Genomic DNA, 54,454 nt, shown 5'->3' on the forward strand with positions numbered 1-54,454 from the left:
GCGCCAGCATATGCCGGTCGTTGCCGAGCACCAGGAGATCGAGCGAACCGTCCTCGCGGTCGGCCTGGAACAGCCGGTCGAGGCCGAGCAGGCAGGCAAGCAGCGCGCCGATCCACAGGATCGCCGGACCGATGCGGGCCAACAGCTTGAGATCCGGCCCAACGCCGAAAGGGATGGTGGCGATGACGGCGAGGAAGAAGATGACGCCCGTCAGCGCGCCGCCGCCGGCGCGGATCGAGAGGCGGATGTCGCGCAGGAAGAGGGACCACATTACGATGTGGTCCCCTGTTGAAGAAGGGGAGCGCCGTAGGGTGCAGTCATCAAAAGGCCTCCCCCATCGCCAACTCTTTCGCCCCTTCCAATCCCAGCGGCAGATGCGTGGCCGCCACGATCATCCCGCCTTCCTCGCAATGCCTGCGCATCAGCCCTGCAAACCGCGCTTCCGAAGCCTTGTCCAGCCCTGCCGTCGGCTCATCGAGCAGCCACAGCGGCCGATGGCTGACCAAGAGTTTCGCGATCGCCGCGCGGCGTCTTTGCCCGGTCGAGAGATAGCCGAACGGCAAATGGCCGATGCCGCCGAGCCCGACCGTTTCCAGCGCCTCGTCCACATCGAGCCGGCCTTCGCCATGGAACTCCCGCCAGAAGCGCAAATTCTCGGTCACGCTCAGCGCCGTCTTCATCGCGTTCTGGTGGCCGAGATAGTGGCAGGCCGAGCCGATCGAAGGGAACTCGTCGCCGCCGCCTTCGAGCAGCAGCCGGCCCTCGGTTTTCGGCAGCAGGCCGGCGACCACCCTGAGCAAGGTCGATTTGCCCGAACCGTTCGGCCCGGTGACGACCAGGGCCCGGCCCTGATCGAGGACAAAGCCGATGCCGGAGAAAACCGGCTCGCCGCCGCGTTCGCCGCCCAGATTTTCGGCGATAAGCCGCATCCCTCGCCTGCCCTGAAATCAATGTTTCGCGAGCGCTGCCGCATCGCACAAATTTGCTCAGCAACTGTCTAGAACTATTCCAGAAAATTCTCTATATGCGGGGCATCCGTGCCAGCGGTCGGCGCGGGAACAGAATTAGCGCCGAACCAGCGCACGCGCCGCCTTGAACGGCTCGGGTTGCTTGGGAACGGACAGCGGAAATGGCCGTACCCGCACCTTTGCGCGTGATTGCATGCCATCGGCGTCCGTTCCCTTTCAGGCTGAACAGACAAGGACGGATCGCACGTGTCAAAATCCCTCGACAGTTTCAATTGCCGCCGCACGCTGAAAGCGGGCGACGCCGAGTATGTCTATTTCGACCTCGTCGAGGCTGAGAAGAACGGCCTCACCGGCATTGCCCAGCTGCCCTATTCGATGAAGGTGCTGCTGGAAAACCTGCTGCGCAACGAGGACGGCCGCTCCGTCACCAAGGAGAGCATCCAGGCGGTGGCAGGCTGGCTGACCGACAAGGGCACCGCCGGCGTCGAGATCGCCTATCGCCCGGCCCGCGTGCTGATGCAGGATTTCACCGGCGTCCCGGCCGTGGTCGACCTCGCCGCCATGCGCGACGCCATGGCCTCGCTTGGCGGCGATCCGCAGAAGATCAACCCGCTGGTGCCGGTCGACCTCGTCATCGACCATTCCGTCATCGTCGACGAGTTCGGCACGCCGATGGCCTTCGCCCGCAATGTCGAGCTCGAATATGAGCGCAACGAAGAGCGCTACAAGTTCCTGAAATGGGGCCAGCAGGCGTTCCGCAACTTCCGCGTCGTGCCGCCCGGCACCGGCATCTGCCACCAGGTCAATCTCGAATATCTCGGCCAGGTGGTGTGGACCAACACCGAGGACGGCGAAACCACCGCCTATCCCGACACCTGCGTCGGCACCGATTCGCACACCACCATGATCAACGGCCTTGGCGTGCTCGGCTGGGGCGTCGGCGGCATCGAGGCCGAGGCGGCCATGCTCGGCCAGCCGGTCTCCATGCTGCTGCCGGAAGTCATCGGCTTCCGCCTCACCGGCAAGCTCAAGGAGGGCGTCACCGCCACCGACCTCGTGCTGACCGTCACCCAGATGCTGCGCAAGAAGGGCGTGGTCGGCAAGTTCGTCGAGTTCTTCGGCCCCGGCCTGTCCAACATGACGCTGGCCGACCGCGCCACCATCGGCAACATGGCGCCCGAATACGGCGCCACCTGCGGTTTCTTCCCGGTCGATTCCGAAACCATCCGCTATCTCACAATGTCGGGCCGCAGCGAGGACCGCATCGCACTGGTCGAGGCCTATTCCAAGGCGCAAGGCATGTGGCGCGAGGCCGGCTCCGCCGACCCGGTCTTCACCGACCTGCTCGAACTGGAGCTGGACAGCGTCGTGCCGTCGATGGCCGGCCCCAAGCGCCCCGAGGGCCGTGTCGCGCTGGAAGGCATTCCCGCCGGCTTCGCCAAGGCGATGGACACCGAATACAAGAAGGCGGCGGAAATCTCCAAACGCTATGCCGTCGAAGGCACCGACCATGACCTTGGCCATGGCGACGTCGTCATCGCCGCCATCACCTCCTGCACCAACACCTCGAACCCATCAGTGCTGATCGGCGCGGGCTTGCTTGCCCGCAACGCCAACCGCCTTGGCCTGAAGCAGAAGCCGTGGGTAAAGACCTCGCTGGCCCCCGGCAGCCAGGTGGTGGCGGAATATCTGGAAAAGTCGGGCCTGCAGAAGGAGCTCGACCAGATCGGCTTCAACCTGGTCGGCTTCGGCTGCACCACCTGCATCGGCAATTCCGGCCCGCTGCCGGCGCCGATCTCAAAAACCATCAACGACAAGGGCCTGATTGCCGCCGCGGTGCTCTCCGGCAACCGCAACTTCGAAGGCCGCGTCTCGCCCGACGTGCAGGCGAACTACCTGGCGTCGCCGCCGCTGGTCGTGGCGCATGCGCTGGCCGGCACCGTGACCAAGGACCTGACCACGGAGCCGCTCGGCGACGACAGGAACGGCAATCCGGTCTATCTCAAGGATATCTGGCCGAGCTCGGCCGAGATCCAGGAGTTCATCGAGAAGAACGTCACCCGCGAGCTGTTCGCCCGCAAATATGCCGACGTCTTCAAGGGCGACGAGTACTGGCAGAACGTCAAGGCGCCGGAAGGCCAGACCTATGCCTGGGACAACAATTCGACCTATGTGCAGAACCCGCCCTACTTCGCCGGCATGACCACGGGTTTCGGCAAGATCGGCGACATCAAGGGCGCCCGGGTGCTCGGCCTGTTCGGCGACAAGATCACCACCGACCACATCTCGCCGGCGGGTTCGATCAAGGCCGCCTCGCCGGCCGGCAAATACCTCACCGACCATGGCGTCGGCGTCGCCGACTTCAACCAGTACGGCACGCGGCGCGGCAACCATGAGGTGATGATGCGCGGCACCTTCGCCAACATCCGCATCCGCAACCACATGCTGGGCGAGAACGGCCGCGAGGGCGGCTACACCATCCACTATCCCAGCAAGGAAGAGGAATCGATCTACGACGCGGCGATGCAGTACAAGAAGGAAGGCGTGCCGCTGGTCATTTTCGCCGGCGTCGAATACGGCAACGGCTCGTCGCGCGACTGGGCGGCAAAGGGGACCAACCTGCTCGGTGTCCGTGCCGTCATCGCCCAGTCCTTCGAGCGCATCCATCGTTCGAACCTGGTCGGCATGGGCGTCATCCCCTTCGTCTTCGAGGAAGGCACCTCATGGGCTTCCCTCAACCTCAAGGGCGACGAGCTGGTCGAGATCGACGGATTGAGCGCCATCAAGCCGCGCCAGACGATGACCGCCAAGATCACCTATGGCGACGGCACGGTGAAGAACGTGCCGATCATCTGCCGCATCGATACGCTGGATGAGCTCGACTACTTCAAGAACGGCGGCATCTTGCAGTACGTGCTGCGCGATCTGGCGGCCTAGAAAACAGTGAGTAGTGAGTGGGATGCAGGGGACGCCCCGACTCACTACTCCCCTGCCGCGGCACAGCAGACCAGCATACCGCACAGTCCTGCCGCGATGAAGGCAAGGTCGTCAAAGCATTGACCGGCCCAGACCAAAGTCCAGGGCCGGTGCGTTCGCAATAGAGATCGATGTCGGTGAGGAGAACCTGCCGCATGGCGATGATGCCGCCGCTCAATCGAACCACGCCTTGAAATGCAGCGGCTGCTCCTATTGCGGCCTTACCTCACGATTGCAGCGGTAAAATTTCACCGCAACGTGACTTCCCGTTGACTTCCCGTTCTGCCACATATTTCGGCAAAGCAGAACAAAGCCGGCATCACCGGCGGGAATTGGAATGGTCATGGCCTCGCGACGATCATTGTGGCTGGCAGCCTTCGCGCTGGCCTTCTCGGCTTTTGCCGGCGCTGGGCATGCCAGCGAGCCCGAAAGGGCCCAGGCCGAAAAATCCGACAGGCCGCTCGGCGTGGTCGAACTGTTCACCAGCCAGGGCTGCAGTTCCTGTCCGCCGGCGGACGCGTTCTTCGCCGAACTCGCCACAAGGCAAGATATTGTCGCGCTCGCCTATCACGTCGATTACTGGGACTATCTCGGCTGGAAGGACACGCTGAGCCACAAGGAAAACACCGAGCGGCAATATGACTATATGCGCTACTTCAGCAGCCGTTCCGTCTATACGCCGCAGGCCGTCCTGAACGGCCGCATGCATGTCAACGGCGCCAATCGCGGTGAGGTCGACGGCGCGCTTGCCCGCATGGCTCGTGCCGGCGAAGGCATGCGTGTGCCCATCAAGGTCAGCCGCACCGGCGACCGTGTGATCATCGACGCGGGTGACGCCGGCACCGGCCCGAACGACGCCCATGTCGTCATCGTCTATTTCGACGCGCCGCAGACGGTCAAGATCGGCCAGGGCGAGAACTCCGGCCGCAAGATGACCTATTGGAACGCGGTCACCGGGATCCAGACCGCCGGCATGTGGCATGGCAAGGCGCAGCGCTACGAATTTCCGCTGAGCGAGATCACCAAGAAAGGCGGCTGCGCCGTGCTTTTGCAGTCGGTCGGCAAGGATGGCCTGCCAGGCCCCATCCTGGGTGCGGCTTTCATCCACAGACCCGGATCCGAGACCTCCCTCGATCGTAAGCTGTAACAACGTCACGGGTTCGGCGCAATTCCAGACGGAAACCGCACATTTCCTGCTCGAATGCTTTCAGTGTCCGGTCAGGCGATCGGCGAAGGCCGCAAGGCGTGAGGTCCGGTCCAGGCCGTTTGCTTCACGCCGGTCGGCGATGCGATAGAGCTGGTACATTGTGTGCACGCCGAGCCAGCGCAGTGGTTCCGGTTCCCATTTCTTGACCGTACGGTTGACCCAGGGCAGCCGGGTCAACTCGGTGTCGTGGCCGAGCACGAGGTCGCGCAAGGTGCGGCCTGACAGGTTGGAACTGGAAACCCCGAGCCCGACATAGCCGCCGGCCCAGCCGATGCCGCTTTCCCGGTCGAAGCCTGAAGTGGTGCACCAGTCGCGCGGCACCCCAAGCGTCCCGCACCAGGCATGGTCGAGACGCACGCCCTTGGTCTGCGGCAACAGTCTGGTCAGCACCTCGTGCAACTGGTCGATGGTCGCCTGCTGGGTCCGGCCGCGCACATCGGTGCGCGAACCGAAGCGGTAGGGCACGCCACGGCCGCCCATGGCGATGCGGCCTTCGCGCGTGCGCTGCGCGTAGCAATAGGTGTGAGCGGCATCGCCCAACACCTCGTAACCGTTCCAGCCGATCTGGTCCCACAGTTCTTGCGGCAGCTTCTCGGTCACCACGATGGCGCTGTTCAGCGGCAGCCAGAGACGCTCGTAGCCGGGAATGCCAGCCGTGAAGCCTTCGGTGGCGCGGATGATCTTCCCTGCCCGCACGATGCCTCTGCTGGTGGTGACCTTGCCCTTCTCGATCGCCAGCACCTGCGTCTGCTCGTAGATCGGCACGCCAAGCCGCTCGACAGCCGCCGCCAGGCCTTGCACCAGCTTCGCCGGCTGGACACGCGCGACTTTGCGCACGACGAAGGCGCCCAGCACCTTGTCGATGGCGATGCGCTGGCGCGCCTCCCGCGCGTCGAGGAAGGCCAGCCGCTCCGGCGGCATCTCCCAGCGCAGCAGCTCCTCGTATTCGGCCTTGGCGCGCTGCAATTGTGCCGCGTTGGTGGCGACGGTGATGTTGTCGACGCGGCGGATATCGGCGTCGATGCCTTCGGCTTCCGTCACCGCGATCACCTCATCGACCGTGCCGAACATGGCGCGCTGCATGTCGATCACCGCGCCGCGCGAGGAGGTCTTTGCGTATTTCTCGCGCGACCAGCTGAAGCCGCCCGACAGCCAGCCGCCATTGCGGCCCGACGCGCCGAAGCCCGCGAACTCCTTCTCGACCATGGCGATGCGCAGCGCAGGTTGCGCCTTCTTCAAATAATAGGCGGTCCACAGGCCGGTGTAGCCGGCGCCGACGATGCACACATCTGCCTCGATGTCGCCGGGCAAGGACGGCCGATAGGCCGGCACGCCGCCGATATCGGCATACCAGAACGACACGTCGCCATTGTGCTTGGCTTGCATTTTTTGAAATCCGTTCCGAAATCAGGTGAGCGTCAGGTCAGCCTTGTCGTCGTCGGCGAGCAGCTTCACGTCGGCGCCGGCGAACAGCACCTCGACCTCGTCTCCGATGGCGAAACTGTCTGCTTCCAGCGTCGAGCGCACGATGGCTTTCGAGCCGTCGGCCAGGTCGACCTCGTATTTTGAGCCGGAGCCGAGATAGATGGCTTCGCCAATACGGCCCGTGAGCCGGTTGCGGCCGTCGCCGCCCACACCAGGGCGGGCGAGCGCCAGCTTTTCGGGGCGCAGCAGCATGACCGGCGTGCCGCCATTGGCGAGACGCTTGGCCGTCGTCACCATCTGGCCTGATATCTCGATCGCCGTCTCCTGGCCAGAGGTGGCGGCGGCCCCGCGCAGCACGGTGGAATCGCCGATGAACTTGCCGACGAACAGCGTCGCCGGCTCGTCATACAGCTCGCGCCCGGTACCGATCTGTTCGATCCGGCCCCGGTTGAACACGGCGATGCGATCCGACAGCACCAGCGCCTCTTCCTGGTCGTGCGTCACATAGACGAAGGTGGTGCCGAGTTCGCGGTGGATGCGCTTGATCTCGAGCTGCAGCCATTCGCGCAGTTTCTTGTCGAGCGCGCCGAGCGGCTCGTCCATCAACAGCAGCGGCGGATCGAAGACGATGGCGCGGGCCAGCGCCACGCGCTGCTGCTGGCCGCCCGAAAGCTCGCTGGGGAAGCGATGGCCGAAATCCGCCATCTTGACCATGTCGAGCGCCTGGCGCACCCGGCGTTCGCGCTCGGCTCCCGCCACGCCGCGCAAGGCGAGCGGATAGGCGACGTTGCGGCTCACCGTCATATGGGGAAACAGCGCGTAATGCTGGAAGACGACGCCGATGTTGCGCTTGTGCGCCGGCACGCCGACGACGCTCTTGCCGCCCACTTCCAGCGCGCCGGAACTGGCCTCGGTGAAGCCGGCGACGACGTTGAGCGTCGTCGTCTTGCCGGAGCCGCTTGGTCCGAGCAGCGTCATGAACTCGCCGGCCTCGATGTGCAGCGACACGCCGTCCAGCGCCTTGAAGCTGCCATAGGCCTTGCTGATCGACCTGAGATCGATCGCCGCGCCCCTGCTCTCTTGCCCCGAGGTCATTGGCGTCCTTTCCGCTCGCGGCCAAGAAGAAGCATGCCGCCGCCGATCAGGATCGTGGTGGCAAACAACAGGATCGTGCCGACGGCCGCGACCGTCGGGTCGGCATCGCGCGTGATGGAAGCGAAGATCTGCACCGGCAATGTCTTGAGGTAGGGATTGGTGATGAACAGGGACACGACGATCTCATCGAAGGAGGTGGCGAAGGCGAACAGCAGGCCCGACAGCACGCCGGGTGCGATCAGCGGCAGCGTCACCGTGCGGAAGGTGGTGAGCGCGCTGGCGCCGAGGCTCGCCGCGGCTGTCTCGAGCCGCCTGTCGAACACTTCGAGATTGGCCGAGACGGCAATCAGCACGAAAGGCAGCGCAAGGATGGTGTGGGCGAGCACGAAGCCGAGCAGCGTGCCGACAAGCCGCGTATCGAGATAGACCGCGTAGATGCCGATGGCCAGCACCACGCCCGGCACCACCATCGGCGTCAACATCAGCATGCGCAGCAGGTTTGCCGGCCGCGCCTTCATGCGGTCGAGGCCGAAGGCGGCAAGCGTGCCGAGCACGGTTGCCAGCACGGCAACGATCGAGGCGACCTTCAGCGAATTGAGGAAGCTGCTCGACCAGTCCGGGCTGGTGGCGAAATTCTGGTACCATTGCCAGGAAAAGCCCTGCGGCGGAAACGCCAGCGACTTGTTCTCGTTGAACGACATCGGCACCACGACCAGCGTCGGGGCCACCAGCCATATGGCCACCAGCAGGCAGACAAGGCCGAGGATGACGCGGGTGAGCGGCTTCATCTCCATCAGCGCCGCTCCGCTTCCCGGTACCGGGACCGCATGACGGGCGCGGCGAGCGCCAGCAGCACGAAGGTCGTGACCAGCAGCACCACGCCCATGGCGCCGCCACGGCCCCATTGCAGCAGGCTGAGCACCTGTGTCTGCACCAGGGTGGACAGCATGGTCGAACGCGGACCGCCGAGCAAAGCCGGCGTGATGTAGAAGCCGAGCGCCAGGATGAAGACGATGATCGCGCCGGCATAGACGCCCGGCAGCGACAGCGGCAGGTAGATGGTGAAGAAGGCGCGGGACGGCCGCGCGCCAAGGCTTTGCGCCGCGCGCATCAGCCTGAGATCGATGCCTTTCATGACCGAATAGAGCGGCAGGATCATGAACGGCAAAAGCACCTGCGCCATGCCGATGACCACGCCCGTCTGGGTGCGGATCAGCCTGACGCCGCCGAGCCCGAGCGACCGCAGGACCGAGTTGATGACGCCTGAATCCTGGAGCAGGATAACCCAGGACAAGGTGCGCACCACGCCGCTCACCCAAAACGGGATCAGCACACACAAGAGCAGCACCAGCCGAACGCGGGGCCCGACCGCGGTCATCAGATAGGCGTAGGGATAAGCGCAAACCACGCACACCAGCGTCACCCACGCCGAAATGACGAAGGTCCGCTGGAGCACAACAAGGTTGATCGGCGCACTGAAGAACCAGACATAGTTCTGCGCTCCCCACTCCGGTTCCGACAGGCTGCGCAGCACGATGGTCAGCAGCGGATAGCCGATCACCGCGAAAAGCAGGACCAGGGCCGGCAACGCGAGCGCGAACGGCCGCCATGCCCTGCGCCTTTCGGCGGCCGGAATGATTGGCTCGGACGCGCTCACGGCCCTTGCTTCCCGTCAGCCGGTCAGTTGCCGGCCATCAGCGCCGACCACTTCTCCTGCGCCACCGCAAAGTTCGGGACCCAGAACTTGAAGTTCTGCTTGTAGCCCTGCTTCTGGCGTTCAGGCGTATTGGTCAGGTAGGCGGCGACGGAAGCGTCGACCTTGGGCTGCGCGTCGTTGTTGATCGGCGTGTAGGAGGTCTTCTCCGCCAATATCTCCTGGGCATGCTTGCCGAGATAGGCATTGAGCAGCGCGTAGGACGCATCCGTATCCTTGACGCCGACCGGAATCGTCATCTGGTCCATCACCACCAGCCAATCCTGCCAGGCGGGCGCGTACTTGGCGCCGTTCTTGACCGCCGTCATGGCGCGGCCCGTCCACATCATCAGCATGTCGGCCTCGCCGGATTCGGCGAGCTGCTGCGATTCGGCACCCGTCTTCCAGAAGATCGTGTCGGGGCCGAGCTTGCGGACCACATCGATGGCCTTGTCGATATCGGCCACCGTCATCGCCTTCGGATCGCCGCCGGCAACCTTGAAAGCCTGTTCCAGCAGGCCGCCGGTCGGGCTGCCGGAGCCGTCGATGCCACGCACGCCGGGGAATTTTTGGGTATCGAAGAAGTCGGCCCAGCTCTTGGGCGGATTATCCCCGTACTTTTCCTTGTTGTACATCAGCACGACACCGTAGTTCATCGCCGGCACCGAGCATTCGCCGACCTGGCCTTCCGGGATTTTCGAGACGTCGAGCTTCGTCAGATCGAGCTTCTGGAACAGCTTGCCGCAATAGACATAGGGCGGCAGGTCGTCGGTATCGACGACGTCCCAGGTCACATTGCCGGACTCGACCTGCGCCTGCAGTTTGGCGATCTCCGTCGGGCCGTCGTTGAGCAGCTTGACGCCGGACTTGTCGACGAACTCCTTGAGTGCCGCCGCCTGGCCGTCCTGATAGATGCCGCCATAGGAAACGAGGGTCAGCGTCTTGCCCTTCAGCGAGCCTTCGGCGACCTCTCCCGCCACCGGCTTGGATTGCGCGAGCGCGGCGGTGGCCGCCATAAGCACGGCGACGGCCGCCGCATGTCCAAATTTCAGTTTCATGATCATCTCTCCCATTTGCAGAACTCGCATTGTTTTCATTCACCCGGATGCGAGCGGTTTCCGGGCCTGTATCGATCGAGTTCGAGCGCGCCGGCGGTCGGCGGCGCGATGATCCAGAGCACCTCGGCCGGCGTGTCGCCGACATTGACGGTCCGGTGCGGCACCGAGGTTGCGTATTCGACGCTGTCGCCCTCGCGCATCAGATGGCGCTCGTCGGCAAGCGTCAGTTCGACGGTGCCTTTGAGCACCATGAACATTTCGTGCTCGCCGCCATGCACATAGGTCTCGTCGCCGGTCGAGCCGCCAACCTCGAAATGGCCGGCATAGACTTCGAATTGATGGATCGGCCGCCGCGACAGGAGCATCTTGCGGCCTTGGAGGCCAACCGGAACGACCGGCCGCTCCTCGCGCCTCAGCACCTTGTGCAGGGGACGCGCATTGTCCTCGAACAGATCGTTGATGCCGAGGTCGAGAGCGGCGGCGATCTTGAGCAGCGTGCCGGTGTTGGCGCCGCACAGATTGCGCTCGAGCTGGCTGATGAAGCTCGCCGTGGTGCCCGTCATGTCGGCAAGCTGGCGCAGCGAGACGCGCCGCGCCATGCGCAATGCCTTGATACGAGGGCCGACGCCGCCGGCCTCCGGCACGGCCGCGCCGCCATTCAACTGTTTTACTGGGGAGCCCGATGCGTGTGGCATTGTCGTCTCCGTTCTCACTTAACACCCTATTAAGTGGAACGGAAAATGGCAAGCACGGTCGGCAGAATTGAATGGCCACGCGGGATTGGCCGCTTTCGGCCCTACGCCGATGCCGTCGGCGCGCAGTCCCGGGTGCAAGGCCCAAAAACGAAAAAACCGACGTCAGCTTGCTTCTGACGTCGGTCATTTAGGTTTTGGGATCGTCGCACCTGGCTTTTCCGAGGAAAAGGCCGAGGTTGGTTCGATCCGACGCAGACCCGTGGGCGGGGGGCTTGGGGTTTACGAGCCGGTGCCGGACCGAACCGTCTCAGGCAACGCCGGTAAATTCGTCGGACATTGGGGCAGGAGCGCGGATAAAAAAAGGCGGAAATGTGGCGAAGCATCACCAATTCCAACACGCGTTTCACAAACGTGACTGGACGCAACGGAAACGGCGCGCCGCTGCCTTCGCTTCTCCGGCTCTTGCAATTGCGATGCGAAGGGGCCAACTTTGGTTGGCAAAGATTCATTTTGAAGGATCGAGGCAGGTATGATCGATGACGGCGGCGGGATGGGGGATGGAGACGCATCCGCAATATTGATCCCGCTGCACGAGGCGCGCAGCGCACGCCTCGACCAGCCGGTCCGCTTCGACCGGCGCGAACTGGACCAGATCCTCAGGCTTTACGGACGCATGGTCGCGGCCAATGAATGGCGCGACTACGCCATCGATCACCTCACCGACCGGGCTGTCTTTTCCGTCTTCCGCCGTGCCAGCGAAGTGCCGCTGTTCCAGATCGTCAAGGATCCGAAACTGGCGCGCAAGCAAGGCGCCTTCGCCGTCATCGCGGCGGGCGGGCGCATCCTCAAACGCGGCCAGGAGCTTGGCCGCGTGCTCGGCGTCTTCGACAGCAAGCTGAAGCTGGTATAGGGGTAAATGCGAACTGAAGAATTGAGGAACGAAGGACAAGGGGCGCTTACGTCAGGCGCCGCGTGTCAAATTCCTCAATTCTTCAGTTCCCCCTGCCGGAACTTCCGCTCCGGCAGCGAATCCGGATCAGGTGGCAGCGATGCCCCGCCGTTGAGCGACAGCTGCATGAATACCGTGTCCAACCAGCGCCCGTGCTTGTAGCCGGAGCCTTCGAGGCGGCCGGAATGACGGAAGCCGAGCTTCTCGTGCAACCTGACCGAGGCGCTGTCGGCGCGGCCATCGCCGATCACCGCGACGATCTGGCGAAAGCCCGCCGCCTCGACCGCCGCGACCAGGCTTTGCATCAGCTTCAGGCCGACACCCTGGCCCTTGGCGTCAGGCGCGACATAGACCGAATCCTCGACGATGAAGCGATAGGCCGGGCGCGGCCGGAAGGCGCCGGCATAGGCATAGCCAAGCACGGCGCCTGCCTTTTCCGCCACCAGATAGGGAAAGCCGCCGGCCGCGAGTGCGGCGAATCGCGTCCCCATCTCGGTGCGACTGGGCGGCTCCAGTTCATAGCTCGCCGTGCCGTTGGCAACCGCGTCGGCGTAGATTTCGGTTATGGCGTCGAGGTCGGCCGGGGTCGCCGGCCTGATCGCGATGTTGCTCATTCTTTATGCAAGCCTCTTTTGTGCTTTCCATAACAGCAGAGGCCCGCTTAAAAGAAAAGGGCGGCCGTTGGGCCGCCCTTCCAGGAGTCGATGGTCCAATACCGCTTAGCGGCGGTCGCCCATGAACTGGAGCAGGAACATGAAGAGGTTGATGAAATCGAGGTAGAGCGACAGCGCGCCCATGATGGCCTTGCGGCCCGCGACATCGGAAGCGTCGCCCTCGAAATACATCTCCTTGATCTTCTGCGTGTCGTAGGCGGTGAGGCCGGCGAAGACCAGCACGCCGATCGCCGAGACGGCGAAGGTCAGTGCCGACGACTGCAGGAAGATGTTGATCACTGACGCGATGATGATGCCGAACACGCCCATGATCAGGAACGAGCCCATCGCCGACAGGTCGCGCTTGGTGGTGTAGCCGAACAGCGACAGCGCGCCGAAGGCCGCGGCGGTGGCGAAGAAGGTCTGCGAGATGCTTGCCGTGGTGTAGACCAGGAAGATCGACGACAGCGACAGGCCGACCAGACCGGCATAGACCCAGAAGGTGGTCTGCGCGGCGGCGACGCTCATCGACTGGATCCTGAACGACAGGAAGAACACGGCGGCCAGCGGCGCCAGCATGACAACCCAGCGCAGCGGCGAACCGAAGATCGCGTAGCCGAACGAGGTCAGCATCTCGCCGCTCGGCAGCGTCGCGACGGCCGAAGCCGGATCGGTGGTGGTGGCCAGCATGATCGTGCCGACGGCGGCAAGGCCGGTGATGAGCAGGCCAAGCCCCATCAGATTGTAGACCTTGATCATGTAGGCGCGCAGACCCTGGTCGATGTCGGCGCGGACGCCGGGCACCGCCGACGTCTGATAGTTGCGAATGGGATCAGCCATTGGAAATCCTCGTTGCTTCTGCCCCGTCCGGTGTCGGGCCTCTTGCGGACCCAGGCGCCGCTGGGGGGCTCCAGCATGCCTGCGCGGAATATGATGGTTATTCGCGTCAAGAACAAGACCGTAACCGGGTGTAACGGTTCGTGACAGGCCAAAATGCCGCTTCGCCGGCCGTTTCGGACGGCATTCTTACCAAGATTTAACCCGGGCAGGCGGCGCCCGCCGGCGAATCAGAGGTTTCGCAGCACGGGTGCCGCCTTGTGGCCGAGCACCCGCCAGGTGCCGGCAAGGCCGATGCCGACCGTGATCACCAGCGAAAAGGCAATCGTCGCCACCGCCACCTCGGGCATGAAATGCGATGGCAGCGTCATGATGCGTGCGACCACGAACCAGGCGGCGGCGCTGCCGGCGGCGAGCGCGAAGATGGCGGTGGCCAGTCCGATCAGCATGTATTCCAGAGAGAATGCCGTGATCAGCGTTCGCCGGGTGGCGCCCAACGTCTTCAGCACCACAGCGTCGTGGATGCGCGCCCGGTTGCCGGCGGCAAGCGCGCCGGCAAGCACCAGAACCGAGGCGATCAGCGCCACGCCGGCCGCCGCCCGGATCGCCGTGCCGAGCTGGCCGACCAGCCGGTTGACGATGTCGAGTGCGTCCTTGACCCGCACCGTCGTCACGGCGGGGAAGGCGCGGGTGACGGCGTTGAGGACGCGCGCGTCGTCGGCCGCCGAGGCGTTCTTTTCGGTGAGCGTGGCTATCCAGCCATGCGGGGCGCCGGCGAATGTGTTGGGCGAGAACACCATGACGAAATTGATGCCCATCGTCTCCCACTCGACCTGGCGGAAATTAGCGATGCGGGCGGTGACATTGCGGCCGAGCACATTGACGGTGATGGTGTCGCCGAGCTTCAGCCCGATTTCCTTGCCTTCCTTGTCGGAAAACGAAACCAGCGGCTCGCCGGCATAGTTGTCGGGCCACCATTTGCCCTCTGTCAGCATCGCGTTTTCCGGTTGCCTGGTGTCATAGGTCAGGCCGCGATCTCCCTTCAGCACCCAGGCGCCCTCGGCCGGCACCTTGACCTTGTCGACATCGACGCCGTTGAGAGCCATGACCCGGCCGCGCAGCATCGGCACCTTGGTCAGCGTTCCCCGCGGCACCTCCTTCGCCATCAGCGAGGAGAACGCATCGACTTCGCTGCCCTGGATGTCGACGAAGAAGAAGTTCGGCGCCCGCTCCGGCAGGCTGCCGGAGATCTGGCGCCTGAGATTCCCGTCAATCAGCGCCAGTGTCACCAAGAGCGTCAGCCCAAGCCCCAGCGACAGCACCACCGAGGGCGTCAGCGCCCCCGGCCGGTGGATGTTGCCGATGGCGAGCCTGAGCGCGACAAAGCGCACGCGCGGGCTTTTCCGGGCTGCCCATTGCACCAGTCCGCCGACGAGACGCAGCACCAGGAAAGCAAAAACGGTGGCGCCGACGAAGATCGAGGCGATGCGCTGGTCGCCCGAAAACAGGATCGCCAGCGCTGCCAGGAAAAGCGCGATGCCGAGCGCGCAAACGACATAGACGGGGCGCGGCAGGCCCCGGCCTTCCAGTCCCATCTCCCGGAACAGCGCGGTTGCCGGCACGTCACGGGCGCGACCGAGCGGCAACAGCGCGAAGGCCAGCGTCACCAGCAGGCCGAACAGGGCCGTCATGGCGAGCGCGCCGGGATAGAAGCCGCCCTGCGCCGGCACCGGAATGACCGACTGAAGCGCGGCACTCGCCGCGAACGGCATCAGCGCCCCGAGCACCAGGCCGAGCACGATGCCAAGTGCCGCGATGATCAGGATCTGCACGAGGTAGACGGCAAAGACGAAGCCGCCGGACGCCCCCAGGCTCTTGAAGGTGGCGATGACGCCGCGCTTGCCGTCGAGATAGGCGCGCACCGCATTGGCGACGCCGACGCCGCCGACCACCAGCGCGGTGAGCCCGACCAGCGTCAGGAACTGGGAGAAGCGTTCGATGTTGGAGGATAGCGCCGGTGCGGCGTTGCTGCGCGTGCGGATCGACCAGCCGGCCTGCGGAAAATCCTTGGCCGCCTGGTCCTGGATGGCCTTGAGCCGCGCCTCGTCGGCACCGGCGGGCAGCCGGACCTTGTAGGCGTTCTCGACCAGGCTGCCAGGCTGGATCAGCCCAGTGGCGGCCAGGCCCTCGGTCGAGATCATCAGCCTTGGCGCGAAGCCGAACCCATCGGAGACCGCGTCGGGCTCGGCCATCAGCCTGGCGCGCAGTTCGAACGTGGCGGTGCCGAGCTTCAGCCGGTCGCCGATCTTGAGATGCAGCCGTTCGAACAAGAGATCGGGTGCCGCGGCGCCGAAAACGCCGAACTGCCTGCCGAACAGTTCCTGCTTCGTCAGCACCGGTTCGGTTTCCAGCGCGCCATAGAGCGGATAGGCCTCGTCGACAGCCTTGGCCTCGACCAGCGCCTGGTCGGATCCGTCAGCCAGGCGCGCCATCGAGCGCATGCCGGCGGTATGCGAAACCACGCCCAGCCCGTCGAGAAAGCCAAGTTCTGCCTGGCTGGCGTCGCGCTGGTTGATCTGGAAGCGAAGATCGCCGCCGAGCAGCGTCTGGCCCTGATCGGCGACACCGGCGGTGATGGAGCGGGCCACCGAATTGACGCCGCCGATAGCCGCCACGCCGAGCGCGATGCAGGCGAGGAAGATGAGGAAGCCGGACAGGCCGCCGCGCATCTCGCGCAGCGAGAAGCGGATGGCAAGCTTCAAGGTCCGCGCCAGCGGCATCAGGCGGTGATCCTGACCGGCGGCGGCGCCTCGATCCGGCCGGAGCGCATCGAAACCTGGCGCGAGCAGCGCGCCGCGAGCGCCGGATCGTGGGTGACCAGCACCAGCGTCATGCCGCGTTCGGCGGCCTTGGCGAACAGCAGATCGGCGACCTGCCGCCCCGTCGCCTGATCGAGGTTGCCGGTCGGCTCGTCGGCGATCAGGATGCGCGGCGATGGTGCCAGCGCCCGGGCGATCGCCACGCGCTGCTGCTCGCCGCCGGAGAGTTCGCCAGGATAATGGGTGACGCGGTCGCTGAGGCCGACGGCCGCCAGTTCCCGCTCCGCCACCGAGAAGGGATCGGCGTGGCCGGCCAGTTCCAGCGGCACGGCGACATTTTCGAGCGCCGTCATATTGGGGATGAGGTGGAAGGACTGGAACACGATGCCAATGTTTCGGCCGCGAAACGAAGCGATCTGGTCCTCGCTTTTACCGTTGAGCAGTTCGCCGGCAATGCGCACCGTACCGGAATCGACCCGCTCCAGCCCGGCCAGCACCATCAGCAATGTCGACTTGCCGGACCCCGACGGGCCGACGATACCCGTCGCCTCGCCGCGCGCGACGTCGAGGCTGACGCCCTTCAATACATGAACCGACGAAGCGCCTTCGCCGAGTGTCAGGGATATGTCTTTCAGCGCGATGACGGCTTCTGTCAAAATGAAAGCGTCCTATATGGAAAGGGAGGCTCTGCCTGTCGGAAGCCATCGCCGGAAGAATTCTCTGTCATATGGGGCCTGCCGCATGTCTTTCAAACGCCGCTTTGCCGCAGGCCTGGTCGTTTTCCTCGCCATCTGCGGCGGCATCTCGTCGGCGCGCGCCGCGCCTTTCAAGATCGTCGGCTTCGGTGACAGCCTGATGGCGGGGTACGGCCTTGGCCCGGGCGAGGGCTTTACCGACAAATTGCAGGCAGCACTTCGCGCCAAGGGCCATGACGTCATCGTCGCCAATGCCGGCGTCTCCGGCGACACCTCCAGCGGCGGCCTGGCGCGGCTCGACTGGTCGGTGCCTGAGGGCACGCAGCTGGTGATCCTCGAACTCGGCGCCAACGACATGCTGCGCGGCGTCGCGCCCGACATTACGAAACGGAACCTGGACGAGATGCTAGGCAGGCTCAAAGAGCGCAAGATTGCCGTGCTGCTGGCCGGCATGCGGGCGGCGCCCAATCTCGGGGCCGACTACCAGAGCGCCTTCGACGCCATCTTTGCCGACCTGGCCGGCAAATACGATGTTCCGCTCTACCCGTTCTTCCTCGACGGCGTCGCCGGCCAGCCCGGCCTGCAGCTCGAGGACGGCCTGCATCCGAGTGCTCGCGGCGTCGACCTGATGGTCGAACGCATCCTGCCTACCGTCGAGAAGGCCATGGCGGCGGCGCCAGGCGGATCGTGACGTCGGATGGAACCGGTTCCGCCGCGGAAGCTTTAGATTGCATGTAGATTGCATCCGCGACCAACAAACCACTTGCTCCATTTGATTATCGATGATTCGCTAGGGATGACAGTTTCGATTCGAGGAAGGGAGGCTCTTCATGCCGCGTCTTTTCACCGCCCTCGAAATTCCGCGTGATGCCGCCCTTTCGCTGTCCCTGCTCCGGGGCGGCCTGCCCGGGGCCCGCTGGATCGACGTCGAAAACTACCATCTGACGTTACGCTTCATCGGCGACGTCCAGGGCCATGTCGCCGACGAGATCGCCAACGCTCTCGACCGGGTGCATCGCCCTTCCTTCTCGCTGACCTTGTCCGGTGTCGGGGCTTTCGGCCAGAAGAAGCCGCATGCGGTGTGGGCCGGCGCTTCGTCCTCGCCCGATCTGGCGGCTCTTCAGGCCGAAATCGAGCGCATCTGCCAGCGGCTCGGCATTCCCGCCGATCCGCGCAGGTTCATGCCGCATGTGACGCTGGCGCGGCTGCGCAATTCGAGCCCGCTCGACGTCGCCCAATATCTGTCGGCGCGCGGCAATTTCTCGACGCTGCCGTTCCGCATCGGCCGTTTCGTGCTGATGTCGTCGCGCGATTCGGTGGGTGGCGGCCCCTATATTGTCGAGGAGGCATGGCCGCTGTCCGGCGTCGATACGCGTGCCGCCAGCCGTGTCGCCAGCACCTCCGACGCCTCGCGGATCATGCGATAGACCTCGGCAAACGCTTGCTGGTCCTCATAGTAGGGGTCCGGTACATCGCGCGGCCTTCCCTCGGCGAATTCCAGGAACAGGTGGATACGGTCGCGCACCGCCGCCGGCGCCAGCGCCTTCAGGTCGGCGACGTTGGACCGGTCCATGCCGAAGATCAGGTCGAAGCGGTGAAAATCCTCCGGCATGATCTTGCGCGCCCGCTGCCGCGAGATGTCGATGCCGTGGTGAGACGCGATGGCGATCGAGCGCGGGTCGGGAGCGGAGCCGACCTCCCAGCCGCTGGTCGCGGCCGAATCGAGCACGATATCGCCGCCATATCCGCGCTCCGCCAGCACGGCGCCAAGAATGCCTTCGGCCAGCGGCGACCGACAGATGTTGCCGAGGCAGACGAAAAGAATGGAATTTATGGGCTTCGCGATCATGGATCCGGCGCTATGGTGACGACTTCAGCCCAATAGCACGGGAAGCGGACATGACGAGAGAGAAACTGGGCAGGGAGGCCGCCGAAGCAGCGCTCACAGGGCTTGATGGCTGGGCACTGGCGGACGACGGAGCCTCGATCGGCCGCACCTTCACCTTCGCCAATTTCTCCGAAGCCTTCGCCTTCATGACCAGGGTGGCGCTGACCGCCGAGAAGATGGACCACCATCCCGATTGGTCGAATGTCTACAAGACCGTCAGCGTTACCCTGAACACGCATGACGCCGGCGGCGTGACGGCGCTCGACATCGAATTGGCGAAGAAGATGAACCGCTATTTCGGCGGCTGAACACGGGCTGTCCAACGTCCAGGCCCGGCGCGGACCCGGCAAATCGGCGCCCGCATCTTGCAGCCGGGTTAAGCTTTCACCACATTTTGATCGGCGGACGTGCGCTGAGACGCGCATGAGGCCCGCAAGGAGAGATTGATGGCGCAAGAATCCGGTTTTGATTTCTTCGGCTTTGGCGACAAGCTGGCCGGCGAAGGCGAAGTGCGCGAAAAGTTCTGGCGCACGGCCAGGAAGGCCGCTCGGCAGATTCCGTTCATGGAAGATGTCGTCGCCGCCTATTACTGCGCCATGGACAAGAAGACGCCGCTGCGTGCCAAGGGCATATTGGTGGCCGCGCTCGGCTATTTCGTCCTGCCGGTCGATCTCATCCCCGACTTCATCTTCGGTCTCGGCTTCACCGACGACATCGCCGTGCTGACCGCCGCAATCACCGCCGTCAGCGCCCATATCACGCCCGCGCACCGGCAAGCCGCCAAGGACGCCATCGCCGATAAGAGCTGAAGTCCCGCCGGCCGAATCCCGCCGCGACGGCTCGACCGCTGGACAGGGGCGTTCAGCGGCGGGTTAGAAGTCAAACTCTTGCCGTTTTCGTGGCCTCCAAGTCGCCAAAGGGACACCGAGCCGGCCGCTGACAAGGCGGCGGCGCGGAAATGGCGGCGGTTTCCTGGGGTGAAGGTCCTTTTCTCTTGGGAAATTCACCGTTTGGTAACCCAGATTAAATCAAAATGAAGCGACGGCAGGACGCCACGCGGCCCGCCTCCGCACCATTTGGAATACGGGAAAAACGATGCGCGGATTGATTGCACTAGTTTCTAGCCTGGTCCTGGCGGCCTCGGCGGCGCCGGCGCTGGCGCAGCAGGCGACCAAGATCGGCCAGCACAATGCCTGGGGCACCTACAGCTACCAGGCTTCGGGCGGCAAGGTCTGCTACGTGCTGACCGTGCCGACCGACAAGCAGCCGCCGACGCTCGACCACGGCGACATGTTCTTCTTCGTCAGCCAGCGGCCCGGCCAGCAAGTGTCCTATGAGCCTCAGTTCATCGCCGGCTACAATTTCCAGGAAGGTTCCAAGGCCACCGTCACCATCGACAAGAAGAGCTTCTCGATGTTCACGCGCGGGAAATCGGCCTGGGTCGAGAACGCGGCGGAAGAGCCAGTGCTGATCGCCGCGATGAAGACCGGAACCGACATGAAGGTGTCGGCGAAGTCGGGCCGCGGCAATCCCACGAACTATGTCTTCTCGCTTAAGGGCATTTCGGCGGCGCTGTCCTCGATCGCCAAGTGCAAATAGGCCATCTTCGTTTTTGAACCGAAGGCCGGGCCGTAACGCCCGGCCTTTGCTTTTTCAGCCCAGCCCTGATTCCGGTGCGGCCTCCGCCCGCCGCCGCCGGATCGCCTCGGCGATGAACACCCGCGACAGGGCGTGATAAAGCGGCTCGTGCGAGATCAGCCGCGCCGTGCCGTAGCCCAGCATCGAAGCCAGCATCAGGCCGATGACATTGTCGTGATTGCCGGTCATTTCGAGGATGATGACGAAAGCCGTCATCGGCGCTTGCACGACGCCGGCGAAATAGCCCGCCATGCCGAGCAGGGCCGCGACGCCCGCGCTGCTCGCGAACATCAGGCCGAGCGAGCTGCCGATGCCGGCGCCGACCGCCAGCGAGGGCGCGAAGATGCCGCCGGGAATGCCTGAGATCATCGACAGCAGGCCGGCAGCGAATTTCTCGGCAAAGAAGAACCAGGGCAGCGGCGTGCCTTCGACCGCGCTGCGCGCCTGCGCGTAGCCGGTGCCGAAGGTCAGCCCGCCCGAGGCGATACCGATCACCGCGACCGCCAGTCCGCAGATCGCGGCCACCAGCAGCGCGCGCCACAGCGGCTGCAGCGCGTTCCAGCGTCGGATACGCCGCGTCGCCTTCAACGCCAGCAACGAGAACAAGGCGCCAAAGCCGCCGCCGATGACGCCGCAGGCGATCACCAGCGGCCAGTCGACGGCAAACGAGATCGTCTCCTTGGACACGCCGAAATAGGTGTAGTTGCCGAGCACGCCGAGCGAGGCGAGGCCGGCCAGGATGACCGCGGTCAGCACCAGCCCGTTGGTGCGCGCCTCATAGGTCCGGCCCATCTCCTCGATGGCGAAGACGATGCCGGCGAGCGGGGTGTTGAACGCCGCCGCGATGCCCGCCGCCGAGCCGGCCAGGATCAGGCCGCGCGCCTGCGCCATGCCGCCCCAACGCGCCGCCTGCAGCATCAGCGACGCGCCGACCTGTACGGTCGGTCCCTCGCGGCCGATCGAAGCGCCGCAGAACAGGCCGACAAGGGTGAGCGCGATCTTGCCCGCCACCAGCCTGAGCGACAGGATATGGCTGCGGTCGTCGTCGTCGCGCAGGTGGCGGGCGGCGATCGCCTGCGGAATGCCGCTGCCTTGCGAGCCCGGGAAGAAGGCGTGCGCCAGCCAGGCGCACAGCACAAAGCCGAGCGGCGTGATGGCCAGCGGCAGATAGAAACGCCAGCCGCCGTCATTGCCGATCACGACATGAAAAAGCGCCTGCGCCTTGTCGGCCAGCACGGCAAAGAGCACGCTGATCAGGCCGATGGAGATCGCACCGGCCCAGAACACCAGACGTGGCTGCCAGACGCGGCGCGAGGCCCACATGGCGCGCGAACGCCGCAGCATGGGGTGTTTTCGCGATTGGCCGGCCATGTCTGCCCTCGGGGGGAAAACCCAGCCCTAACACAGGCATGACGCCGATCAAGTGTGAGTCTGCCGATCGGACGGGATCAAAAAGCCCACCGTCGCGGTTGTGTCCCTTTGAACAAGGAGCCCGCAGTCATGAGCTATGTCAGATTCGCCGCGATGATCCTGGTTTCCACGGTCCTCATGTACGGGCTCATGTACCTGAACACCTATGCGCTGGATCATGTTTTCTTCAGCCAGACCCGGGTGTGGATGGCCATCGTGATGGGCGCCGCCATGGCCATCGTCATGATCGGCTTCATGTGGGGGATGTACGAGAGCGTGGCCGCGAATGTAGGCATCGTCATCGGCGGCATGCTGGTATTCGCTGGCGCCTTGTGGCTGGTCAGAAGCCAGGAAACCGTGAGCGACGTCTCTTACATGAAGGCCATGATCCCGCACCACTCGATCGCGATCATGACCAGCGAACGCGCCCATATCCGCGACCCGGAGGTGCGAAAGCTGGCGGACGGCATCATCGACGCCCAGGTGCGCGAGATCACGCAAATGAAGCGTCTGATCGCGCGGCTCGACGCCAATCCCGTAGCGGCCGGCGCTCCCGACCTGCCGTCCTACCGAGCCCTCGGGGCCGCGCCGCCACCGCCGGAAACCGACCAGAGCACCGGGATCGATACGCTCTCCATCGACAGGTAGACGCGGGGATGGACGCGCGGAATATGGAAGCCGCTCGTCCCGCCGGCCTCCAAGCCGGCGGGAACATCCTTGCGGGATCGTCACATAGCCATTTTTTCACATTCGGCCTGGGCCTTCTTGGTCGAGGTGTCGATCATGTAGGCTTTGCCCTTGGCGTCGGTCATCATCATCATGCAGTGCTTGATGGGCTTGGCCATCTTCATCATGTCGGCGCCCATCTTCGCGTCCGGCGTCATGGTGCCCATATGCCCGTCGGGCATGATCGCCGTCACTTGTCCGCCTTTCATCATGCTCATGGTGCCCATCGCGTCCTCGGCAAACGCCTGCGAGGCGCAAAGAGCGGCGAAGCCGGCAACGACGGCGAGCTTGATCGATTTCATCCTGCATACTCCCATTCTGTAGGGGCACAGTTGCCCCATTCAGGGTTCGAAGGCGCGATGGGGATCGTTACGCCAACACGACTAAGTGATCGCCGCCAACGACATCGCGTCCACCGGCGGCGATCGTCCTTCACGGGGACGGTGGCGATCGGGACACCGACGGCGGACCCCAGTTTGGCGTGCACGGCATGACTTCGCGCTCAACCTGTGCTATGCGCCGCGCTTCATATCGGGCCGATGGATGAAATCGGCCGCAAACCGCTTATATCTGTGCAACCATGACCCTTTCACTCGACCTTACCGCCGAAGGCGCCCGTGACGCCTTGCGCGGCCGTGCCGCGCGGACCGAAAAGCCATCGCTGATCGGCCTCACGCGGACGGAACTCGCCGCCGCTCTTGTCGAATCCGGCATCGTGCCGGAGCGCCAGGCAAAGATGCGCGCCCAGCAGCTCTGGCACTGGATGTATGTGCGCGGCGTTTCCGACTTCGCCGGCATGTTCAACATCTCCAAGGATCTGCGCGCCGAGCTCGACAAGCATTTCACCGTCGCCCGGCCCGAGATCGTCGAGGAGCAGATTTCCGCCGACGGCACGCGAAAGTGGCTGTTCCGCTTTCCGCCCCGCGGCGCCGGCCGGCCGGTCGAGATCGAGACCGTCTATATCCCCGAGGAAGGCCGAGGCACGCTCTGCATCTCCTCGCAGGTCGGCTGCACGCTGACCTGTTCGTTCTGCCACACCGGCACGCAGAAGTTGGTGCGCAACCTGACCGCGGAAGAAATCCTGGCGCAGTTGCTCACCGCGCGCGACCGGCTCGGCGACTTCCCCGACCGCGACACGCCGGATGGCGCCATCGTGCCGGCCGAGGGCCGGAAAGTGTCCAACATCGTCATGATGGGCATGGGCGAGCCGCTCTATAATTTCGAGGCGGTGAAGAAGGCGCTGCTGATCGCCTCCGACGGCGACGGCCTGTCCCTGTCGAAGCGCCGCATCACGCTGTCGACCTCCGGCGTCGTGCCCGAGATTTTCCGCACCGGCGAGGAGATCGGCGTCATGCTGGCGATCTCGCTGCATGCGACCAACGACGATCTGCGCGACCTTCTGGTACCGATCAACAAGAAGTATCCGCTGAAGGAGCTGATCGCCGCCTGCCGCGCCTATCCCGGCCTCTCCAACGCCAAGCGCATCACCTTCGAATATGTGATGCTGAAGGACGTCAACGATTCCATCGAGGACGCCAAGGGGCTGATCAAGCTGCTCAAGGGGATTCCGGCCAAGATAAACCTGATCCCGTTCAACCCGTGGCCGGGCACCAACTACCAGTGCTCGGACTGGGAGACGATCGAGAAGTTCGCCGACTACATCAACAATGCCGGCTATGCCTCGCCGATCCGCACGCCACGCGGCCGCGACATCCTGGCCGCCTGCGGCCAGCTGAAGTCGGAATCGGAACGCATGCGCAAGGTCGACCGGCTGGCGCTGGAAGCCATGATGATCGCGGGGCACGGCGAGGTGTGAGCCGTCTCGCCGCCGGCCTCACACGCTTCGCCATGATCGCAGTCGGCTACCTCGCCGCCGTGCTGACCTCAATCCTGGTGCCGGTACTGCTGATCGTTCTTCTGGCAGGGATCGAGGACGGCAACTGGTCGATCATTTTCACATTCGACTGGCTGGCCTCCTTCCCGCTCGCCGTGTTGACCGTGGCGATCTGCGCGCTGCTGATCGTCGGCCCGGCGATCTTCGTCGCCGAACGGCTGGCGCTGCGAGGATGGTTCTACTTCGCCGTCACGGGCGCGGTCACGTCGATCGCCTTTGGTGTTTTTGTGCCGGGCTCCGCCGGAGGCTTCGTTTTCAATCCGGGCTTCCTGGGTTTTCTGGCCGCCGCCGGCATTGCCGCCGGCTGGGTCTACTGGCTTCTGGCCGGACGCAGCTCCGGTCGTCTCAAGGGCCATGATCCCCGATGAACCGTCTCGTCGCCTACATCGTGCGCTTCGCCATCATCCTGTTCGGTTATGCCGTCGCCTCGCTGGCCGCCAGCGCCTTCCTCAACATCCTGTTCCTGGCCTCGCTCGGCTACGCGCCGGCGCAAGCGCATCCGGCGGCAACGGCATCGCTCTATTTTTCAATTCCCTTCGTCGCCCTGTTCGTCGCCTATTTCGGCTTCATGCCGGCGGCGATCGTCATCCTGATTGCCGAAATCCTCGGCCGGCGCGACTGGTTGTTCTACGCGCTCGCCGGCGCGGTGGTGGCGGGGGTTTTCCTCGGCCTCGTCGACAATGTCCGCGATTCCCCTTTCGCGGTCACCGAAGCCAGCGCCATCATGGCGGTGCTCGGTGGCGGCATGGTCGGCGGGATCTTCTATTGGCTTGCCGCCGGGCGCTGGGCGGGAAGCTGGTGGAAGGTTTCTACTTCGCCTGGGCCGTCAGGATCTTGAGCGCGAACGCCGAGAACACGCCGGCGAAGAGATAGTCGACCACCCGCGTCACACGGGGGCTGGCTTTCATTGCCGCCGAGAATTTTTCCGCCGCCAGCACCATCGGCACCGTCACCGGGATCGACAGCACGATGAACATGGAGCCGAGGAAGAACAGTTTCCCCGGCGCGTTCGGATCGTGCGCGGAGACGAATTGCGGCAGGAAGGTCATGAAGAACAGGATGATCTTCGGGTTGAGCAAATTGACGCCGAGCCCCGCCGCCCAGCTGCGCAACAAGGAAATCCGCGGACCGGTCTTCTTTTCCGGCGAGAAAGCCGAGCCCTTGGCGATCGCCTGCCAGGCGAGGAAGACGAGATAGCCGGCGCCAAAGATCTTCAGCACGAAAAAAGCCATCGGCGAGGCGACGATCAGCGCCGAGACGCCGACCACCACCAGCGTGGTGTGGATCAGCGTGCCGCACAGCGCGCCGGCCATCGAGGCGAAGCCGGTGGCGCGGCCCTGGCTCAGCGTGCGCGACACGAACAGCGTCATGTCGGGGCCTGGCGTGATCGCCAGGATCACGGTGGCGATGGCGAACTGGATCAGCGTGGTGGTGTCGGGAATGAAGGACATGGCGGGCCCCGGGGGAACGCGTCGGCTATACAGGACCCGTCTCGCCGGCGCCAGATGGGGCCAGCGCGTCCTTCCGTGGAGTTGGAGCGGTTCGGCCAGTTTCGCCAGCTTACATTTCGCCAGCTTACAGGCGGCGTTCTTGAGCGCCTGGTAACCGGCGGCATGGCCCCGGGATCGGTCCTCCCGATCAAGCCCGGCGTCGCACTGCCGCGCTGGATCAGCAACCTTGCGCCGCGTGCGCTTGCTCGCTTTGCCGTTCCTGCTAAAAGGCGCTCCGACAATCCGTGACGCCTTGCCTCAGGCGTCCGCTTTCCGACGGAGCAGAAATGTCCAAGATCAAAGACGTCAAGAAGGTCGTGCTCGCCTATTCCGGCGGCCTCGACACATCCATCATTCTGAAATGGCTGCAGACCGAACTCGGGGCCGAAGTCGTCACCTTCACCGCCGATCTCGGCCAGGGCGGCGAACTGGAGCCGGCGCGCCGCAAGGCCGAGATGATGGGGATCAAGGACATCCGCGTCGTCGACGTACGCGAGGAATTCGTCGCCGACTTCGTCTTCCCTATGTTCCGCGCCAACACCGTCTATGAAGGCACCTATCTCTTGGGCACCTCGATCGCGCGGCCGCTGATCTCCAAGCACCTGGTCGAGATCGCCAGGGAAACCGGCGCCGACGCCATCGCGCATGGCGCCACCGGCAAGGGCAACGACCAGGTCCGTTTCGAGCTTTCGGCCTATGCGCTCAACCCCGACATCAAGGTCATTGCGCCGTGGCGCGACTGGTCGTTCAAGTCGCGCACCGACTTGATGAACTTCGCCGAACAGCACCAGATCCCGGTGCCGAAGGACAAGAGGGGCGACGCACCGTTCTCCGTCGACGCAAATCTGCTGCACTCGTCCTCCGAGGGCAAGGTGCTGGAAGACCCATGGAGCGAGCCGCCGGAATTCGTGCATCAGCGCACCGTGTCGCCGATGGACGCGCCGGATGCCGTCACCGAGATCGAGATCGAATTCCTGAAGGGCGACCCGGTCGCGCTCAACGGCAAGAAGCTGTCGCCGGCCACTATGCTGGCGGCGCTCAACGATCTCGGCCGCGACAATGGCATAGGCCGGCTCGACCTGGTCGAGAACCGTTTCGTCGGCATGAAATCGCGAGGCGTGTATGAAACGCCGGGCGGCACCATCCTGATCGTGGCCCATCGCGCCATTGAATCGATCACGCTCGACCGGGGTGCCGCGCACCTCAAGGACGAGTTCATGCCGCGCTACGCGGAGCTCATCTACAACGGCTTCTGGTTCTCGCCCGAGCGCCTGATGCTGCAGGCGATGATCGACAAGAGCCAGGAAGACGTCGAAGGCACGGTGCGGCTGAAGCTCTACAAGGGCAATGTCATGGTTACCGGCCGCAAATCTGGGAAGACGCTCTATTCCGACGCGCTAGTCACCTTCGAGGACGACCGTGGCGCCTATGACCAGAAGGACGCCGCCGGCTTCATCCGCCTCAATGCGCTGAGGCTGCGGACATTGGCCGCGCGCAACCGCAACAGCTAGACGGAATGCGCAGTCTCGGTCGATGCCTGGTGCCGCTGCTCTTTCTGGCGGCGCCGGTTGCCGCCGGGGACTTCGCGCCCACCTCCCTGGACCTCGCCGCCCTCATCGAATGCAGGGCCGATCTGCCGGCGTATAATGGTCTTGCCCTCTGGCTGGGCGGTGAGCCAGACGCGGCGCAGACCCTTGGCTGGAAGGAGGTCGCTTCCGGCAATCCCTTCCTGCGGCAGTATCGATTGTCGGCCCCGGTCCATGTCTTCGGGCGCGAGACCGCGACGATCGTCTTTACCGCGACAGGGCCGATGGCCGTGCTTGATGGCATCGCCGCGCCGGACCTCGCCCGCCAGCTCGACGTCCCGGCGACGGTCTCGACGCCGGACAAGTTCCTCGGCGAGAAGGTCATGGCCGAAAGCAGCGAGGACGCCGGCGGCGTGAGCCTTGCCACGCGCATCACGCTCAACGTCTCGACCGTCGAGTCCCACCCCGGCAGGACGCTGGCCGGCTGTTCCTATGCGCTCGACGTGAAATGAAACCCGGCGCGGTGGCCGGGTTTTTCGTTCAATGGCCGTGCGGATCGATCAATCAGCGTCGATCGCGGTGGCGATGCGGGCGATGGCCTGCTGATAGACGCTTGCCGAATTCCAGCCGGCGATCGCGCCCATATTCGACTGCGCGCTGGCGCCAGCCCGCCAGCCGTGACCCTTGAGGAAGTTGGCGGTGGAGGCCAAAGCGATCGCCTTGTCGCGCAGGTTTCCGCTGCCTACCGCATACTTCAAGACATTTCCGGGCAGGAACTGCGTGTGGCCGATCTCGCCATGCATGGCGCCGACCGACGAGGCGGTCAACGCTCCGCGATCAACCAGCTTCAGGGCCGCGATGGCATGCGGGTGAAAATAGTCGGGCCGGCGGCAATCATAGGCAAGCGTCACAATGGCGGAGACTGTGTTCTGGTTGCCCATGGAAGCACCGAAGCCGGTTTCCATGCCCCAGATGGCGAGCAGCACGCCCGGCGACACGCCGTAGTTGGCTTCAATCTGGTTGAACAGCGCTGCGTTCGACTTCTTCAGCGAACGGCCCTTGGAGATGATCGCCGACCCGCCGCGGCGTTTCATGAAATCGTCCACCGAGCCGCTGAAAGCCTTGTGGATGGCGCGGTCGGCGGAGATCGTCCTTGTTGCGTAGGTCGCGCCGGCCAGAGCGGCCAGACCCCTCGACCCGACACCTTCGGACTTGGCCTCGGCGGCGAAGTCCTGTTTCCAGGCGTCGAAGCCGGCGCCGGTCTTGCCGCAGCTGGCCGCCGCTTGCGCGCCGGTTGCCAGCCCGAGCACTGCCACCACCGCCGCCGCTAAAATCCTACCCTTGGCACGAAATGCCATGTTGTTCTCCTGGTTGCCTGATTCACGTCCCGTTTGCGAATTTGCCAGCGAAACGCGCATTTGTCACCGTCTGTGGCGCGATGCTGGCGAATGCCGGGGAATTTGCCTACGATCAAGTGATTATTATGGCGAGTGTCAGGCATGAAAGACGCTGATGCCGCCCATGGACCGGGGCAGGCGCGCCTGGACCGGCGAAGCAAAATAGTCGCGCTGGACCGCGGAACACCGGCCGGTGGTTCGCGTTTGGGCACGGGCCGCCATGCATCCCTTTCAGATGAATCATACATCCCTTCTGACGAATTGAGACCGAGATGAAACTTTTCGACTGCCCGCATTGCGGCCACCGTCTCTATTTCGAGAATGCCCAGTGCCTGAACTGCAGCAGTCTCGTGCTCTATGATCCCGAGGGCGCGCGCTTTGTCTTGTCCGGCGTCGACGGCGCGATCCAGTGCACCAATGCCGACGAATGCGCCTGCAACTGGATGGCCGAGCCGGGACAGGTCTTCTGCCGTGCCTGCGTGCTGAACCAGCTGATCCCCGATCTCTCGGTCGACGGCAATCGCCGCCGCTGGATTCGCGTCGAGGCGGCGAAGAAGCGCGCCATCTATTCGCTGCTCGCCTTCGGCCTGCCGGTGGCGCCCAAGCAGAGCCCGACGGACGAGATCGGGCTGGCCTTCGACTTCCTCGCCGATCCGATCGGCGGCGGCCCGGGCGGCGAACGGATTCTCACTGGTCACGACAACGGCCTGATCACGCTGAACGTCGCCGAAGCCGATTCAGCCGAGCGCGAAAAACGTCGCGTCCAGATGGGTGAGAATTACCGCACGCTGCTCGGCCATTTCCGCCACGAGCTCGGCCACTATTACTGGGACCGCCTGATCCGCGACGATCCGCAAAGGCTGGAAGCGTTCCGCGCCTTGTTCGGCGACGAGCGTGCCGACTACGAACAGGCGCTGAAGGCCTATTACGCCAATGGCGCGGCGCCCGATTGGCAGCAAGACCACATCTCGGCCTACGCCACCTCGCATCCGTGGGAGGACTGGGCCGAGACCTGGGCCCACCACCTGCACATTACCGACACGCTGGAGATGGTCCATGCGTTGAACTTCCCGCTCGGCCGGCTGGAGACGGTGGAGACGAACGAACTGCCGCAGGGCGATACCGGGGGCGAGCCGCAGGCAGCACCCTCGGAGCCCGCCAACACACCCGAGCCCTTCGACAATATCCTTGTCCGCTGGCTGGTGCTGTCGGAAGCCTCCAATTCGATCAACCGCTGCATGGGCCTACCCGACCTCTACCCCTTCGTCATTTCGGACGCGACCGCGCGGAAACTGGCGTTCGTACACGATCTTCTGACCGGCTTGCCGATGGAGGCCGGAACAAATCGTGAGTTGGCTCGCGCATTTTAGCCGGAACGCATGCGCTGCTGTCCCGTTGTCACCGCCGAGGGACTGTGAAACGGAGAGAACCCATGAAATCCTTATTGTTTCCCGCAATAGCCGGGATGCTGACCGCAATGTCGGGCGCGGCATTGGCCGATACCGCTGTCTCGGCAGTCACCGATCTCAACGTGCGTGCCGGTCCCGGCCCGCAATATCCTGTCATTGGCGTTCTCGCCGCAGGCCAGTCGGCGACGCTCAACGGCTGCATCGAAAACAGCAAATGGTGCACCATCGCCGAAGCTGGCGGCCAGGGCTGGGTCTATTCCGACTACGTCACCGCCGATTTCGGCGGCAGCCGCGTGGTGCTGACGCAGCGCCGCTCCGCCGTTGCCGTGGTCTCGCCGCCGGACGACATCGGCAACTATTCGACCGACTATACCGGTGCGATCATTTCCAGCGATCCGGTGGTTGGCGACTTTCCAGCGCCGCCGGCCGCGGTACGGACCTATGTCGACACCCATCGCCTCGACCCCGTCTATCTCGACGGCGAGGTGGTCACCGGCGCGACCCTGCCCGATACGGTCGAGCTGCGCGAAATTCCTGACTACAACTACCGCTATGTCTATGTGAACGGCCAGCGGGCGCTGATCGATCCGCAGACACGGCGCATCATGTACGTCGTGCGTTGACGCGATGCCGGCGGTCGCCGAAGCGGCCGCCGGCGAAACCTGGATTGGCCCCCGCGGCAGGCTGGCCCGCGCCTGCGTTCCGTGGGTGTGCGCGTATTCCTGCTGATATCGATTCCGGTTCCCGAAGCCATCAGCTGGATCAAGCAGCGATGGATTGGGATCGAGGACAAGCGTGACGATCGACGACACCGCCTTCGAGCGCTATCGCAACACGCCGAACGCCAGGACGACCTTGCCGCGCCTGTTGCTGGGAACGCTGATCGCCGTCCTGTTCTGGGCCGCCACCACCGCGGCCGTGCTGTTCGGTGGCACCCATGTTTACTTCGCCTGGCAGGGGGCGGCGGCTTCGCCACACGGCGTGGAAGGTTTTCTCGCCTCGCCCGTCGGCATCCTCTGCGCGCTCGCCTCTTTCGCCGGGATCTGGATCGGCCTGTGGATCGTGATGCGCTGGGTGCATGGCGAGCCGCTGTCGGCGCTGCTTGGCGCCGGCCGCCGCGTAGCGCGACCGGACTTCCTCAAGGGGCTGATCGCGGTGCTGATCACGTCGGCCTTGTCCGAAATCCTGCTCTATCTGCTGCAGCCCGGCATTGCGCGCGGCACGATCAGCCTGTCGTCATGGCTGCTGTTCGCGATCCCAATCGCCACGCTCACCTTGCTGCAGACTTCGTCGGAGGAGGTGCTGTTTCGCGGCTATCTGCTGCGTGGCCTGGCCAATCGGTTCAGAAGCCCGTGCGTCTGGGCGCTGCTGCCCGGCCTGCTGTTCACCTCGCTGCACTGGAGCGGCGGTTCGTCGGCCGCCATCAACGCCAGCGTGCTGGTGTCGATCGCTGCCTTCGCGCTGCTTCTGACCCTCGTGGTCTACGCCACCGGCAATCTCGGCGCGGCACTTGGCGCCCATCTTGGCAACAACCTCACCGGCTTCCTGCTGATCTCGCATCAGGAGAGCTACAATTCCTTCGCCTTGTTCACTGCAAAGCCGCTCGAGGGACCGGGCTGGATGATATCGGATGCCATCCTCATTGCGCTCATCGGTATTGCCTGCAGCCTGCTGACGATTGTTTTGCTGCTGCATCCGCGCTCGCCGCTGAGGGTCTCAGCCCAGGTCCCCAACGGCCCGAGCACGGCCTGATCGCGGCCCGGGAAACGGCGCGGCACCGGCCTTGCCTTGACTCTCGCGCCAAATTCCTGTCTACAGCCCACCAATTCCGCGACGAGTATCCCTCCGAGCAAGCCGACCAGGATGCCGAAACCTCTTTGAGGCCGAGTGCTGTAAACAGATCCTGGAGGCCAACACCCGGCAGCGCTGTGCGCCCCCGGGTGCTTTTTGGTTTTGGGCTTTTGCTTGGACTGGCTTTTGCTTGGAGACTGGGCGCGAACGCATTACCTCTCGGGCACCATCCGGTGCCAGGGAAAAGGAAAACGAATGTTTGAATCGCTGCAGGAGCGTCTTGGCTCCATCCTGAACGGCCTGACCGGCCGTGGCGCGCTGTCGGAGGCGGATGTCTCGGCAGCGTTGCGCGAGGTGCGCCGTGCGCTGCTCGAGGCCGACGTGGCGTTGGAAGTGGTGCGGTCCTTCACCGACAAGGTGCGCGAGAAGGCCGTCGGCGCCGCGGTGCTGAAGTCGATCAAGCCGGGGCAGATGGTCGTCAAGATCGTCCATGACGAGCTGGTCGACATGCTCGGCGCCGAGGGTGTCGCCATCGACCTCAACGCACCGGCCCCGGTCGTCATCATGATGGTCGGCCTGCAGGGCTCCGGCAAGACCACCACGTCGGCCAAGATCGCCAAGCGGCTGACCGAGCGGCAGAACAAGAAGGTCCTGATGGCCTCGCTCGACACGCGGCGTCCGGCCGCGCAGGAGCAGCTGCGCCAGCTCGGCGAGCAGGTCAAGGTGGCGACGCTGCCTGTTATCGCAGGCCAGAACCCGGTCGATATCGCCAAGCGCGCCGTGCAGGCGGCCAAGCTCGGCGGCCATGACGTCGTCATCCTCGACACCGCCGGCCGCACCCATATCGACGAGCCGCTGATGGTCGAGATGGCCGACATCAAGAAGGTGTCGAGCCCGCACGAGATCCTGCTGGTCGCCGATTCGCTGACCGGCCAGGACGCCGTCAACCTGGCGAAAAGCTTCGACGAGCGCGTCGGTATCACCGGCCTGGTCCTGACCCGCATGGACGGCGACGGCCGTGGCGGTGCCGCGCTGTCGATGCGCGCCGTCACCGGCAAGCCGATCAAGCTGATCGGCACCGGCGAAAAGATGGATGGGCTGGAGGAATTCCACCCCAAGCGGATCGCCGACCGCATCCTGGGCATGGGCGACATCGTCTCGCTCGTCGAAAAAGCCGCCGAGAACATCGATGCCGAGCAGGCGGCGGCGATGGCCAAGAAGATGCAGTCGGGCAAGTTCGACCTGAACGACCTCGCCCAGCAGCTTCAGCAGATGTCGAAGATGGGCGGCATGGGCGGCATCATGGGCATGATGCCCGGCATGGGCAAGATGAAGGACCAGATGGCCGCCGCCGGCCTCGACGACAAGATGTTCGGCCGCCAGCTCGCGATCATCTCCTCGATGACCAAGGCCGAGCGCGCCAATCCCGACATTCTCAAGCACTCGCGCAAGAAGCGCATCGCCGCCGGCTCCGGCACCGATGCCGCCGAGATCAACAAGCTCCTTAAGATGCATCGCGGCATGGCCGACATGATGAAGGCGATGGGCGGCAAGGGCAAAGGCGGCGGCCTGATGCGCGGCATGATGGGTGGCCTTGCCTCCAAGATGGGCCTTGGTGGTTTGGGGGGCGGCATGATGCCCGGCGGCATGGGCGGCATGCCCGATCTGTCGAAGATGGACCCCAAGCAGCTCGAAGCCTTGCAGAAGCAGGCGCAGGCCGCCGGCCTCGGCGGCATGAAGGGCCTGCCCGGCGGTCTTCCCGGCGGCGGCTTGCCCGGCCTGCCCGGCGGCATGAAGCTTCCCGGCCTTGGCGGCGGTGGCGGCCTGCCCGGTCTCGGCAAGAAAAAGTGAGGACGCTATGAACGAAGAAAAGGACATGGCCGACGCCCGCACCATCCTGGCCGGCTACCGCGCCTCGATCGACAACATTGACGCGGCCCTCATCCACATGCTCGCCGAGCGCTTCCGCTGCACCAAGGCGGTTGGCGTGCTCAAGGCCGAGCATGGCCTGCCGCCGGCCGACCCGGCGCGCGAGCAGCAGCAGATCGCCCGCCTGCGCCAGCTGGCGCATGACGCGCATCTCGACCCGGATTTCGCGGAGAAATTCCTCAACTTCGTCGTCCGCGAAGTGATCCGGCACCACGAACAGATCGCCGCTGCCAACGGCGTGACGAAAACGGGTTGAAGAAACCCTGACTTATCAAACGAAATCAGAGCTTTTAGGAGAAAAGAAATGGCACTGAAGATCAGACTGGCCCGTGCGGGCTCGAAGAAGCGTCCTTACTACCACGTCGTCGTTGCCGACGCCCGTTCGCCTCGCGACGGCCGGTTCATCGAGTCGCTCGGCTCGTGGAACCCGCTGCTGCCGAAGGACGGCGAGCGCATCAAGGTCGACGCCGACCGCGTCAAGCATTGGCTGTCGCACGGCGCCCAGCCGACCGACCGCGTGCTGCGCTTCCTCGATGAGGCCGGCCTTGCCAAGCGCGAAGCCCGCTCCAACCCGAAGAAGGCCGAGCCCGGCAAGAAGGCGCAGGAACGCGCCGCCCTGCTGAAGAAGGCCCAGGAAGACGCCGCTGCCGCCGCTTCGGCCGCTGCCGCACCGGCCGAAGCGGAAGCCGCTACCGCCGAGTAATCGCTTCCTATTCATTGCGGGAACAAAACGGCGGGCCTGTGCCCGCCGTTTTGCTCTTCATGTTTGGACTAAGGCCGATCAATAACCGCTTGGGCAGCGATCGACATAGACCCGACCATGGCGATCGCGGTACCGGCATTGGCCGCTTTCGCTGGCATGGCCGATCAGCGCGCCGGCCACGGCGCCGACCGCACCGCCGACAACAGCGCCCTGCACCGGATCTCCGGCCACGGCCGCGCCAACCGCAGCACCGCCCAGGCCGCCCACGGCAGCCCCTTTTTCCGTTTGCGAACATGCACCCAGTGCCGTCGTCAGCACCAGAATGGTCAGTATTTTCTTCATTTGTCGTTCCTCTCACACGCGGATCGCCGTCTCGCCGCCAAGTGCTTAACTCTCAGACGGCTAATTTGATCCCGAGGAGAACGAAGATCGCGACGCTGCTCGCCCAAACAGACCGCATCGGCGGTATTGCCACCCGATGGCGTGCAGGCGAAGTGGACGCTGTTCTTGGCTCGGAACAGCTATCGGCTGAACGGGATCAGCGCACGAACCCTGGGGTCGCGCAGATAGAGGCCGCCCCATAGGATGATGCCGAGATAGACGCCGAACAGCATGTGCGAGAACAGCGGATTGCCGATGCGCGCATTGGTGGCGATGGCGCCGCCCATATAGGCGGTGAGCAGGAGGGCGCCGAGCACGGAGGTGCGCGGCAGCGCGTAGAGCGCGGTCGAGACCAGGCCGATGACGCCCAGCATGCGCGCGACGTTGGGATCGGCTGGCCACCCAAGCGGCACCATCGTCTGGGTGACCACGTCGAGCGGCGGCAGCTTGATGGCGCCGTCGAAGATCATGAACAGGACGATGAGGCCGCTGAGCCCCCCCCGGTCCACAGGGCGCCAGCCGAGACGGGCGCGGTTTGAGAAATGCTCATTGGGTGTCCTCCTGATGGTCAGCCCCTTTTTCGGTGGGGTCGACCCAAGGACGTTCCATGAGGCGTCGATCCGACAAATGTTCGGATTTTTGACGGTGCGGCGTTACGAAAGATAGAACTTTTCGGCCGACAGCATCTTTGGTGGCGTCTCGCCCAAGGCCTCGAACACCGAGATTTCGCAGACCCGGCACAGGCCGTCGAGCGCGAGGTCGTTGGCTTCGGTGCCAAACGGATCCTCAAGCTCTTCCGAAAGCGCGTCGAGGCCGAAGAAGGTGTAGGCGATCAGCGCCGTGAACAATGGCGTTGCCCAACCGGTGGTCGAGATCAGGCCAATCGGCAGCAGCAGGCACACGATGTAGGCCGTGCGGTGCACCAGCAGCGTGTAGGCGAAGGGCAAGGGCGTGCCGGCGATCCGCTCGCAGCCGGCCTGGATGGCGGTGATTGACGCCAGCCTCTCATCCAGAATGCGGAAACCGATCGTGTCGAGGTCGCCAGCCCGGCGCTGCGCATTGGCACGGCGGCCCATGCGCCTGACCATCTCGTCCGCCGGATTGGCGAAACTAGCGGCCGTCCCGGCTTCAGCCTCGATGAAGGCATGGACCTCCTTGACGCTGTCGATCTTGCGCAACTGGCCGCGCAGAAAATGACAGAAGGCCAGCGCTTCCAGCAGCAGGGCGCGCTGCTCGGCCCGATCGGGAATGAGGCTTGTCGTGGCGCGGGCCAGATTGCGGATTTCGAAGACCAGCGCGCCCCACAGTTTGCGCGCCTCCCACCAGCGATCATAGGCGGCGTTGTTGCGAAACGACAGATAGATCGACAAGGTCACGCCCACCAGTCCGAAAGGCGTGATGTTGAAGACGCCGAGATCGAGCTGGAACCGGCGCGCCACGACGAGGATGACCACCGAATAGATCGCGAAGCCGAAAATCTGCGGCAGGATGCGTGGCACCACCGAACCGCGCATGATGAAGAACAGCTGCAGGAAGGTGGGGCGCGGACGAACGATCATTCGGGAGCCTTTCACGGACCAGCGTCGGCCCTCAGCTCCTGTATTGTGCGATGCGGCCGTCATGCAAGCCCGGCCGCCGCCGACATTGCCATGTCGTCCGTGTGTCGACTACCGGTGTGTGCTGTTTGCGGATATTGAGAAGCTGCTGCCGTCCCGATGCAGGCGAGAAAAAATGACGGGCGAGACCGATCTGAGCACTCTGTTGGCGTCGATGACGCCGGAACTGCGCGATGGCATCTATGTCTTCGCCACGCTGGCGCCTGGCGTTCCACAGCCCGAAGGCCTCGAACCGGTCATGGCGTTTCGGGAGCGCGAAGGCACGACGCTGATCGTGACGGAGGAAGCCGCCCGGAGCACGAAGCTGACCGCCTCGTTCCGCTGCCGGATGATCACGCTGAACGTCCATTCATCGCTGGAAGCCGTAGGCTTCCTTGCCGCCATCACCGGGCGCCTAGCCGCCGCCGGCATGGGCGTCAATCCGGTCTCGGGTTTTTACCACGACCATCTGTTCGTGCCGGCTGGGCGGGCGGAGGAGGCGATGGCGATGCTGCATCAGCTCGCCAAGGACAGCGCTGGCTGAAATCAGCGCCTTCGGACGTAAAGAATGTCCGGCAATCCTTCCTCATTGGTCGAACCGTTGCCGAACGCTTCGGCGCGAAATCCGTGGCGTTCATAGAAGCGGCGGGCACCGCTGTTGGCCTGAAAGCAATATAACTTGACCAACGGCAAGATGGCGGCAGCCTCTTCCACTAGCCGGCTACCAATTCCTTGGCCCGTCCAGGCCGGATCAAGATAAAGCTGCTCGATCCATTCGCCTTTGACCGAAATGAAGCCAATAATGTCATTGTCGGCCTCGGCGATCATCACCTGCTGGTTGGGCAACACGATATCTCGGATGAAAGACAAGTCCTGCTCCGGCGTGTGCAAGACCGGCATCCAGTCGAACGAGGCAAGCGCCGCACGCATGACCTTGGCGATGGAAGCGGCGTCGGAACCGATGGCCGGGCGCGGAGCGACTTTGATGTTATCGGTCATAACTACAAGCCTGTGACTGCCGCCGGTCGGTCGAGGAAAATGGACAGGCCAGCGCCGCCCCTCATCCCCCTGCCGGGACCTTCTCCCCGTATAGTGACGGGGAGAAGAGGGCTAACGGCCGGAGGCCGAGCCCGCGACAGCGGGCCGCCGGTCGTCCGGCGCCCTCGCGGAGGGCCAGCCGCGGCAGCGGCGGTGCGGCCCGTGAGCGGGATTAAGCCGCCTTCTTCTTCGGCTGGATAAGGCCGCGCTCGACCAGGAGCTCGGCGATCTGCACGGCGTTCAGCGCCGCGCCCTTGCGCAGATTGTCGGAGACGATCCACATCGACAGGCCGTTGTCGATGGTCGAATCCTCGCGGATGCGCGAGATGAAGGTGGCGTCCTCGCCGGCCGATTCCAGCGGCGTGATGTAGCCGCCATCCTCGCGCTTGTCCAAGACCTGGCAGCCCGGGGCGTCCCGGAGAATCTCCCGCGCCTCATCGGCGGTGATCGGCTTCTCGAACTCGATGTTGACCGCTTCCGAATGGCCGATGAACACCGGCACGCGCACGCAGGTCGCCGTCAGCTTGATCTTGGGATCGAGCATCTTCTTGGTCTCGGCGACCATCTTCCATTCTTCCTTGGTAAAACCGTCATCGAGGAAGACGTCGATATGCGGGATGACGTTGAAGGCGATGCGCTTGGTGAACTTCTTGACGTCGACGCTGTCGGCGACGAACACCGCGCGCGTCTGCGTGAACAGCTCGTCCATGCCTTCCTTGCCGGCGCCGGATACCGACTGGTAGGTGGCGACGACGACGCGCTTGATGGTGGCGAAATCATGCAGCGGCTTCAGCGCCACGACGAGCTGCGCCGTCGAGCAATTCGGGTTGGCGATGATGTTCTTGCGTGTGAACAGCGAGATCGCGTCCGGGTTAACCTCGGGCACGATCAGCGGCACGTCCTGGTCGTAACGGAAGGCCGACGAATTATCGATGACGACGCAGCCCTGCTTGCCGATCTTCGGCGACCATTCCTTGGAGACATTGCCGCCGGCCGACATGATGCAGATGTCAGTGTCGGAAAAATCATACTGGTCGAGCGGCCTGACCTTCAGCGTGCGGTCGCCGAACGACACTTCCGTGCCCATGCTGCGCCGCGAGGCGAGCGCCACGACTTCGCTCACTGGAAAGCCACGCTCTTCCAGGATGTTGAGCATTTCCCGGCCCACATTGCCCGTGGCGCCGACTATCGCAACCTTGAAACTCATAAAAATCTCCTGTCCCTCTCCGCTTGGTTTTTGGAGAAAACCCGCCGGCCAAGTGCGGGTTCCGTCCCCCGGGCCGGACCCGGGAGAGGGTGGTTAGGCCAAGGGAATCACACCGTTTTGGTGGTGGTTTTGGTGGTTTTCTTGGCCAAGAATGGGGTTTTGCCGGAACGAGGCGACGCAGCGACGCGCCCGGCCCAATGGTTCGCATTGAGGCTGGGGGCATCGAATGCAAGAAGAGCCATCAAAAGGCCGCGCATCGAAAAACGATCCCGTTCGAAGCGGGCTTTTACGCGGTTTGCGGCAGGAGTCAATTGGCGGTACGCCGCATAGCCTTCACGGCACCCTGTACAAGAAGGGCGGCAGGAAGTACGAACGGCCAAGATTGTTTGGCTGGCGTCGCCAGCCCCCCGGCATGTGCTCCATGATGAGCGCAGAACCCTGAATTCCGAAAGAACGAGATGTCCAACTTCGATGGTATTGTTCCCGCGCTGGCACAAGCGCTGGAAAAACGCGGTTATTCCGACCTGACACCGGTGCAGAAGGCGGTGCTGGAGCTCGGCCAGGCCGACGCGCTGGTGTCGGCGCAGACCGGCTCGGGCAAGACCGTCGCCTTCGGCCTTGCCATGGCGCCGACGCTGCTCGACGGCGCGGAACGTTTCGGCCCGGCAGCGGCGCCGCTGGCATTGGCGGTGGCGCCGACACGCGAACTGGCGCTGCAGGTGACGCGCGAGCTCGAATGGCTCTATGAGCCAACCGGCGCCACGGTGGCGTCCTGCGTCGGCGGCATGGATATGCGCACCGAACGGCGCGCGCTGGAGCGCGGCGCCCATATCGTCGTCGGCACGCCCGGCCGGCTGCGCGACCACATCACGCGGCATTCGCTCGACATGTCGACGCTGAAGGCCGTGGTTCTCGACGAGGCCGACGAGATGCTCGACCTCGGCTTTCGCGAGGACCTCGAATTCATCCTCGATGCCGCACCGGCCGAGCGCCGGACGCTGATGTTCTCGGCCACCGTGCCGCGCTCCATCGCCACGCTCGCACAGGGCTATCAGCGCGATGCCGTGCGCATCTCGGCCGCCGGCGAGGAAAAGCAGCATCTCGACATCGAGTATCGGGCGCTGAATGTAGCCCAGGCCGACCGCGAGAACGCCATCATCAACGTGCTGCGCTTCTATGAGGCCAAGAACGCGCTGGTGTTCTGCAACACGCGCGCCGCCGTCAACCATCTGACCGCACGCTTCAACAACCGCAATTTTTCCGTCGTGGCGCTCTCGGGTGAACTCAGCCAGAACGAACGCAGCCACGCGCTGCAGGCGATGCGCGACGGCCGCGCGAAAGTCTGCATCGCCACCGACGTCGCGGCGCGCGGCATCGACCTGCCCAATCTCGAGCTGGTGATCCACGCCGACCTGCCGACCAATCCCGAAACGCTGCTGCACCGAAGCGGCCGCACGGGACGTGCCGGGCGCAAGGGCGTCAGCGCGCTGATCGTGCCTAACAGCGCCCGCAGGCGCACCGAGCGGCTGCTGCAAAGCGCCAAGCTGACGGCGACCTGGGCGAGCCCGCCCTCGGCCGACGACGTGATGCGGCGCGACGACGAGCGCATTCTTGCCGACCCGGCTTTCGACGAACCGGTCAAGGATGACGAGCGCGAGTTCATCGATGCGCTTCTTAGCCGGCATGGCGCCGAACAGGTGGCGGCCGCCTTCGTGCGCCAATGCCGCGCCAGCCGCTCGGCGCCCGAGGATCTCATGGACGTCGCGCCTTTCACGCCATCGCGTGAAAGAGCGGCGGGCGAAAAATTCAGCCCTCGCGACGAGGCACCGAGCCGTCGCGACGATTTCGGCGCCAGCGTCTGGTTCTCGCTGTCGGTGGGGCGCCGCCAGAATGCCGAGCCGCGCTGGCTGATCCCGATGCTGTGCCGTGCCGGCAGCATTTCCAAGCGCGAGATCGGCGCCATCAAGATGCAGCCGGAAGAGACCTTCGTGCAGATCGCCGCCGACTGGGCGGAGCGCTTTCTCGCCGCGATCGGGCCCGACCGCAAATTGCAGGGCAACATCGTGGTCAAGCGGCTGGACGGCACGCCGGACCTGTCGCGGGCCGGCTATCAGCCGCCGAGCCCGGACAAGAAGCCGCATCGCGGCAAGGCGCCGTTCGACCCGAACGCGCCGAAGCGCAAATTCGAGAAGCGCGCACCGGCTTCAGTCGACCAGCGTCCGGCCACCACGCATGAGGCAAAGCCGTGGGCGAAGAAGCCGGGCAAGCCGAAATTCGACAACGCCGGTCCGCCAAAAAACAAGAAGACGAAGAAGCGGCCTTCGTAGGAATCCAGACTGGCCGCGCTCTGCTTCAGGCCGGCCCGGATGATCGCCGCCCAGCTTGCCGACGCCACGGTCGGCCGGTGCTGTCTGGCGATGTGCCCGGCCAGGGACGCGCGGCAGGCATCGGAACGCTTGGCTGTCATAGCTATGGGCGGCTTGCCCATGGGCTTGGGCCTGTGCCACATCTTGGCAGGGAACGGGCTACAAGGGGCGGGCGGATGCGCGGTGAAGTGCTTCACTATGACGAGGACCAGGGCTTCGGCTTCATCACCGGAGCCGACGGCAGCAGCTACACTTTCACCCGCGAGAACCTGCGCCGGCAAACCGCCATGCCCAACGGGACGGCGGTCGAGTTCCAGCCGGGCGGCGGCCAGGCGCGCGACGTCTTTTCGATCGCTGGCCAAACCACCGCAGGCCCGGCCGTGAACTCGACGGTTGGCGCAGGCATAGATGCGGCACCGGCCCAAGCCGGCACCGCATCCACAGCCCGCGCACCGCAGGCGCAGCAGTTCGGCCGATCCAGCGAGAGCGCAACCGCCGAACCCAGTGATCTCTGGGGCTATTTCTGGCGTGGACTGACGCAGAACTACTTCAACTTCGCCGGCCGCGCCCGCCGCAAGGAATATTGGGGCTATTGCCTGTTTTGGGTGGTCTGCCTGCTGATCGTCGGCGGCATCGGCATCTTCACCGATATCGAAATGGGCAATTTCGACACAGATGTCTCGGCGGCGGTGACGGTCGGCCTCTGCGGCACCTTCCTCTTGGCGACGCTCCTGCCCGGCCTCGGCATGACCGTGCGCCGGCTGCACGATATCGGCCTGTCGGGCTGGCTCTATCTGGTGATCCTGATCCCCAGCATCGGCAGCCTGATCATCCTGGTCTTCGCGCTGATCCCGACCCAGGCGCGTGAAAACCAGTGGGGACCAGTGCCTGCTGGAGTCAGGGTTTAGCGGTCAGTTCCCGAGAAAGGTCACTCCAAAAACGACGGTTCAGCCGATCTTCGTCACAGACGAAGATTCCGCTTGCTATTTAATCCGCGCACAGATAGTCTGTGTGCAGATTAAATAGGTGAATGGAGCAAGACGATGTGGACCAATGAATACACCGCGACTTCCCCCCTTCCTGCGCAAGCCATCTGGAACGCGCTCAAGGCCTTGCATGAAGGCCGCCTGACTTATGAAGGCTCCGATACCTTCGTGCTGCATGGGCCATTCGCCAAGGGCACCCGCGTCTCGGTGACGCCGGTCGGTCAGGACACGTTCGAATCGACCATCGTCGATCTCGTCGAAAACGTGACCTATGCCGATGAAACTTCGTTCGGCGACACCAAGCTGCTGTTCCGGCACACTCTGGTGCCTGTCGAAGGCGGCACGCAGGTGACGCACCGGCTCGATATCTCAGGTCCTTCGGCCGCCGAGGTCGGCCCGGAACTCGGGCCCCAGATCAGTGGCGATTTCGACGTGTCGATGGCCAAGTTGTTCGAGCAGGCGGAGGCGTTGGCGAACCATGGCTGAACTCGACACGCGCTTCAAGGGCGGGCCGTCGGAGAGCCCCGGCTTACTGCTCTGGCGAACCACCATGCGCTGGCAGCGCGTCATGACGGCGGCGCTGGCGCCGCTCGACCTGACGCATGTCCAGTTCGTGCTGCTCGCCTCGGCGATGTGGCTTGGCCGCAATGGCGAACCGCCCAACCAGGTGCAGCTCGCCGCCCAGGCCGGCACGGAGGTGAAGATGACCTCTGACGTCGTCGCCCGGCTGGAGGCCAAGGGTTTGATCGCACGCGAAGCCGATTCCCGGGACTCCCGGGCCAAGGTGATCCGCGTCACCGCCGCCGGGGCGGCGGCCGCCCAGCAAGCGATCGTCGCCGTCGAGGCCGCCGACTCAGCGTTTTTCGAGCCGGTGGACGAGGCGCGGCTCGTCGGTCTGCTGCGGCAGCTTGCCGGCGAGATCCGCTGATTATCCCAGGAACTTGGCGATGATCGCGTCGCCCATTTCGACCGTGCCGACCTCGGTCATGCCGGGTGAGAAAATATCCTTGGTGCGCAGGCCCTGGTCGAGCACGGCGGCGATAGCGCCTTCAAGCTTGTCGGCTTCGTCGACCATGCCGAAGGAATAGCGCAGGCACATGGCGAAGGAGGCGATCATGGCGATCGGGTTGGCGATGCCCTTGCCGGCAATGTCGGGTGCCGAACCGTGCACCGGCTCGTACAGCGCCTTGCGCTTCTTGGTCTTGGCGTCAGGCGCGCCGAGCGAGGCCGACGGCAGCATGCCGATCGAGCCGGTCAGCATGGCGGCGATGTCGGACAGCATGTCGCCGAACAGATTGTCGGTGACGATGACGTCGAACTGCTTTGGCCAGCGCACCAGCTGCATGCCGCCGGCATCGGCCAGCATGTGGTCGAGCTTGACGTCGGAATAGCGTGCCTTGTGGGTCTGGGTGACGACCTCGTTCCACAGCACGCCCGACTTCATGACGTTGCGCTTTTCCATCGAGGTGACATGGTTCTTGCGGGTCCGCGCGAGCTCGAAAGCGACGCCCGAAATGCGCTCGATCTCGAACGTGTCGTAGACCTGGGTGTCGATGCCGCGCTTCTGGCCGTTGCCGAGATCGATGATCTGCTTGGGCTCGCCGAAATAGACGCCGCCGGTCAGCTCACGCACGATGAGGATGTCGAGGCCTTCGACGACTTCCTGCTTCAGCGAGGACGATGCGGCCAGCGCCGGATAGCAGATGGCGGGCCTGAGATTGGCGAACAGCTCCATGTCCTTGCGCAGGCGCAGCAGGCCGGCTTCGGGGCGCACCTCGTAAGGCACGGCATCCCATTTCGGTCCGCCGACGGCGCCGAACAGCACCGCGTCCGCAGCCATCGCCTTTTCCATGTCGGCATCGGAAATCGCCGCACCGTGCGCATCGAAGGCGCAGCCGCCAACCAGGCCCTCGTCGGTGACGAAGCCACTGCCGAGCTTTGCGTTCATGGCCGAGATCAGCTTCTTGACCTCGGCCATCGCCTCGGGGCCGATGCCGTCGCCGGGGAGCAGGAAAAGATGCTTCGTTGCCATGGTGAGCCGTCCTAGAAAGAATGCGTTTCGGTTTGCACGGCGTCCTTCGCGCGCCAAAGAGGCTCGCGGCGCTGTGCGACGCGGCCTTGCTAAACGCCAAGCGGTTGCAGCGCAAGGGGAGGACGAAGGACCTGTCGCCGCTGTCCCGCCGGCATGTCCAAGTTAGTGGCCACGGAAGATGCGCTCACCGGTGCGAGAGAATGTTGACCAGTCGGCCCAGCGGATCGCGCACATAGAAGCGCCGCACGCCCCAGGGTTCATCGGCGGGTCCGTATTCGACGGCGAAGCCGGCGCCCTTCATGGCTTCGAATGCCGCATCGACATCGTCCACCTCGATCGACAGATCCGGCACCGGCGTACCGGACCCGCCTTGCGTCATGAAGCTGACCTGCAGCTCCATCATGTCCTCGGAACCGTAGGTTACGATCCAGCCCTGATCCATCAGGATGTCGAGGCCAAGCACGTCATGGTAGAAACGGTTCGCCGCGGCCACGTCCGGCGTTTCGATATTGGCCACGATACGCCGGACCTTCATGGCGGAAGTCTCCTCACACGGTACGCCGCAGCGCCGTCACCTCGATCTCGATCTTCATTTCCGGCTTGTTGAGCTGGCAGACGATCATCGTCGCCGCCGGCCTGATGTCGCCGAATGTCTCGCCAAGGATCGGGAAGACCACATCCACGAAGGCCTGGTCGGTGATGTAGTGGTGCGCGCGCACCACGTCGGATATCTCGAAGCCGCCGTCCTGCAACGCCTTGCCGATCGTCGCGAGGCAATTGCGCGTCTGCGCCTCGACACTGTCCGGCATCGTCATGGTGGCGTAATCGTAGCCGGTCGTCCCGGACACGAAGCACCAGTCGCCCTGCACCACGGCGCGTGAATAGCCGGCGGTCTTTTCGAACGGCGAGCCGGTTGAGATGAGCTTGCGCATGGGGGAGCCTCGCATTGTTGCAGCTAGTCTGCGGGGAAAAACCGATCCTGCCATGGGCCAATGCGGATGGATCGGCGGTGCAGAATCTATGGTCCCGACGGGCCAGCCCTCTTCCCGCGATGCCTCAGCCGGGTTGGCCCTCGGCCGATTCAGCCGTTTCTCCAGTGAAGACAACCTTTGTGCCTTTGTGCACCTCAAGGGCGAGGTCTTCGGCATCCCAATTGGTCAGTCTGATGCAGCCATGCGAAAAGGTCTTCCCGATCTTGCCTGGTTCGGGCGTGCCGTGAATGCCGTAACTTTCAATGGACAGATCGATCCAGATCGATCCGACAGGATTGTTTGGTCCGGCAGCGATGGTGAAGGGTCGTTTGGTCTTCACGCCCTTGAACGCGAAGCGGGGATCGTAGTGATAGGTGGGATTGTGGACCACGCGTACGACTTGTGCCTCGCCGCTCGGCGCCGGCTTCTCTTCGCTTCCAATCGAGGCGGGGTAGACCGAAACCACTTTGCCGGAATTGTCGAGAACGCGAACCTGGCGCGCGGCCTTGTCGACCTCGACGCTGACAATGGCTGAGGGCGGATCGCCTCGGTCGATAGCCGGCACCAGCACCTTTGCGCCCGCCTTCCTGAAGCTGATGCCCGGGTTGAGCCTGCGCAGCAATTGTTCGCTGATGTGGAAGTGCTCCGCGATCCGTTCCAGCGAACTGCGGTAGCCGAGCCTGCGCAGGCGAGCCATTCTTTCCATACTGGCCGGAATGCGCTTGGTAAACGGTCCACGCACGTCCTTGCGCGTCAGCTCGTAGTTCACAAGAACCGCGCCTGTTGAGGTTGCGACCAGCTTGTCCCAGGTCTCCCGGTTGAGCTTGCCATCGGCGGGCAGGGCGTTGGCCGCCTGAAATGCCCGGACCGCCTTGGTGAAGTTCTCCGCCTGGCGGCCGTCAATCAGGCCAGGCGAGAAGCGCGCGCGATCCAGAAGGACCTGTGCCTTCAACACGCTCGTGTCGACGCCCTTCGTTGCGGCGTCGGTGAATTGGGCGTTGTTGACGGCGGCTGCGTCCAGCTTTGCCGCCTCTGTGGCGCCAGCCGCGAGGGCGAACAGAACAAGCGCCAGAAGAACGAGCCTGACCATTGATGTTACTCCAGGCACTGCCGCGCGAAACTGCTTCTATGACGCCGCGCGGCCGATCTGGTTCCATTTGTCCCAGCGAATATCGCGGTTGACGCGGTCCTGCGCGAAACAAAGGGGCAAAGCCCTGGAGGCGCCGCCCTTTCGCCGGAAATGCCCTGGCTAGTTCGCCGACCCCAGCGCCTTGTCCAGCGCTTCCTTCACATCGGCCGGCCATGTCGCCAGCGCCGGCCAGGCGTTCGGTTGGCCATTGTCGCCGCGGCGGGCGAAATAGAGCTGGTGCTTGGCCGGGTCGACAGCCATGAAGCCGTCATTGCCGCCGCAATCATGCGGCACGCAGCCGCTGGCGAAGAAGGCGCCGGACGCGGTCTTTTCCGTGCCGCCGCCGACCAGCAGGCTGGTCGCCATATCGGGCATGTCCTTGCCGAGCAGCTTTTCGGCTTCCTTGTAGACAGCCTCATTGTGGAAGGCGTCGATGATGTTCTGGTACTTTTCCGGATCGATGTCTTTCCAGTCGGTGCCGGGTTCGGGCATGTAGGTGAGATTGCCCGAAATCGTCAGCCCATCCGTCGGCGACCACTGCAGGGCCGGCTTCTGGTCCCCCGGCAGGAGATAGGGCACGAAATAGATGGCGTTGTCGGACACTCCGGCGGGCGGCGCTCCGCACTCGTCCTGCTCGACCTTGGTGCTCTGGATGGCGCCGCCTTCTGGCTTCCAGACGATCACCGTCGCCGGGCCGCATTGATTGCCGCCATCGCCAACATCGAACAGGGCCACCTTGATGCCGCCAACCTCCACAATCTTGTCGAAGAAGAGATCGTAATTGCTGGCCAGCTGCTTACCGTCATAAGCAAGCACCTTCTCGCCGTCCTGCTCCGGCTGCGTGATGGTGAGGTGGCCGCCTTCGAACGGCACCGGCGCCTGTTTGTCGTCATCGGCGGCGTCGGCGGCGTTGGCTCCCGCATCCTGATCGGTGGCCGGCTTTTCCACCGCCGGCGCCTGTTGCGCGGCGGGCGTCTGGGTCTGCGCGAGCCCGCTCGCGGCGGGCGCCAGCAACAAGGCCAGCCCGCAAACGCCGGCAAGAAGCTGATGTCTCATGACTGTCCCTCCCTCGACCCGGCCCGGAAAGGGCCGGTCCTGGCGGCCGCTCAGGCCCAGGGGCGCAGTTCGGCGTTCTTCTTCTCGAACGAGGCGATGGCGCCTGCCTTTTCCATGGTCAGGCCGATATCGTCGAGCCCATTGAGCAGGCAGTGCCGCTTGAAGTCGTCGAGGTCGAAGGTGACCACGCCGCCGTCCGGGCCACGGATTTCCTTGGCTTCGAGATCGACCGACAGGGTGGCGTTGGAGCCGCGCGATGCGTCGTCCATCAGCTTCTCCAGGTCCTCGGGGCTGACGGTGATCGGCAGCACGCCGTTCTTGAAGCAGTTGTTGTAGAAGATGTCGGCGAACGAGGTCGAGATGACGCAGCGTATGCCGAAATCGAGCAGCGCCCATGGCGCGTGTTCCCTGCTCGAGCCGCAGCCGAAATTGTCGCCGGCAACCAGGATCTGCGCCTTGCGGTAAGCGGGCTTGTTGAGCACGAAATCCGGATTTTCCGAACCGTCGTCCTTGTAGCGCATCTCGGCGAAGAGGCCGGTGCCAAGCCCGGTGCGCTTGATCGTCTTGAGATAATCCTTCGGGATGATCATGTCGGTGTCGACATTGACGATCGGCATGGGAGCGGCGACGCCGGTGAGCTTGGTGAATTTTTCCATGGCTTTGGCCCGTGTTTTCGTTGCGGGGGGATTTGCTGAGGCTCGGTTTACACAAAGCCGCGGGCAAATAAAAGGCAACTGTTCGTGCGCGCCGGCACAAGGGCGCTGTGCAAAACAGCTTCGAATTCACCGCCCGATGGTGCAGTCTGGTCCAATGGTGGAAAACTCCCACGTTCTCTATGCGCGCGAACTGGCGCTCGGCATTCCCGAATTCCGCCGCGTGCTGGTGGAATCCGGTCTCGGCGAAGTCCGGCCCGTCGATGACGAGGCAAGGCTGAAGGCGATGCTGGAGGGCGCCAGCCTGATCGTGACCGCCCGTCTCGACATGGCCCGTCTCGACATGGCCGGTCTCGACATGGCCGGTCTCGACATGGGAGGCAGGCCGCTGATTGGCGTTGCCCGCTGCCTGACCGACTTCTCCTGGGTCTGCTACATCAGCGATCTTGCCGTCTCGGCTAAGGCGCAAGGCATGGGCATCGGCAAGGGACTGATGGACGAGGTGGCCCGGCAGCTCGGACCGTCGGTCGCCATCAGCCTGATTTCCATGCCCGACGCTGTCGGATTCTATGAACGCATCGGCATGAAGCGCGTGCCCGACGCCTTCTGGATCTCCCGCCAGCGCTGACTTTTCCTCTGTGATCCATCCATCGTCAACGGTGAGCGACCTTGTCGCTTAACATGCAACCAAATGGTTGCATATTAAAGCCATGAGCATGGATGCCGTCTTTCGCGCCCTGGCCGACCCGACACGCCGGCAATTGCTGGACAGCCTCCATGCCAGGAACGGACAGACGCTCAATGCGCTGTGCGCGGAGATGGCCATGACCCGCCAGGCGGTGACCAAGCACCTGGCGATCCTGGAAGAGGCGAACCTCGTCACCACCATCCGCCGGGGCCGAGAGAAGGAGCACTACCTCAACCCGGTTCCGATCAATGAGATCGCCGAACGCTGGATCGGCAAATTCGAGCGCCACCGGCTTGATGCATTGAGTGATCTGAAGAAACGCCTCGAAAGGGAAGACTGATGAGCAACAGCTTCGTTTACGTGACCTATATCCGCACCACGCCGAAGAAACTCTGGGAGGCGTTGACCGCCCCGGAGTTCAACCGGCAGTTTTTCCTCTGCTCCTATCAGGAGAGCGATTGGAAAGTGGGCTCCAGCTGGAAGCTGATCTTCCCGGACGGCCGTGTCGCCGACAGTGGCGAGATTCTCGAGATCGACCCGCCACGACGCCTGGTCATCAAATGGCGCAATGAATGGATGCCCGAGATCAGGCAAGACGGCTACACGCGCTGCACCTTCACCATCGAGCCCGACGGCGAGCTGATGAAACTTGCCGTCACCCATGAGGCGGACGGCCCGCACAGGTTGATCGGCAATGTCGCCAAGGGCTGGCCGCTGGTGCTGGCCAGCCTGAAGAGTCTGCTCGAGACCGGCAAGGGATTCGAGCGTCCGCCATCGAAAGCTTGAACTCGTTTCGCTAGCCGAACAAATTTCACGTGGAGGCATCGATGATGCACGCTCTCAGGGTGCGGAGCATGACCAATGGCGAGACGATCATGGCATCGGCCGAGATCGGCGCGCCTCCCGAACGCGTCTTCGGGGCGCTGGTCGGCAAGGAAGCCGAGCAATGGTGGGGGTCAGCCGATACCTACCGGATGGTCGACTGGTCGGCCGACCTTCGCGTCGGCGGCCGCTGGACTGTTGTCGTGCGCACGGCCGGCGGTAGGGACCTGCCGGCCGGCGGCGAATTCCTCGAAATCGAAACACCGCGCCGGATCGTGCAGACGTGGGCCCATGGCTGGGACCATCCCACGCTTGGCCGGCGGCAAACCAGGGTCGCCTGGCTGCTGGAGCCTATCGCCGACGGCACGCGCGTCACCATCTGCCATGGCGGCTTTGGCGGGCGGCAAGAGGCGGCGGCTGAACATGCCGAGGACTGGGCCCGGGTGCTGGCCTGGCTGCAGGCGCATGTCGAGGCTGGAAGGCTGGCTGCGGCCTGATCGGCGTGCGGAGCGACGTCACGCCCCTCCGCACGCCTTGACCCACGCCTGTTCTGGTCCACATCCCTTGCATGGGAAAACAGGCATGTTTCATAGGCACGGCTGGCTGGGGCATTCCGACACGATACAAGAATAATTTCCCGCAACCCGGATCGCATCTCGAACGCTACGCCCGGCACTTTCCGATCGTCGAGATCGACACGTCCTTCTACAAGCCGCACCGCCGCGAGACCTATGAGCGCTGGGCACGCGCCGTGCCGCAGGATTTCCGCTTCGCCATCAAGATGCCGAAGGCGATCACCCATGAGCGCCGTCTCGTGGACTGCAACGACCCTTTGCAAAGCTTTCTCCAAGAGGTCGAAGGTCTCGGCGCAAAGCTCAGCGTGCTTCTGGTGCAGCTGCCGCCGAGCCTGCCCTTCGAGCCCGATGTCGCGAGCGCTTTCTTCGACATGGTGGGCACCCGAACCGAAACTAGGGTGGTGTGCGAGCCGCGCCATCCCAGCTGGTTCGAAGCAGAGGCTGAAGCGCTTCTGGCCGATCGCCGGATCGCGCGCGTTGCCGCCGATCCCGCTCCGGTGCCACCTGCGGCGATGCCGGGCGGCTGGCCCGGCATCGCCTATTTCCGCTGGCACGGCGCGCCGCGCGTCTACTACTCCGACTACGATGCCGAAAGCCTCGACCGATTCAGCCGGCAAGTCGAGGCGGCGGCCGCTTCGGGTGCCGAGGTCTGGGGAATCTTCGACAACACGGCCGGAGGCAATGCGCTGGGCAACGCGCTCAAGGTTGACGCCCAGACTTCGTCATTCTAGGGCGAGGCAAGGAGCGCAGCGACGCCGCGCGACCCTAGAATCCATGCCGCGACGTCGACTTGTCGCGACAATACGCGCCAATCGGCACCCCCTTCGTTCTGCGCCGTTAGAACACTACGACAACGGTAACGGCATGGATTCCAGGGTCTCCGCGACGTCGCTTCGCTCCTGCTCCGCCCTGGAATGACGAAGAAACTGAGCGCCTGGCAAACCCGCGAGGCAGCCCCTGACCTCAAATCACATTCAATTCCCGGAAGGCCCGCCCTTCGGCGACACGCGCGTAGCCAAATGCCGAGCAGTCGATCGTCCGGTAGCCGCCATGCACGATCAGTTCGGCCAGCGCCTTGCCGACCGCCGGCGCCTGTTGCAGGCCATGGCCGGAGAAACCGTTGGCGAACAGGAAATTCGTCACTTGCGGGTGCGGGCCGATCACGGCGTTCTGGTCCAGCGTGTTGTAATCGTAGTGCCCGGCCCAGGCGCGCGTCGCCTTGATCGCCTCGAAGGCCGGGATGCGGGTTGCCAGGACCGGCCAGATCACCTCTTCGAACAACGGCCAGTCGACGTCGAAGTCCCCGGGGTCGGCCGGGCCGTCGCCCTCTTCCGGCTCAGCGCCGCCGGTGAGGTAGACCGAGCCTTCCGGCCTGACATAGATGCCGGAGGGATCGACCAATAATGGCATGTCAGTAAATTTGTCCCGCGCGTCGAACACGAAGACGTTGCGCTTGCGCGGCTCGACCGGCAGCGAAAGCTGGGCAAGGGCGGCGACCTTGCCGGCATTCGGCCCGGCGGCATTGATGACGGTGCCGGCCTCGAGCCGATCGCCATTGTCGAGGCTGACGCCGGTGACGCGGTCACCCTGCCGCTCGACGCCGGTGACCGACGCGCTGATGAAGTCGATCTTCTTCTGCCGCAGCGCCTTGCGAAACAGCATCAGCATCGCATGCGCGTCGAACCAGCCCTCGCCGGTCCGGCCATAGGCGCCGGCGGTGATGCCTTCGGCCGACAGCCAGGGGAAGCGGCGCGTCAGCTGGTCGGCGTCCTCGAGCAGGATGTCGGCGCCCTCGGCGACCTGCGCTTCGTGGTTGGCTTTCAGGATCGGCAGCCCGGCCTCGCCGGCAAGGATGAGGTAGCCGCCCTCGCGAAAACCGATATCGGCGTCGGTGCCGAATTCTTCCTTCAGCCGCCGAAACAGTTTTAGCGTGAACTGCGACAGGCGGATGTTTTGCGGAATGGAGAATTGCTGGCGGATCGAGGCCATGGACAGCGTCGTCGCCGCATGGGCGAATTGCGGGTCGCGCTCGATCAGTGCGATCGAACCGGAAAATCCTTCCTCGCGCAGATAGTAGGCGATCGAGGATCCGACGATGGCCCCGCCGATGATGACGATGTCGTAGCGCACTTTTTTCTCCGATCCGCCGTCCGCAATCTACGCGACCGGCAAAGTGATCTCGAAGCGCGTGCCGCGCTCGGAGTCAACCAGCCGGATCGTACCATCATGCGCTTTCAGGAGGGCCAGCACGATGCCAAGCCCCATGCCGGTGCCGCCCGTATCGCGTCGCGTGGTGAAGAACGGCTCGAAGATGCGCGCTTGGTTGCTTGGCGAGATGCCGGCGCCGTCGTCGCTGACCAGCACGGTCGCCTTGCCGCCGGCGCTTGCGGCGGTGATCGAAACCAGCGTCGCGCCGTGCCTGGCGGAATTGTCGATGAGGTTGGCAAGCACGATCGCCGCGTTCTCGGCCGAGATGCGCAAGGCCAGGTCGCCACCGGCCTTGACTTCAACCGCCAACCTGGTGTCGACGGGAAGCAGGGCCAGCGCCGCGCCGACCGAGGTGCTTTCGCCGCTGGGTGCCAGGTTTTCGGCCCGCGCCAGGTCGAGCAGCCGCCGGACCAAAAGGTTGAGCCGCCCCGCATCGGTGACGATATTGTCGGAGAAGCGCCGCCGCTCGTCATCGCCCATCGCGCTGCCTGAATCGCGCAGCAGTTCGGCCGCGCCCTGGATCGCCGTCAGCGGCGATTTGAGTTCATGCGAGACATGGGTGGCGAAGGTCTGGATGGCGTCCGAGCGCGCCTGCAGTTTTTCGGCCATGTCGAGAAAGGCGGCGGAAAGCTCCGCCATTTCTCGCGTGCCATGGTGGTCGAGAGGCCGGATCGCGTCGCGCTCGCCGGCGGCGATGCGCTGGGTGCGGTCGATCAGCGCGTAGATCGGCCGGCTGACGGTGCGCAGGAAGACGAGGCCGATGAGCAGCGTGCCGCCGAGAATGGCGATCGCCGCCGCCGTCACCTTGCCGCGTTCGCCATAGAGATGTTTTATGATGTTGTTGGGCGTCCGCGAGACATAGACCAAGCCGGCGACCTTGCCGTCGACGGCCACCGGCAAAGCGACGAAGACGCGCACCTTGGTGCCGCGGCTGACCGAATAGAGCGGCGGCGCCGGCTGGTTGGGGATGCGCAGCCGGAGCGCGCTGGCATAGCGCCCGGCAAGTGCTGCGCGCACCTCCTCGACCCCGGCAAGCGACTGCCCGATCTCGTCGCGCCCGGCAATCACCACACCCCGGGGATCGAGCAGCCGGAAGCCGGCCAGCGTGGTCTTCTGCGTCGCGTCGAGAATGCCCGCCAGCCGCGCGCCGATCGTGGCGAAAGCGGGATCGACCGTGGTGGGGATCCCCGCCGGCCGGGTCGCAAGCACGTAGTCCGAGGCGAGATCGAGCTGCGGCTCGATCGGCCGATAGGGCGAATCGAGATTGGCGCCTCGGCTCGCATAGCCATTGGCCGGCGGCATCGCCACGCCAAGCTTTTCCGGTGAAATGCCGGCGTCGCGGACCTCCTGCGCGTAGATGGCGGCGATGGCCGCGCCCTGTGCGATCAGTTCTGCCTCGGTCTGGCGGATCAGTTGGTTCTCATAGAGGCGGAAGAAGAACAGGCCGACCAGCGGCAGGGACATCACCAGGATCAGGATGGCGACGACGACGGTGGCGAGGCGAGGCCGCCATTTGCGGCCGATCCACTTGCTGCCAATCGATTTGCTTGATGTCGTCAGCCGCATCGGCCGAGCCGGAAGCCGACGCCATGCACGGTCTCGATGACCTCCGGGCACCCCACGGCCGCCAGCTTGGCCCGGATGTTGCGGATATGGCTGTCGACGGTGCGGTCGGCGACATGGATCTTGCCGGCATAGGCGTTGGCCATCACCGCGTCGCGGTCGAGCACATGGGTGGGCCGCGCCAGAAACCCTTTCAGGATCGAGAACTCGATCGCCGTCAGGGCGAGCGGCTTGCCGTCGAAGGCGGCCGCGTGGCTGGCCGGCGCCAGGGTGAGCTTTCCCTGCGCGAACTGCCTGTCGTCGGCCAGTTCCG

At 64.5% G+C, this 54,454-nt stretch carries 60 protein-coding genes and 2 pseudogenes (2 of these 62 cut by a window edge); 30 read left to right on the plus strand and 32 right to left on the minus strand.

Annotated elements, in window-relative coordinates:
• Both ccmB and ccmA read right to left on the minus strand, forming a co-directional pair.
• Positions 1-271: the beginning of a heme exporter protein CcmB gene (gene ccmB, locus MESAU_RS04775; protein ID WP_015314924.1), read on the minus strand. It extends 395 nt beyond the left edge of the window; the window shows 271 of its 666 coding nt (coding positions 1-271); it begins with the start codon at positions 269-271; the stop codon falls past the left edge of the window.
• A 49-nt stretch (positions 272-320) separates the two neighbouring features.
• Entirely contained in the window at positions 321-929 is a 609-nt protein-coding gene (ccmA, locus tag MESAU_RS04780) for a heme ABC exporter ATP-binding protein CcmA (RefSeq protein WP_015314925.1), read from the minus strand.
• A gap of 285 nt (positions 930-1,214) precedes the next feature.
• Here ccmA and acnA point away from each other — a divergent pair, with 285 nt between their 5' ends.
• Positions 1,215-3,905 carry an aconitate hydratase AcnA gene (acnA, locus tag MESAU_RS04785; protein ID WP_015314926.1) on the plus strand — a complete coding sequence of 897 codons (2,691 nt, stop codon included), beginning with the start codon at positions 1,215-1,217 and terminating at the stop codon, positions 3,903-3,905.
• Between the two features lie 74 nt (positions 3,906-3,979).
• On the opposite strand, the pseudogene MESAU_RS32365 reads toward acnA, so the two are convergent.
• Positions 3,980-4,101: pseudogene (locus MESAU_RS32365) on the minus strand (ceramidase domain-containing protein); the annotation flags it as partial.
• Between the two features lie 180 nt (positions 4,102-4,281).
• On the opposite strand from MESAU_RS32365, the gene MESAU_RS04790 reads away from it, so the two are divergent.
• Entirely contained in the window at positions 4,282-5,091 is an 810-nt protein-coding gene (locus tag MESAU_RS04790; protein WP_015314927.1) for a DUF1223 domain-containing protein, read from the plus strand.
• A gap of 60 nt (positions 5,092-5,151) precedes the next feature.
• Here the strand turns inward: MESAU_RS04790 and MESAU_RS04795 are convergent, their stop codons facing one another.
• From MESAU_RS04795 to MESAU_RS04820, 6 genes are read right to left on the minus strand one after another with little or no spacing between them, the layout of a single operon-like run.
• Complete coding sequence (locus tag MESAU_RS04795; protein WP_015314928.1) at positions 5,152-6,537, minus strand: NAD(P)/FAD-dependent oxidoreductase; 1,386 nt, start codon at positions 6,535-6,537, stop codon at positions 5,152-5,154.
• Positions 6,538-6,558: 21 nt separating this feature from the next.
• Entirely contained in the window at positions 6,559-7,671 is a 1,113-nt protein-coding gene (locus MESAU_RS04800; protein ID WP_015314929.1) for an ABC transporter ATP-binding protein, read from the minus strand.
• Entirely contained in the window at positions 7,668-8,465 is a 798-nt protein-coding gene (locus MESAU_RS04805) for an ABC transporter permease (RefSeq protein ID WP_015314930.1), read from the minus strand. Before MESAU_RS04805 ends, MESAU_RS04800 begins: the two co-directional genes overlap by 4 nt.
• Complete coding sequence (locus MESAU_RS04810; protein ID WP_015314931.1) at positions 8,465-9,328, minus strand: ABC transporter permease; 864 nt, start codon at positions 9,326-9,328, stop codon at positions 8,465-8,467. The genes MESAU_RS04805 and MESAU_RS04810 overlap by 1 nt, the downstream gene beginning before the upstream one ends.
• Before the next feature lie 23 nt (positions 9,329-9,351).
• Positions 9,352-10,422 (minus strand): extracellular solute-binding protein, encoded by a 1,071-nt coding sequence (locus MESAU_RS04815; RefSeq protein ID WP_015314932.1) that lies wholly within the window; start codon positions 10,420-10,422, stop codon positions 9,352-9,354.
• A gap of 35 nt (positions 10,423-10,457) precedes the next feature.
• Positions 10,458-11,117, minus strand: coding sequence for a helix-turn-helix domain-containing protein (locus MESAU_RS04820; protein WP_015314933.1), 660 nt, complete (start codon positions 11,115-11,117; stop codon positions 10,458-10,460).
• Positions 11,118-11,646: 529 nt separating this feature from the next.
• Between MESAU_RS04820 and MESAU_RS04825 the strand changes: the two genes are divergently transcribed.
• The gene (locus tag MESAU_RS04825) at positions 11,647-12,027 is read left to right on the plus strand and encodes a DUF2794 domain-containing protein (protein ID WP_015314934.1); all 381 of its coding nucleotides are present in this window, start codon (positions 11,647-11,649) and stop codon (positions 12,025-12,027) included.
• Between the two features lie 74 nt (positions 12,028-12,101).
• On the opposite strand, the gene MESAU_RS04830 is transcribed toward MESAU_RS04825, so the two are convergent.
• The 4 genes from MESAU_RS04830 to MESAU_RS04845 form a co-directional block, all read right to left on the minus strand.
• Positions 12,102-12,680, minus strand: a complete 579-nt coding sequence (locus tag MESAU_RS04830) for a GNAT family N-acetyltransferase (protein ID WP_015314935.1) — start codon at positions 12,678-12,680, stop codon at positions 12,102-12,104.
• Between the two features lie 105 nt (positions 12,681-12,785).
• Complete coding sequence (locus MESAU_RS04835; protein WP_015314936.1) at positions 12,786-13,559, minus strand: Bax inhibitor-1/YccA family protein; 774 nt, start codon at positions 13,557-13,559, stop codon at positions 12,786-12,788.
• Positions 13,560-13,786: 227 nt separating this feature from the next.
• The gene (locus MESAU_RS04840; protein WP_015314937.1) at positions 13,787-16,336 is read right to left on the minus strand and encodes an ABC transporter permease; all 2,550 of its coding nucleotides are present in this window, start codon (positions 16,334-16,336) and stop codon (positions 13,787-13,789) included.
• On the minus strand, positions 16,336-17,031 hold the full coding sequence (locus tag MESAU_RS04845) for an ABC transporter ATP-binding protein (protein ID WP_015314938.1): 696 nt from the start codon (positions 17,029-17,031) through the stop codon (positions 16,336-16,338). Before MESAU_RS04845 ends, MESAU_RS04840 begins: the two co-directional genes overlap by 1 nt.
• Positions 17,032-17,116: 85 nt before the next feature.
• Between MESAU_RS04845 and MESAU_RS04850 the strand changes: the two genes are divergently transcribed.
• Both MESAU_RS04850 and thpR read left to right on the plus strand, forming a co-directional pair.
• Positions 17,117-17,761 (plus strand): arylesterase, encoded by a 645-nt coding sequence (locus MESAU_RS04850; RefSeq protein ID WP_015314939.1) that lies wholly within the window; start codon positions 17,117-17,119, stop codon positions 17,759-17,761.
• A gap of 139 nt (positions 17,762-17,900) precedes the next feature.
• Positions 17,901-18,497 carry an RNA 2',3'-cyclic phosphodiesterase gene (gene thpR, locus MESAU_RS04855; protein WP_015314940.1) on the plus strand — a complete coding sequence of 199 codons (597 nt, stop codon included), beginning with the start codon at positions 17,901-17,903 and terminating at the stop codon, positions 18,495-18,497.
• On the opposite strand, the gene MESAU_RS29865 is transcribed toward thpR, so the two are convergent.
• Positions 18,401-18,919 carry a low molecular weight protein-tyrosine-phosphatase gene (locus tag MESAU_RS29865; protein WP_015314941.1) on the minus strand — a complete coding sequence of 173 codons (519 nt, stop codon included), beginning with the start codon at positions 18,917-18,919 and terminating at the stop codon, positions 18,401-18,403. The genes thpR and MESAU_RS29865 overlap by 97 nt on opposite strands.
• 50 nt (positions 18,920-18,969) lie before the next feature.
• On the opposite strand from MESAU_RS29865, the gene MESAU_RS04865 reads away from it, so the two are divergent.
• The 3 genes from MESAU_RS04865 to MESAU_RS04875 all read left to right on the plus strand — a co-directional run bounded on the left by MESAU_RS04865 (position 18,970) and on the right by MESAU_RS04875 (position 20,557).
• Entirely contained in the window at positions 18,970-19,266 is a 297-nt protein-coding gene (locus MESAU_RS04865; protein ID WP_015314942.1) for a 4a-hydroxytetrahydrobiopterin dehydratase, read from the plus strand.
• A 138-nt stretch (positions 19,267-19,404) separates the two neighbouring features.
• Positions 19,405-19,767: a YkvA family protein gene (locus MESAU_RS04870; protein ID WP_015314943.1), complete on the plus strand. Its 363-nt coding sequence runs from the start codon at positions 19,405-19,407 to the stop codon at positions 19,765-19,767.
• Positions 19,768-20,053: 286 nt separating this feature from the next.
• Complete coding sequence (locus tag MESAU_RS04875) at positions 20,054-20,557, plus strand: invasion associated locus B family protein (protein WP_015314944.1); 504 nt, start codon at positions 20,054-20,056, stop codon at positions 20,555-20,557.
• A 54-nt stretch (positions 20,558-20,611) separates the two neighbouring features.
• On the opposite strand, the gene MESAU_RS04880 is transcribed toward MESAU_RS04875, so the two are convergent.
• Positions 20,612-21,967 (minus strand): chloride channel protein, encoded by a 1,356-nt coding sequence (locus tag MESAU_RS04880; protein ID WP_015314945.1) that lies wholly within the window; start codon positions 21,965-21,967, stop codon positions 20,612-20,614.
• A 129-nt stretch (positions 21,968-22,096) separates the two neighbouring features.
• On the opposite strand from MESAU_RS04880, the gene MESAU_RS04885 reads away from it, so the two are divergent.
• Entirely contained in the window at positions 22,097-22,654 is a 558-nt protein-coding gene (locus MESAU_RS04885; RefSeq protein ID WP_015314946.1) for a DUF305 domain-containing protein, read from the plus strand.
• An 80-nt stretch (positions 22,655-22,734) separates the two neighbouring features.
• On the opposite strand, the gene MESAU_RS04890 is transcribed toward MESAU_RS04885, so the two are convergent.
• A complete protein-coding gene (locus MESAU_RS04890) occupies positions 22,735-23,034 on the minus strand; it encodes a hypothetical protein (protein ID WP_015314947.1) in 300 nt (99 codons plus the stop codon).
• A gap of 278 nt (positions 23,035-23,312) precedes the next feature.
• Between MESAU_RS04890 and rlmN the strand changes: the two genes are divergently transcribed.
• Genes rlmN through MESAU_RS04905 form a run of 3 tightly spaced genes read left to right on the plus strand, consistent with a single transcriptional unit; the run spans position 23,313 to position 25,464 of the window.
• Positions 23,313-24,548: a dual-specificity RNA methyltransferase RlmN gene (gene rlmN / locus MESAU_RS04895; RefSeq protein ID WP_015314948.1), complete on the plus strand. Its 1,236-nt coding sequence runs from the start codon at positions 23,313-23,315 to the stop codon at positions 24,546-24,548.
• Complete coding sequence (locus MESAU_RS04900) at positions 24,545-24,994, plus strand: hypothetical protein (RefSeq protein ID WP_015314949.1); 450 nt, start codon at positions 24,545-24,547, stop codon at positions 24,992-24,994. Before rlmN ends, MESAU_RS04900 begins: the two co-directional genes overlap by 4 nt.
• Complete coding sequence (locus MESAU_RS04905; protein WP_015314950.1) at positions 24,991-25,464, plus strand: hypothetical protein; 474 nt, start codon at positions 24,991-24,993, stop codon at positions 25,462-25,464. Before MESAU_RS04900 ends, MESAU_RS04905 begins: the two co-directional genes overlap by 4 nt.
• Here MESAU_RS04905 and MESAU_RS04910 read toward each other — a convergent pair.
• Complete coding sequence (locus MESAU_RS04910) at positions 25,436-26,077, minus strand: LysE family translocator (RefSeq protein WP_015314951.1); 642 nt, start codon at positions 26,075-26,077, stop codon at positions 25,436-25,438. The two genes, MESAU_RS04905 and MESAU_RS04910, sit on opposite strands and share 29 nt — an antisense overlap.
• Before the next feature lie 326 nt (positions 26,078-26,403).
• On the opposite strand from MESAU_RS04910, the gene MESAU_RS04920 reads away from it, so the two are divergent.
• Both MESAU_RS04920 and MESAU_RS04925 read left to right on the plus strand, forming a co-directional pair.
• The gene (locus MESAU_RS04920) at positions 26,404-27,627 is read left to right on the plus strand and encodes an argininosuccinate synthase (RefSeq protein WP_015314952.1); all 1,224 of its coding nucleotides are present in this window, start codon (positions 26,404-26,406) and stop codon (positions 27,625-27,627) included.
• Between the two features lie 5 nt (positions 27,628-27,632).
• Positions 27,633-28,154 carry a hypothetical protein gene (locus MESAU_RS04925; RefSeq protein WP_015314953.1) on the plus strand — a complete coding sequence of 174 codons (522 nt, stop codon included), beginning with the start codon at positions 27,633-27,635 and terminating at the stop codon, positions 28,152-28,154.
• A gap of 48 nt (positions 28,155-28,202) precedes the next feature.
• On the opposite strand, the gene MESAU_RS04930 is transcribed toward MESAU_RS04925, so the two are convergent.
• Complete coding sequence (locus tag MESAU_RS04930) at positions 28,203-29,000, minus strand: lytic murein transglycosylase (RefSeq protein WP_015314954.1); 798 nt, start codon at positions 28,998-29,000, stop codon at positions 28,203-28,205.
• A gap of 311 nt (positions 29,001-29,311) precedes the next feature.
• Here MESAU_RS04930 and MESAU_RS04935 point away from each other — a divergent pair, with 311 nt between their 5' ends.
• From MESAU_RS04935 to rpsP, 6 genes are all read left to right on the plus strand, one after another.
• Entirely contained in the window at positions 29,312-30,409 is a 1,098-nt protein-coding gene (locus MESAU_RS04935; protein ID WP_015314955.1) for a zinc-binding metallopeptidase family protein, read from the plus strand.
• 62 nt (positions 30,410-30,471) lie between these two features.
• Positions 30,472-31,071 carry a DUF1236 domain-containing protein gene (locus MESAU_RS04940; protein ID WP_015314956.1) on the plus strand — a complete coding sequence of 200 codons (600 nt, stop codon included), beginning with the start codon at positions 30,472-30,474 and terminating at the stop codon, positions 31,069-31,071.
• Between the two features lie 172 nt (positions 31,072-31,243).
• Positions 31,244-32,200: a CPBP family intramembrane glutamic endopeptidase gene (locus tag MESAU_RS04945; RefSeq protein ID WP_015314957.1), complete on the plus strand. Its 957-nt coding sequence runs from the start codon at positions 31,244-31,246 to the stop codon at positions 32,198-32,200.
• 294 nt (positions 32,201-32,494) lie between these two features.
• A complete protein-coding gene (gene ffh / locus MESAU_RS04950) occupies positions 32,495-34,090 on the plus strand; it encodes a signal recognition particle protein (RefSeq protein ID WP_015314958.1) in 1,596 nt (531 codons plus the stop codon).
• Positions 34,091-34,097: 7 nt separating this feature from the next.
• Positions 34,098-34,424 (plus strand): chorismate mutase, encoded by a 327-nt coding sequence (locus MESAU_RS04955; protein WP_015314959.1) that lies wholly within the window; start codon positions 34,098-34,100, stop codon positions 34,422-34,424.
• Positions 34,425-34,472: 48 nt separating this feature from the next.
• The gene (rpsP, locus tag MESAU_RS04960; RefSeq protein ID WP_015314960.1) at positions 34,473-34,871 is read left to right on the plus strand and encodes a 30S ribosomal protein S16; all 399 of its coding nucleotides are present in this window, start codon (positions 34,473-34,475) and stop codon (positions 34,869-34,871) included.
• 78 nt (positions 34,872-34,949) lie between these two features.
• Here the strand turns inward: rpsP and MESAU_RS04965 are convergent, their stop codons facing one another.
• The 3 genes and pseudogenes from MESAU_RS04965 to MESAU_RS04975 form a co-directional block, all read right to left on the minus strand.
• Entirely contained in the window at positions 34,950-35,213 is a 264-nt protein-coding gene (locus MESAU_RS04965; RefSeq protein WP_015314961.1) for a glycine zipper domain-containing protein, read from the minus strand.
• Positions 35,214-35,392: 179 nt separating this feature from the next.
• Positions 35,393-35,802, minus strand: a pseudogene (locus MESAU_RS04970) (DoxX family protein).
• 103 nt (positions 35,803-35,905) lie between these two features.
• Positions 35,906-36,811 (minus strand): bestrophin family protein, encoded by a 906-nt coding sequence (locus MESAU_RS04975; RefSeq protein ID WP_015314963.1) that lies wholly within the window; start codon positions 36,809-36,811, stop codon positions 35,906-35,908.
• Between the two features lie 172 nt (positions 36,812-36,983).
• Here MESAU_RS04975 and MESAU_RS04980 point away from each other — a divergent pair, with 172 nt between their 5' ends.
• On the plus strand, positions 36,984-37,391 hold the full coding sequence (locus MESAU_RS04980) for an ACT domain-containing protein (protein WP_015314964.1): 408 nt from the start codon (positions 36,984-36,986) through the stop codon (positions 37,389-37,391).
• Between the two features lie 2 nt (positions 37,392-37,393).
• Here MESAU_RS04980 and MESAU_RS04985 read toward each other — a convergent pair whose 3' ends face one another.
• Together MESAU_RS04985 and MESAU_RS04990 are read right to left on the minus strand one after the other, a co-directional pair.
• Positions 37,394-37,846 carry a GNAT family N-acetyltransferase gene (locus MESAU_RS04985; protein WP_015314965.1) on the minus strand — a complete coding sequence of 151 codons (453 nt, stop codon included), beginning with the start codon at positions 37,844-37,846 and terminating at the stop codon, positions 37,394-37,396.
• Between the two features lie 211 nt (positions 37,847-38,057).
• Positions 38,058-39,092 (minus strand): aspartate-semialdehyde dehydrogenase, encoded by a 1,035-nt coding sequence (locus MESAU_RS04990; RefSeq protein ID WP_015314966.1) that lies wholly within the window; start codon positions 39,090-39,092, stop codon positions 38,058-38,060.
• A gap of 458 nt (positions 39,093-39,550) precedes the next feature.
• On the opposite strand from MESAU_RS04990, the gene MESAU_RS04995 reads away from it, so the two are divergent.
• The 4 genes from MESAU_RS04995 to MESAU_RS05010 all read left to right on the plus strand — a co-directional run bounded on the left by MESAU_RS04995 (position 39,551) and on the right by MESAU_RS05010 (position 43,372).
• Positions 39,551-41,419 carry a DEAD/DEAH box helicase gene (locus tag MESAU_RS04995; RefSeq protein WP_015314967.1) on the plus strand — a complete coding sequence of 623 codons (1,869 nt, stop codon included), beginning with the start codon at positions 39,551-39,553 and terminating at the stop codon, positions 41,417-41,419.
• 215 nt (positions 41,420-41,634) lie between these two features.
• Positions 41,635-42,366, plus strand: coding sequence for a DUF805 domain-containing protein (locus tag MESAU_RS05000; RefSeq protein ID WP_015314968.1), 732 nt, complete (start codon positions 41,635-41,637; stop codon positions 42,364-42,366).
• Between the two features lie 135 nt (positions 42,367-42,501).
• The gene (locus MESAU_RS05005) at positions 42,502-42,930 is read left to right on the plus strand and encodes an SRPBCC family protein (protein WP_015314969.1); all 429 of its coding nucleotides are present in this window, start codon (positions 42,502-42,504) and stop codon (positions 42,928-42,930) included.
• A complete protein-coding gene (locus tag MESAU_RS05010) occupies positions 42,923-43,372 on the plus strand; it encodes a MarR family winged helix-turn-helix transcriptional regulator (protein WP_015314970.1) in 450 nt (149 codons plus the stop codon). The genes MESAU_RS05005 and MESAU_RS05010 overlap by 8 nt, the downstream gene beginning before the upstream one ends.
• Here the strand turns inward: MESAU_RS05010 and leuB are convergent, their stop codons facing one another.
• The 6 genes from leuB to leuD form a co-directional block, all read right to left on the minus strand.
• The gene (leuB, locus tag MESAU_RS05015) at positions 43,373-44,476 is read right to left on the minus strand and encodes a 3-isopropylmalate dehydrogenase (protein WP_015314971.1); all 1,104 of its coding nucleotides are present in this window, start codon (positions 44,474-44,476) and stop codon (positions 43,373-43,375) included.
• 184 nt (positions 44,477-44,660) lie between these two features.
• Positions 44,661-45,011, minus strand: a complete 351-nt coding sequence (locus MESAU_RS05020) for a VOC family protein (RefSeq protein WP_015314972.1) — start codon at positions 45,009-45,011, stop codon at positions 44,661-44,663.
• A 13-nt stretch (positions 45,012-45,024) separates the two neighbouring features.
• Positions 45,025-45,408, minus strand: coding sequence for a RidA family protein (locus MESAU_RS05025; RefSeq protein WP_015314973.1), 384 nt, complete (start codon positions 45,406-45,408; stop codon positions 45,025-45,027).
• 124 nt (positions 45,409-45,532) lie between these two features.
• A complete protein-coding gene (locus MESAU_RS05030) occupies positions 45,533-46,537 on the minus strand; it encodes a L,D-transpeptidase family protein (protein WP_015314974.1) in 1,005 nt (334 codons plus the stop codon).
• A gap of 159 nt (positions 46,538-46,696) precedes the next feature.
• Positions 46,697-47,632 carry a hypothetical protein gene (locus tag MESAU_RS05035; protein ID WP_015314975.1) on the minus strand — a complete coding sequence of 312 codons (936 nt, stop codon included), beginning with the start codon at positions 47,630-47,632 and terminating at the stop codon, positions 46,697-46,699.
• A gap of 50 nt (positions 47,633-47,682) precedes the next feature.
• Positions 47,683-48,288, minus strand: coding sequence for a 3-isopropylmalate dehydratase small subunit (leuD, locus tag MESAU_RS05040; protein WP_015314976.1), 606 nt, complete (start codon positions 48,286-48,288; stop codon positions 47,683-47,685).
• A gap of 154 nt (positions 48,289-48,442) precedes the next feature.
• Here leuD and MESAU_RS05045 point away from each other — a divergent pair, with 154 nt between their 5' ends.
• The 5 genes from MESAU_RS05045 (at position 48,443) to MESAU_RS05065 (ending at position 51,101) form a co-directional block, all read left to right on the plus strand.
• On the plus strand, positions 48,443-48,913 hold the full coding sequence (locus MESAU_RS05045) for a GNAT family N-acetyltransferase (protein ID WP_015314977.1): 471 nt from the start codon (positions 48,443-48,445) through the stop codon (positions 48,911-48,913).
• Positions 48,914-48,995: 82 nt separating this feature from the next.
• Positions 48,996-49,313, plus strand: coding sequence for an ArsR/SmtB family transcription factor (locus MESAU_RS05050; RefSeq protein ID WP_015314978.1), 318 nt, complete (start codon positions 48,996-48,998; stop codon positions 49,311-49,313).
• Positions 49,313-49,759 (plus strand): SRPBCC family protein, encoded by a 447-nt coding sequence (locus MESAU_RS05055; RefSeq protein WP_015314979.1) that lies wholly within the window; start codon positions 49,313-49,315, stop codon positions 49,757-49,759. The genes MESAU_RS05050 and MESAU_RS05055 overlap by 1 nt, the downstream gene beginning before the upstream one ends.
• A 41-nt stretch (positions 49,760-49,800) precedes the next feature.
• Complete coding sequence (locus MESAU_RS05060; RefSeq protein ID WP_015314980.1) at positions 49,801-50,292, plus strand: SRPBCC family protein; 492 nt, start codon at positions 49,801-49,803, stop codon at positions 50,290-50,292.
• Positions 50,293-50,363: 71 nt separating this feature from the next.
• Positions 50,364-51,101, plus strand: coding sequence for a DUF72 domain-containing protein (locus tag MESAU_RS05065; RefSeq protein WP_015314981.1), 738 nt, complete (start codon positions 50,364-50,366; stop codon positions 51,099-51,101).
• A 232-nt stretch (positions 51,102-51,333) separates the two neighbouring features.
• Here the strand turns inward: MESAU_RS05065 and MESAU_RS05070 are convergent, their stop codons facing one another.
• The 3 genes in view from MESAU_RS05070 to MESAU_RS05080 are tightly spaced (at most 27 nt apart) and all read right to left on the minus strand, a layout consistent with a single transcriptional unit that may run on beyond the window.
• Positions 51,334-52,500 (minus strand): NAD(P)/FAD-dependent oxidoreductase, encoded by a 1,167-nt coding sequence (locus tag MESAU_RS05070; RefSeq protein WP_015314982.1) that lies wholly within the window; start codon positions 52,498-52,500, stop codon positions 51,334-51,336.
• A gap of 27 nt (positions 52,501-52,527) precedes the next feature.
• Positions 52,528-54,144 carry an ATP-binding protein gene (locus MESAU_RS05075; protein ID WP_015314983.1) on the minus strand — a complete coding sequence of 539 codons (1,617 nt, stop codon included), beginning with the start codon at positions 54,142-54,144 and terminating at the stop codon, positions 52,528-52,530.
• Positions 54,135-54,454 carry the 3' portion of a response regulator transcription factor gene (locus MESAU_RS05080; RefSeq protein ID WP_015314984.1) on the minus strand. The gene runs 373 nt beyond the window's last position, so 320 of the gene's 693 nt are visible here — the last part of the coding sequence; the start codon falls outside the window, past its right edge — the gene reads right to left on this strand; its stop codon occupies positions 54,135-54,137. The genes MESAU_RS05075 and MESAU_RS05080 overlap by 10 nt, the downstream gene beginning before the upstream one ends.

This window comes from Mesorhizobium australicum WSM2073, assembly GCF_000230995.2.
Taxonomy (GTDB): Bacteria; Pseudomonadota; Alphaproteobacteria; order Rhizobiales; family Rhizobiaceae; genus Mesorhizobium; species Mesorhizobium australicum.

Coding starts and splice junctions, on each gene's coding strand:
- ccmA (WP_015314925.1), bottom strand. CDS start 929: ATGCGGCTTATCGCCGAAAATCTGGGCGGCGAACGCGGCGGCGAGCCG.
- MESAU_RS04790 (WP_015314927.1), top strand. CDS start 4,282: ATGGTCATGGCCTCGCGACGATCATTGTGGCTGGCAGCCTTCGCGCTG.
- MESAU_RS04795 (WP_015314928.1), bottom strand. CDS start 6,537: ATGCAAGCCAAGCACAATGGCGACGTGTCGTTCTGGTATGCCGATATC.
- MESAU_RS04800 (WP_015314929.1), bottom strand. CDS start 7,671: ATGACCTCGGGGCAAGAGAGCAGGGGCGCGGCGATCGATCTCAGGTCG.
- MESAU_RS04805 (WP_015314930.1), bottom strand. CDS start 8,465: ATGGAGATGAAGCCGCTCACCCGCGTCATCCTCGGCCTTGTCTGCCTG.
- MESAU_RS04815 (WP_015314932.1), bottom strand. CDS start 10,422: ATGAAACTGAAATTTGGACATGCGGCGGCCGTCGCCGTGCTTATGGCG.
- MESAU_RS04820 (WP_015314933.1), bottom strand. CDS start 11,117: ATGCCACACGCATCGGGCTCCCCAGTAAAACAGTTGAATGGCGGCGCG.
- MESAU_RS04825 (WP_015314934.1), top strand. CDS start 11,647: ATGATCGATGACGGCGGCGGGATGGGGGATGGAGACGCATCCGCAATA.
- MESAU_RS04830 (WP_015314935.1), bottom strand. CDS start 12,680: ATGAGCAACATCGCGATCAGGCCGGCGACCCCGGCCGACCTCGACGCC.
- MESAU_RS04835 (WP_015314936.1), bottom strand. CDS start 13,559: ATGGCTGATCCCATTCGCAACTATCAGACGTCGGCGGTGCCCGGCGTC.
- MESAU_RS04840 (WP_015314937.1), bottom strand. CDS start 16,336: ATGCCGCTGGCGCGGACCTTGAAGCTTGCCATCCGCTTCTCGCTGCGC.
- MESAU_RS04850 (WP_015314939.1), top strand. CDS start 17,117: ATGTCTTTCAAACGCCGCTTTGCCGCAGGCCTGGTCGTTTTCCTCGCC.
- thpR (WP_015314940.1), top strand. CDS start 17,901: ATGCCGCGTCTTTTCACCGCCCTCGAAATTCCGCGTGATGCCGCCCTT.
- MESAU_RS29865 (WP_015314941.1), bottom strand. CDS start 18,919: ATGATCGCGAAGCCCATAAATTCCATTCTTTTCGTCTGCCTCGGCAAC.
- MESAU_RS04865 (WP_015314942.1), top strand. CDS start 18,970: ATGACGAGAGAGAAACTGGGCAGGGAGGCCGCCGAAGCAGCGCTCACA.
- MESAU_RS04870 (WP_015314943.1), top strand. CDS start 19,405: ATGGCGCAAGAATCCGGTTTTGATTTCTTCGGCTTTGGCGACAAGCTG.
- MESAU_RS04875 (WP_015314944.1), top strand. CDS start 20,054: ATGCGCGGATTGATTGCACTAGTTTCTAGCCTGGTCCTGGCGGCCTCG.
- MESAU_RS04880 (WP_015314945.1), bottom strand. CDS start 21,967: ATGGCCGGCCAATCGCGAAAACACCCCATGCTGCGGCGTTCGCGCGCC.
- MESAU_RS04885 (WP_015314946.1), top strand. CDS start 22,097: ATGAGCTATGTCAGATTCGCCGCGATGATCCTGGTTTCCACGGTCCTC.
- MESAU_RS04890 (WP_015314947.1), bottom strand. CDS start 23,034: ATGAAATCGATCAAGCTCGCCGTCGTTGCCGGCTTCGCCGCTCTTTGC.
- rlmN (WP_015314948.1), top strand. CDS start 23,313: ATGACCCTTTCACTCGACCTTACCGCCGAAGGCGCCCGTGACGCCTTG.
- MESAU_RS04905 (WP_015314950.1), top strand. CDS start 24,991: ATGAACCGTCTCGTCGCCTACATCGTGCGCTTCGCCATCATCCTGTTC.
- MESAU_RS04910 (WP_015314951.1), bottom strand. CDS start 26,077: ATGTCCTTCATTCCCGACACCACCACGCTGATCCAGTTCGCCATCGCC.
- MESAU_RS04920 (WP_015314952.1), top strand. CDS start 26,404: ATGTCCAAGATCAAAGACGTCAAGAAGGTCGTGCTCGCCTATTCCGGC.
- MESAU_RS04925 (WP_015314953.1), top strand. CDS start 27,633: ATGCGCAGTCTCGGTCGATGCCTGGTGCCGCTGCTCTTTCTGGCGGCG.
- MESAU_RS04930 (WP_015314954.1), bottom strand. CDS start 29,000: ATGGCATTTCGTGCCAAGGGTAGGATTTTAGCGGCGGCGGTGGTGGCA.
- MESAU_RS04935 (WP_015314955.1), top strand. CDS start 29,312: ATGAAACTTTTCGACTGCCCGCATTGCGGCCACCGTCTCTATTTCGAG.
- MESAU_RS04940 (WP_015314956.1), top strand. CDS start 30,472: ATGAAATCCTTATTGTTTCCCGCAATAGCCGGGATGCTGACCGCAATG.
- ffh (WP_015314958.1), top strand. CDS start 32,495: ATGTTTGAATCGCTGCAGGAGCGTCTTGGCTCCATCCTGAACGGCCTG.
- MESAU_RS04955 (WP_015314959.1), top strand. CDS start 34,098: ATGAACGAAGAAAAGGACATGGCCGACGCCCGCACCATCCTGGCCGGC.
- rpsP (WP_015314960.1), top strand. CDS start 34,473: ATGGCACTGAAGATCAGACTGGCCCGTGCGGGCTCGAAGAAGCGTCCT.
- MESAU_RS04965 (WP_015314961.1), bottom strand. CDS start 35,213: ATGAAGAAAATACTGACCATTCTGGTGCTGACGACGGCACTGGGTGCA.
- MESAU_RS04975 (WP_015314963.1), bottom strand. CDS start 36,811: ATGATCGTTCGTCCGCGCCCCACCTTCCTGCAGCTGTTCTTCATCATG.
- MESAU_RS04980 (WP_015314964.1), top strand. CDS start 36,984: ATGACGGGCGAGACCGATCTGAGCACTCTGTTGGCGTCGATGACGCCG.
- MESAU_RS04985 (WP_015314965.1), bottom strand. CDS start 37,846: ATGACCGATAACATCAAAGTCGCTCCGCGCCCGGCCATCGGTTCCGAC.
- MESAU_RS04990 (WP_015314966.1), bottom strand. CDS start 39,092: ATGAGTTTCAAGGTTGCGATAGTCGGCGCCACGGGCAATGTGGGCCGG.
- MESAU_RS04995 (WP_015314967.1), top strand. CDS start 39,551: ATGTCCAACTTCGATGGTATTGTTCCCGCGCTGGCACAAGCGCTGGAA.
- MESAU_RS05000 (WP_015314968.1), top strand. CDS start 41,635: ATGCGCGGTGAAGTGCTTCACTATGACGAGGACCAGGGCTTCGGCTTC.
- MESAU_RS05005 (WP_015314969.1), top strand. CDS start 42,502: ATGTGGACCAATGAATACACCGCGACTTCCCCCCTTCCTGCGCAAGCC.
- MESAU_RS05010 (WP_015314970.1), top strand. CDS start 42,923: ATGGCTGAACTCGACACGCGCTTCAAGGGCGGGCCGTCGGAGAGCCCC.
- leuB (WP_015314971.1), bottom strand. CDS start 44,476: ATGGCAACGAAGCATCTTTTCCTGCTCCCCGGCGACGGCATCGGCCCC.
- MESAU_RS05020 (WP_015314972.1), bottom strand. CDS start 45,011: ATGAAGGTCCGGCGTATCGTGGCCAATATCGAAACGCCGGACGTGGCC.
- MESAU_RS05025 (WP_015314973.1), bottom strand. CDS start 45,408: ATGCGCAAGCTCATCTCAACCGGCTCGCCGTTCGAAAAGACCGCCGGC.
- MESAU_RS05030 (WP_015314974.1), bottom strand. CDS start 46,537: ATGGTCAGGCTCGTTCTTCTGGCGCTTGTTCTGTTCGCCCTCGCGGCT.
- MESAU_RS05035 (WP_015314975.1), bottom strand. CDS start 47,632: ATGAGACATCAGCTTCTTGCCGGCGTTTGCGGGCTGGCCTTGTTGCTG.
- leuD (WP_015314976.1), bottom strand. CDS start 48,288: ATGGAAAAATTCACCAAGCTCACCGGCGTCGCCGCTCCCATGCCGATC.
- MESAU_RS05045 (WP_015314977.1), top strand. CDS start 48,443: ATGGTGGAAAACTCCCACGTTCTCTATGCGCGCGAACTGGCGCTCGGC.
- MESAU_RS05050 (WP_015314978.1), top strand. CDS start 48,996: ATGAGCATGGATGCCGTCTTTCGCGCCCTGGCCGACCCGACACGCCGG.
- MESAU_RS05055 (WP_015314979.1), top strand. CDS start 49,313: ATGAGCAACAGCTTCGTTTACGTGACCTATATCCGCACCACGCCGAAG.
- MESAU_RS05060 (WP_015314980.1), top strand. CDS start 49,801: ATGATGCACGCTCTCAGGGTGCGGAGCATGACCAATGGCGAGACGATC.
- MESAU_RS05065 (WP_015314981.1), top strand. CDS start 50,364: ATGGGAAAACAGGCATGTTTCATAGGCACGGCTGGCTGGGGCATTCCG.
- MESAU_RS05075 (WP_015314983.1), bottom strand. CDS start 54,144: ATGCGGCTGACGACATCAAGCAAATCGATTGGCAGCAAGTGGATCGGC.